42 protein-coding genes and 3 pseudogenes are annotated in these 47,022 nt (G+C 67.2%); 24 read left to right on the top strand and 21 right to left on the bottom strand.

Annotation, left to right across the window (positions count from 1 at the left end; translation table 11 throughout):
* Positions 1–69 precede the first annotated feature (69 nt).
* A complete protein-coding gene (locus E0504_RS50760) occupies positions 70–213 on the bottom strand; it encodes a hypothetical protein (protein WP_165938733.1) in 144 nt (47 codons plus the stop codon).
* 718 nt (positions 214–931) lie between these two features.
* On the opposite strand from E0504_RS50760, the gene E0504_RS37605 reads away from it, so the two are divergent.
* The 8 genes from E0504_RS37605 (at position 932) to E0504_RS37570 (ending at position 8,277) form a co-directional block, all read left to right on the top strand.
* Positions 932–1,645, top strand: a complete 714-nt coding sequence (locus E0504_RS37605; protein ID WP_131626800.1) for a helix-turn-helix domain-containing protein — start codon at positions 932–934, stop codon at positions 1,643–1,645.
* A gap of 574 nt (positions 1,646–2,219) precedes the next feature.
* Entirely contained in the window at positions 2,220–3,506 is a 1,287-nt protein-coding gene (locus E0504_RS37600; protein ID WP_112107477.1) for an amidohydrolase family protein, read from the top strand.
* The gene (locus E0504_RS37595) at positions 3,503–3,886 is read left to right on the top strand and encodes a hypothetical protein (RefSeq protein ID WP_373693977.1); all 384 of its coding nucleotides are present in this window, start codon (positions 3,503–3,505) and stop codon (positions 3,884–3,886) included. Before E0504_RS37600 ends, E0504_RS37595 begins: the two co-directional genes overlap by 4 nt.
* Positions 3,887–3,992: 106 nt before the next feature.
* Entirely contained in the window at positions 3,993–4,265 is a 273-nt protein-coding gene (locus E0504_RS37590) for a ferredoxin (RefSeq protein WP_243657796.1), read from the top strand.
* A 2-nt stretch (positions 4,266–4,267) separates the two neighbouring features.
* Positions 4,268–5,050: an SDR family NAD(P)-dependent oxidoreductase gene (locus E0504_RS37585; RefSeq protein WP_112107526.1), complete on the top strand. Its 783-nt coding sequence runs from the start codon at positions 4,268–4,270 to the stop codon at positions 5,048–5,050.
* The gene (locus E0504_RS37580; RefSeq protein WP_112107479.1) at positions 5,047–6,303 is read left to right on the top strand and encodes a cytochrome P450; all 1,257 of its coding nucleotides are present in this window, start codon (positions 5,047–5,049) and stop codon (positions 6,301–6,303) included. Before E0504_RS37585 ends, E0504_RS37580 begins: the two co-directional genes overlap by 4 nt.
* Before the next feature lie 12 nt (positions 6,304–6,315).
* Positions 6,316–6,750: a nitroreductase family deazaflavin-dependent oxidoreductase gene (locus tag E0504_RS37575; protein WP_112107482.1), complete on the top strand. Its 435-nt coding sequence runs from the start codon at positions 6,316–6,318 to the stop codon at positions 6,748–6,750.
* Positions 6,751–6,825: 75 nt separating this feature from the next.
* On the top strand, positions 6,826–8,277 hold the full coding sequence (locus E0504_RS37570) for an aldehyde dehydrogenase family protein (protein ID WP_112107484.1): 1,452 nt from the start codon (positions 6,826–6,828) through the stop codon (positions 8,275–8,277).
* Between the two features lie 78 nt (positions 8,278–8,355).
* Here the strand turns inward: E0504_RS37570 and E0504_RS37565 are convergent.
* The 5 genes and pseudogenes from E0504_RS37565 to E0504_RS37540 all read right to left on the bottom strand — a co-directional run.
* A pseudogene (locus tag E0504_RS37565) lies at positions 8,356–8,547 on the bottom strand (IS630 family transposase); the annotation flags it as partial.
* A gap of 4 nt (positions 8,548–8,551) precedes the next feature.
* On the bottom strand, positions 8,552–8,902 hold the full coding sequence (locus E0504_RS37560; RefSeq protein WP_131626799.1) for a hypothetical protein: 351 nt from the start codon (positions 8,900–8,902) through the stop codon (positions 8,552–8,554).
* 609 nt (positions 8,903–9,511) lie between these two features.
* Positions 9,512–11,086 carry a diguanylate cyclase gene (locus E0504_RS37550; RefSeq protein ID WP_160144302.1) on the bottom strand — a complete coding sequence of 525 codons (1,575 nt, stop codon included), beginning with the start codon at positions 11,084–11,086 and terminating at the stop codon, positions 9,512–9,514.
* 419 nt (positions 11,087–11,505) lie between these two features.
* Positions 11,506–12,690, bottom strand: a complete 1,185-nt coding sequence (gene mftD / locus E0504_RS37545; protein WP_131626797.1) for a pre-mycofactocin synthase MftD — start codon at positions 12,688–12,690, stop codon at positions 11,506–11,508.
* 176 nt (positions 12,691–12,866) lie between these two features.
* Complete coding sequence (locus tag E0504_RS37540) at positions 12,867–13,286, bottom strand: cupin domain-containing protein (protein ID WP_200835349.1); 420 nt, start codon at positions 13,284–13,286, stop codon at positions 12,867–12,869.
* A gap of 125 nt (positions 13,287–13,411) precedes the next feature.
* Here E0504_RS37540 and E0504_RS37535 point away from each other — a divergent pair, with 125 nt between their 5' ends.
* Positions 13,412–14,068 (top strand): TetR/AcrR family transcriptional regulator, encoded by a 657-nt coding sequence (locus E0504_RS37535; RefSeq protein ID WP_112107493.1) that lies wholly within the window; start codon positions 13,412–13,414, stop codon positions 14,066–14,068.
* Between the two features lie 11 nt (positions 14,069–14,079).
* Here the strand turns inward: E0504_RS37535 and E0504_RS37530 are convergent, their stop codons facing one another.
* From E0504_RS37530 to E0504_RS37480, 11 genes are all read right to left on the bottom strand, one after another.
* Positions 14,080–15,642, bottom strand: a complete 1,563-nt coding sequence (locus E0504_RS37530; RefSeq protein ID WP_131626796.1) for an acyl-CoA carboxylase subunit beta — start codon at positions 15,640–15,642, stop codon at positions 14,080–14,082.
* A gap of 22 nt (positions 15,643–15,664) precedes the next feature.
* Positions 15,665–17,497, bottom strand: coding sequence for a biotin carboxylase N-terminal domain-containing protein (locus tag E0504_RS37525; protein ID WP_131626795.1), 1,833 nt, complete (start codon positions 17,495–17,497; stop codon positions 15,665–15,667).
* Between the two features lie 20 nt (positions 17,498–17,517).
* Positions 17,518–18,351, bottom strand: a complete 834-nt coding sequence (locus E0504_RS37520; RefSeq protein WP_131626794.1) for a fumarylacetoacetate hydrolase family protein — start codon at positions 18,349–18,351, stop codon at positions 17,518–17,520.
* A gap of 92 nt (positions 18,352–18,443) precedes the next feature.
* The gene (locus tag E0504_RS37515) at positions 18,444–18,917 is read right to left on the bottom strand and encodes a MaoC/PaaZ C-terminal domain-containing protein (RefSeq protein WP_112107499.1); all 474 of its coding nucleotides are present in this window, start codon (positions 18,915–18,917) and stop codon (positions 18,444–18,446) included.
* Positions 18,918–18,997: 80 nt separating this feature from the next.
* Positions 18,998–19,861, bottom strand: coding sequence for a TIGR03619 family F420-dependent LLM class oxidoreductase (locus E0504_RS37510; RefSeq protein ID WP_112107500.1), 864 nt, complete (start codon positions 19,859–19,861; stop codon positions 18,998–19,000).
* Between the two features lie 63 nt (positions 19,862–19,924).
* A complete protein-coding gene (locus tag E0504_RS37505; protein ID WP_112107501.1) occupies positions 19,925–20,794 on the bottom strand; it encodes a mycofactocin-coupled SDR family oxidoreductase in 870 nt (289 codons plus the stop codon).
* Positions 20,791–21,915 (bottom strand): ABC transporter permease, encoded by a 1,125-nt coding sequence (locus E0504_RS37500; RefSeq protein ID WP_200835351.1) that lies wholly within the window; start codon positions 21,913–21,915, stop codon positions 20,791–20,793. The genes E0504_RS37505 and E0504_RS37500 overlap by 4 nt, the downstream gene beginning before the upstream one ends.
* Positions 21,912–24,473: an ATP-binding cassette domain-containing protein gene (locus E0504_RS37495; protein WP_112107502.1), complete on the bottom strand. Its 2,562-nt coding sequence runs from the start codon at positions 24,471–24,473 to the stop codon at positions 21,912–21,914. The genes E0504_RS37500 and E0504_RS37495 overlap by 4 nt, the downstream gene beginning before the upstream one ends.
* Positions 24,474–24,512: 39 nt before the next feature.
* Positions 24,513–25,490 carry a substrate-binding domain-containing protein gene (locus E0504_RS37490; protein WP_207974653.1) on the bottom strand — a complete coding sequence of 326 codons (978 nt, stop codon included), beginning with the start codon at positions 25,488–25,490 and terminating at the stop codon, positions 24,513–24,515.
* 263 nt (positions 25,491–25,753) lie between these two features.
* Positions 25,754–26,278 (bottom strand): nuclear transport factor 2 family protein, encoded by a 525-nt coding sequence (locus tag E0504_RS37485; protein ID WP_200835353.1) that lies wholly within the window; start codon positions 26,276–26,278, stop codon positions 25,754–25,756.
* A 28-nt stretch (positions 26,279–26,306) separates the two neighbouring features.
* Positions 26,307–27,416, bottom strand: a complete 1,110-nt coding sequence (locus E0504_RS37480) for an NDMA-dependent alcohol dehydrogenase (RefSeq protein WP_112107504.1) — start codon at positions 27,414–27,416, stop codon at positions 26,307–26,309.
* A 358-nt stretch (positions 27,417–27,774) separates the two neighbouring features.
* Between E0504_RS37480 and E0504_RS37475 the strand changes: the two genes are divergently transcribed.
* The gene (locus tag E0504_RS37475) at positions 27,775–28,374 is read left to right on the top strand and encodes a TetR/AcrR family transcriptional regulator (RefSeq protein ID WP_112107505.1); all 600 of its coding nucleotides are present in this window, start codon (positions 27,775–27,777) and stop codon (positions 28,372–28,374) included.
* A 68-nt stretch (positions 28,375–28,442) separates the two neighbouring features.
* On the opposite strand, the gene E0504_RS37470 is transcribed toward E0504_RS37475, so the two are convergent.
* Positions 28,443–29,879 (bottom strand): aldehyde dehydrogenase family protein, encoded by a 1,437-nt coding sequence (locus E0504_RS37470; RefSeq protein WP_112107506.1) that lies wholly within the window; start codon positions 29,877–29,879, stop codon positions 28,443–28,445.
* 430 nt (positions 29,880–30,309) lie between these two features.
* Between E0504_RS37470 and E0504_RS37465 the strand changes: the two genes are divergently transcribed.
* From E0504_RS37465 to E0504_RS37455, 3 genes are all read left to right on the top strand, one after another.
* The gene (locus E0504_RS37465) at positions 30,310–31,833 is read left to right on the top strand and encodes a class I adenylate-forming enzyme family protein (RefSeq protein WP_112107507.1); all 1,524 of its coding nucleotides are present in this window, start codon (positions 30,310–30,312) and stop codon (positions 31,831–31,833) included.
* Between the two features lie 99 nt (positions 31,834–31,932).
* On the top strand, positions 31,933–32,838 hold the full coding sequence (locus E0504_RS37460) for a CoA ester lyase (RefSeq protein WP_112107508.1): 906 nt from the start codon (positions 31,933–31,935) through the stop codon (positions 32,836–32,838).
* Positions 32,835–33,290, top strand: a complete 456-nt coding sequence (locus tag E0504_RS37455; protein ID WP_112107509.1) for a MaoC family dehydratase — start codon at positions 32,835–32,837, stop codon at positions 33,288–33,290. Before E0504_RS37460 ends, E0504_RS37455 begins: the two co-directional genes overlap by 4 nt.
* A gap of 101 nt (positions 33,291–33,391) precedes the next feature.
* On the opposite strand, the gene E0504_RS37450 is transcribed toward E0504_RS37455, so the two are convergent.
* On the bottom strand, positions 33,392–34,543 hold the full coding sequence (locus E0504_RS37450) for an acyl-CoA dehydrogenase family protein (RefSeq protein WP_112107510.1): 1,152 nt from the start codon (positions 34,541–34,543) through the stop codon (positions 33,392–33,394).
* A 172-nt stretch (positions 34,544–34,715) separates the two neighbouring features.
* Here E0504_RS37450 and E0504_RS37445 point away from each other — a divergent pair, with 172 nt between their 5' ends.
* The 5 genes and pseudogenes from E0504_RS37445 to E0504_RS37425 all read left to right on the top strand — a co-directional run bounded on the left by E0504_RS37445 (position 34,716) and on the right by E0504_RS37425 (position 38,360).
* Entirely contained in the window at positions 34,716–35,066 is a 351-nt protein-coding gene (locus E0504_RS37445) for an EthD family reductase (protein ID WP_112107511.1), read from the top strand.
* Between the two features lie 137 nt (positions 35,067–35,203).
* Positions 35,204–35,506, top strand: a complete 303-nt coding sequence (locus tag E0504_RS37440; RefSeq protein ID WP_200835354.1) for an EthD family reductase — start codon at positions 35,204–35,206, stop codon at positions 35,504–35,506.
* A 207-nt stretch (positions 35,507–35,713) separates the two neighbouring features.
* A pseudogene (locus E0504_RS37435) lies at positions 35,714–36,288 on the top strand (IS6 family transposase); the annotation flags it as partial.
* A gap of 2 nt (positions 36,289–36,290) precedes the next feature.
* Positions 36,291–36,387, top strand: a pseudogene (locus tag E0504_RS37430) (IS6 family transposase); the annotation flags it as partial.
* 734 nt (positions 36,388–37,121) lie between these two features.
* Positions 37,122–38,360 (top strand): GGDEF domain-containing protein, encoded by a 1,239-nt coding sequence (locus E0504_RS37425; RefSeq protein WP_235014243.1) that lies wholly within the window; start codon positions 37,122–37,124, stop codon positions 38,358–38,360.
* 42 nt (positions 38,361–38,402) lie between these two features.
* Here E0504_RS37425 and E0504_RS37420 read toward each other — a convergent pair whose 3' ends face one another.
* Entirely contained in the window at positions 38,403–38,558 is a 156-nt protein-coding gene (locus tag E0504_RS37420; RefSeq protein WP_200835355.1) for a hypothetical protein, read from the bottom strand.
* A gap of 319 nt (positions 38,559–38,877) precedes the next feature.
* Here E0504_RS37420 and E0504_RS37415 point away from each other — a divergent pair, with 319 nt between their 5' ends.
* The 4 genes from E0504_RS37415 to E0504_RS37395 all read left to right on the top strand — a co-directional run bounded on the left by E0504_RS37415 (position 38,878) and on the right by E0504_RS37395 (position 43,090).
* Positions 38,878–39,360: a helix-turn-helix domain-containing protein gene (locus E0504_RS37415; protein WP_112107531.1), complete on the top strand. Its 483-nt coding sequence runs from the start codon at positions 38,878–38,880 to the stop codon at positions 39,358–39,360.
* Positions 39,361–39,708: 348 nt separating this feature from the next.
* Positions 39,709–41,412, top strand: a complete 1,704-nt coding sequence (locus E0504_RS37405; protein ID WP_243657795.1) for a class I adenylate-forming enzyme family protein — start codon at positions 39,709–39,711, stop codon at positions 41,410–41,412.
* The gene (locus tag E0504_RS37400; RefSeq protein ID WP_112107514.1) at positions 41,409–41,879 is read left to right on the top strand and encodes a Zn-ribbon domain-containing OB-fold protein; all 471 of its coding nucleotides are present in this window, start codon (positions 41,409–41,411) and stop codon (positions 41,877–41,879) included. Before E0504_RS37405 ends, E0504_RS37400 begins: the two co-directional genes overlap by 4 nt.
* Before the next feature lie 2 nt (positions 41,880–41,881).
* Positions 41,882–43,090, top strand: coding sequence for a thiolase family protein (locus E0504_RS37395; protein ID WP_131626793.1), 1,209 nt, complete (start codon positions 41,882–41,884; stop codon positions 43,088–43,090).
* A gap of 400 nt (positions 43,091–43,490) precedes the next feature.
* Here the strand turns inward: E0504_RS37395 and E0504_RS37390 are convergent, their stop codons facing one another.
* Positions 43,491–44,183 (bottom strand): TetR/AcrR family transcriptional regulator, encoded by a 693-nt coding sequence (locus tag E0504_RS37390; RefSeq protein WP_131626792.1) that lies wholly within the window; start codon positions 44,181–44,183, stop codon positions 43,491–43,493.
* 127 nt (positions 44,184–44,310) lie between these two features.
* Here E0504_RS37390 and E0504_RS37385 point away from each other — a divergent pair, with 127 nt between their 5' ends.
* Together E0504_RS37385 and E0504_RS37380 are read left to right on the top strand one after the other, a co-directional pair.
* Complete coding sequence (locus E0504_RS37385) at positions 44,311–45,333, top strand: DUF2889 domain-containing protein (protein ID WP_112107518.1); 1,023 nt, start codon at positions 44,311–44,313, stop codon at positions 45,331–45,333.
* A gap of 51 nt (positions 45,334–45,384) precedes the next feature.
* The gene (locus tag E0504_RS37380; protein ID WP_112107533.1) at positions 45,385–46,548 is read left to right on the top strand and encodes an amidohydrolase family protein; all 1,164 of its coding nucleotides are present in this window, start codon (positions 45,385–45,387) and stop codon (positions 46,546–46,548) included.
* The last annotated feature ends 474 nt before the right edge of the window (positions 46,549–47,022 follow it).

Here is a 47,022-nt window from a genome sequence, read left to right as displayed (position 1 = left end):
TCGGGTTCCTCACCGAAACCGGACTGACTTGGGAACAGCTCTGATCAACAGAACTTCACACATTAATCATCAGTAGTGCGGTGTGACCGCGCTTCTCGAGAGCTGCACCGGCTGAACCGTGCGATCGCCCTCGACCACACCGCCACCGCCGACCGGCCCGCCATCCTCGAGCAGGCGGCGGGCATCCTCGCCAGCGGCGACGAATTCGCCCACGGCGCCCGGCCCGGCCCGGCGCCGACGCGAGTGGCAATCCGCAGCTGCGGATTGCGGACCCAGCTGAGCGGGACGGGCGAGTGTGGCGTCATCATCGGTCTGCTCGGGTTGTTCACGCCGCCTCCCCTGCCGCCGCCCGGCACCACCGTGGCCGTCTGTGGCGTGGGGAATAGACCGCGACGGTGGGGCCGAAATGGTCACCCAGTCGCCAATGCGACGCACCCAGCTGGCGATGATTTGCCGCATCCCACCGGCGGTCATTGGTCCGGATGAAGGGCGTGAAGCCGGTCACTGGCGGTGGACGTCAAGGCCGTTGGACACCGGCGAGCCCATCGACCGGGCGGCGTGGATCGTTCGACAGGACGGCACTCGGTCGCGCCGATCGGCCGGATCCTCAAGGAAGTCGATCTCGAACGGCGGCGGTCCACGACTGTCGCGACCCTCCCGCCGACCAGGGCTTTGCCGCCAAGGTTCGCGCCTTCTACCTGCTCCCAGCCGCGGGCGCGACGCCGCTCAACCTGATCGCCGCGGCGGATGTCGTGCCCGGCCAGATTTTCCTGCAAGATCACCTTAAGGAGCGACGCGGCACTACTATCCGCCCATGGCGGTCCCAGTGGGTTCTTCCCCGACCTCGCCCATCGCGGCCAGTCTGCGGCAGCAGGGTGTCGACGCATCGGCGGTGCGAGCTGGCACGTACGCCCTGGGGGTCGGCCGCGAAGTGGTCAGCGGTTGGCATTCGCACGAGGTTCACCAGCTGGAGTACGCGTTCGAAGGCATCGTCCACGTCGAGACGGCGACGGCGCGCTATCTCCTCCCACCCCAGCAGGCCGTCTGGATCCCAGCCGGGATGGTTCACTCCAGCACGATGACCAACGTCAAGGCCGTCGGGGTCTTCTTCGACCCTGCGATGGGCCTGCCGACGGGCGACCGGGTCCGCATCCTCGCCGCCGCACCGGTGATCCGGGAGATGATCTTGCACGCCAAGCGGTGGCCGATCAGCCGGACAGTGCAGGACCCGATGGCCGACACCTTCTTCGAAGCCCTCGCCCACCTCGTCGTCGAATGGCTCGACCGCGAGACCCCGCTGTGCCTGCCAACCAGCCGCGACCCGCTCGTGGCCGCGGCCATGGATTACACCAACGAGCACCTGGCCGAGGTGTCCCTGCCCAAGGTGTGCGCGGCTATCGGGGCGTCGGAGCGCTCGCTGCGCCGGGCGTTCGCCGCCGCGACCGGCATGTCCTGGCGCCGGTACCACCTCGAGAGCCGCCTACTGAAAGCCATGGTCCTGCTCGCGCAGGACGGCCAGAACCAGAACGTCACCGCTATCGCCATTGCCGTCGGCTTCCAGAGCGTGAGCGCCTTCACGCGGGCGTTCGGCCAGTACGCGGGAGAGACGCCAACCGCCTACCGCCAGCGCGTCTGCGCCGAATGAGGCCGTTCGCCGGTGGGTTACGCCGGGCGGTGCACCGCGAACAATGCGGCGCTCGGGACGCTGCCGACTACGTATCCGGCATGGCGACGAGCTTCCTGGTGAGCATCCCGCGGTGTCCGATACGGCACTTCTCCTTCTTCTCGACTGCCCGGTTGGAAAGGTCGTTCACGCCATCCGCCGCCAGCACTGTGCCGCCGGGTCCGGGCGTTGCCGGGCAGGATGGGCTGGCCGGTGTCCAACGGCCTTGACATCCACCGCCAGCGACCGGCTTCATGCCCTTCATCCGGACCAATGACCGCCGGTGGGATACGGCAAATCATCGCCAGCCGAGTGCATCGGATTGGCTACTAGGGAATTAGACCGCGACGGTGGGGCCGGAATAGTCAACGACTTGGCCGAACGCGCAAAGACGGCCAGGGTCGGGCCGTCGATGATGAGCCCACAGGACGCTGCCGACGGTCCCAGACGGGCAAGGATGGCGCTCGCACCGGAGCTGATGACTACCGGTGTGGACCATCGAGCCGTCTGAGCTGAACGTCGGGATCATCATGGCGGCGGCGGTAGCGGAGGCGGCGTGAACAAGGACGACTTAATCCTGATCAGCGTGGACGACCATGTGATCGAGCCACCTGACATGTTCGACGGCTTCATCCCGGCCAAGTACGCCGATCGGGCCCCCCGGCTCGTCTCGGACGAGCTGAGCGACAAGTGGGTGTTCGGCGAAGGCGAGGCCCGCAGCTCGGAGCTGAACGCGGTGGCCGGCCGCCCGCCTGAGGAGTATGGCGTGGAGCCGACGCGGCTCGAGGAACTGCGGCGGGGCTGCTACGACGTGCATGAGCGAGTCAAAGATATGAGCGTCAACGGCGTGCTCGCCTCGCTGAACTTCCCGTCGATGGCCCGCTTCTGCGGCCCGTTCTTCGCCAGCCGAGTCGACCAGGACCCCGGCCTTGCCCTCGCCGTCCTGAAGGCCTACAACGACTGGCACCTCGACGCCTGGTGCGGCTCCTACCGCGACCGGTTCATCCCCTACTCGATCCCGCCCATCTGGGCCCCCCAGCTGATGGCCGCCGAGATCCGCCGGACCGCGGCCAAGGGCTCGCACGCGGTCAGATTCTCGATGAACCCCTACGCTCTCGGCCTGCCGTCACTGCACAGCGACCACTGGGACCCGTTCTGGGCGGCGTGTCAGGAGACCGAGACGGTCGTGTGCGTGCACATCGGGTCGGGCGGTATCGGTGTGGTCACCGCACCCGACGCCCCGATGAACGTCGAGATCACCTGCGCGGCCATCAAGACCTTCCCGACGGCGACCGATCTCGTGTGGTCACCGATCTTCCAGAAGTTCAAGAATCTGAAGGTGGCATTGTCGGAGGGCGGCATCGGCTGGATCCCGTACTTCCTCGATCGGGTGGATTACACCTACAAGCAGCACAAGGCATGGACCCGCCCCAACCTCGGCGGCCGGCTACCGAGCGAAGTCTTCCTCGACCACGTCGTCACCTGCTTCATCGTCGACGACTTCGGCCTGGCCAACCTCGACCGGATGAACGAGGACATGATCACCTGGGAATGCGACTACCCCCACTCCGACAGCACCTGGCCGCGCTCCCCCGAGGTGGTGGCGGAGGCTGTGGCCGGGCTGACCGACACGCAGGTCGACAAAGTCACCCACCTGAATGCCATGCGGGTGTTCTCGTTCGACCCGTTCGCCCTCCGGCCGCGCGAGCAGTGCACGACTGGCGCGTTGCGGCGGGAAGTTGCAGGCCACGACATCTCGATCCTCTCCCGCGGCACTCGGAACTGGAAGGCGGTCACAGTGGGGCAGTTCGCCCACTCGCACCAGCCGACCAGCACGGCGTGAGCGCGGCGCCACTCGCCGGGGTGCGGGTGCTCGAGGTGGCCTCGCACGTTTTCGTCCCGTTGTCGGGGGCCGTGCTCGCCGAGTGGGGAACCCTTGATACTCCCGTATCGCACCGCCGACCATGGCGACCGACCCCCGCTTCCTCGACATCGACGCCCGCCGCCGCAACGCCCAGGCATGCAAAGTTCGAGGGTGAGTGGGCACCGAGCCGCAACGGCCACTCCCTCTCGCTGGCGACCGCACCCGTGCAGTTCGACCAGCAGCCCAGCCAGCCGGCCCGCACCCCCGAGCACGGCGAACACACCGAGACCGTGCTCCTCGAACTCGGCCTCACCTGGGACGAAATCGACGAACTCAAAGCCAGCAAGGCCATCCTGTAAACGGGCGCGGCAGTCACATCTAAAGGCAGTTGGGATTTGCCGGGCGAGGCAAGGAATTGGCCGAATACGCAAAGATCGCGCTAAGCTCAACCGGAAGGATTCGTTGATGCTGGGTGCTGTAAGGATATCGGGCGATGGCGTCGAACCGCCCCGGCGAGTGGGGATTGAGATGAGCGACACCTGGACGGTCACCGTAGATCGGGAGCGGTGTATGGGTAGCGGTATCTGCCTCGTCTATGCGGCCGGCACGTTTGGCCATGACGAGGAAGCCAAGGCGATCGTGATCGACTCGGCCGCCGATCCGATTGACGTGATTCGCGTTGCGGCAGAAGGGTGCCCGACCGCCGCAATCCAGCTCGCGCCAAACGATGGGATGTGACGGTGTTACTCGAAAGGAAGAGCGCGGTGATCACTGGCGCCGGGTCGGGCGTCGGCCGCGCCTCAGCCCTGCGGTTCGCCAAAGAGGGTGCGCTCGTCGTCTGCACTGACATTCGGCTCCAGTGGGCGAAGGAGACCGTGCGCCAGATCGAGGCTGCTGGCGGCGTCGCCATCCCGCAGGAATGCGACGTGGCATCTGAACAGGACGTCGCCGCGACGGTCGCCGCGGCCGTCGAGCGGTTCGGCCGGCTCGACATCATGTTCAACAATGCCGGCATTCCAGCGCCCCGCCGCGGCAAGACGATCGAGGACCACACTATCGAGGAGTTCGAGCGCATCACGTCGGTCAACCTCCGCGGGGTGTTCCTCGGCTGCAAGTACGCGGTGGCGCAGTTCAAGAAGCAAGGCGACGGCGGCGTCATTCTCAACACCGGGTCGGTAGCCGGGTTGGTCGGCCTGGGCGACACGATATACGGAGCGACGAAGGGTGGCGTGCACCAGCTGACCCGCGGCGTCGCCATCGAATGCGCACCCTTCGGCATCCGAGTCAACGCGATCTGCCCCTCCGGCATGCCGTACACCACCAATTTCACGGCGGCAGGCGGAACAGAGGTTCCGCCCGACGCCCTTGAGCAGTACGCCGAGCGGGTCGGGTCAATCCATCCGCTGGGCAAGCCGATCAGGACGGAGGACTGCGCCGAGGCGGCGGTGTACCTGGTGTCGGACCGGGCGGCGAATATCACAGGTGTGTTGTTACCGGTCGACGGAGGTTACGTAGCGAGATGACCAGACCAGATAGCATTGGGTTGCTTGACCGGGCGCGTTTGCGCGAGGTTTTCGATCTCCGCAATGAGGCGAACCTCGGCACGGTCGCGGGCTATGAGGAAGACCCGTACCCGAGGTGGCACGAGCTTCGGGAGCTGGCAGCGGTACATCCTGGAACGTTGCACGAGTTGACGGGTTTCAGCGGCCCGGTGTTGTTTCAAGGGTTGCCGTTCGAGGACCGGCCGCACTTCACCGCGTTCACGTTCGCGGCGTGTGACGAGGCGTTGAAGAACCAGGAGGTTTTTGCTTCGTCGTCGGTAGCGGTCGATCTCGAGGGCGGTCGGCTCGCTCCGCTGAACAGCATATTCTCCATGGCCGGTGCCCAGCACCGCCGTTACCGGAGGCTGGTGCAGTCGTCGTTCGTGCCACCGCGGATGGCCTGGTGGACCGAGAAGTGGATCGAAACGACGGTACACGCATTGATCGACTGGTTCGCCGGCGACGGCTCTGCGGACCTGAACGTCGATTTCTCGGCAGCGGTCCCGGTACTGACGATCACGGGCAGCTTCGGGGTGGCGGTCGAGCAGGCGATCGCGATCCGGGAGGCTTTGAGCAGCCCGGAGCGGCTCGTACCGCTGCTGGCGCCGATCATCGCCGCCCGCCGCGAGACTCGCGAGGACGATCTCATCAGCGTCCTGGTCGACGCCGAGGTGCAGGACGACGACGGGAACCCTCACCGCCTGTCGGATGCCGAGATCTATTCGTTCGCGGTGTTGCTCCTCATGGCGGGATCGGGCACGACATGGCGACAGATGGGGATTGTACTGACCGCGTTGTTACAGCGCCCGGAAATCCTCGACGCGGTACGCCGGGACCGGCAGCTGCTGCGTAACGCGATCGACGAGTCGTTGCGGTGGATGCCAACCAATCCCATGTTCTCCCGGTTCCTGACCAAGGATGTTGAATTCCACGGCGCGCATCTCCCGAAGGGCGCGGTGTTGCACCTCGCGCTGGGTGCCGGTAGCCGGGATCCCCGCCGCTGGGAACGGCCCGACGAGTTCGACGTGACCCGCCCCCCGAAGCCGTCGCTGGGGTTCGGCGGGGGACCCCACGTGTGTCTGGGGATGCATGTCGCCCGGGCCGAGATGTACACGGGCATCAGCGCCCTGCTCGACCGGCTGCCGAACCTTCGGCTCGATCCCGACGCCGACCCTCCCCGCATCATCGGCATGTACCACCGCGGCCCGACAGCGATCCCCGTGCTGTTCGGTTGAGAGGAGCGACCCGTGGCTGAGAGCGACTTCCAACTACCTGACCGGACCCTGCTCGGCGCGGAACACGTCCGCCGTTACCGGGAGACCGACGGCGAGGTCGGCTACCTCTGGAACACCGTCCCGATATTGCTGCTCACCACGACCGGCCGGCGCACCGGCAAGGCACGTACCACGCCGCTCATCTTCGGGCGCGACGGCGACGACTACCTCGTCATCGCCTCCACCGGCGGCTCACCCCGGCACCCAGCCTGGTACCTGAACCTCACCGCAAATCCTCGAGCCGAGATCCAGGTCCGAGCCGACCACATCGTGGTGACCACCCGCACCGCAACCGAGGAGGAAAAGCCATGGTTATGGAGGATCATGGCCGACATCTGGCCTAACTACAACGTCTACCAGCGACGTACCGAGCGAGTGATCCCCGTCGTCGTACTCACCCCTGCCTAGATGGGCACGGCGGGCAAACCCGCCGGACGGAAGGAGCAGGCAGCAGTGGCTGACAGACCTCAGTTCGAGTCGAGGATGTTCATCGACGGCAAGCTCGTCGAGGCCGCGACCGGCAAGACGTTCGACAACGTCAACCCGGCGACCGAGGAGGTGCTCGGCCAGGTCACCGATGCCTCCGCCACTGACATGCACCGCGCCATCGACGCCGCCCGCCGGGCCTTCGACGAGACCGACTGGCCGACGAACCGCGCGTTGCGCAAGCTCTGCCTCTCCCAGCTACAGAAGGCGCTCGAGTCGGAACGCGAGCAGTTCCGCGAGGAGCTGATCGCAGAGGTCGGCTGCCCGCGGACGATCACCAACGGCGAACAGCTCGACGCGCCGCTGGCGAACGCGCTGCGCCACCCGACCAAGCTCATCGACACCTACCCCTGGGAGACCGACCTCGGTAACACGGTCGACGAGCGAAGCGGAAGGCTGACATCGCGGAGGATCTGGCGCGAGCCGACCGGCGTCGTCGGGGCCATCGTGCCCTGGAACTTCCCGCTCCAGATCGCACTGCACGCACTCGGCCAGGCGCTGGCCACCGGCAACACGGTCGTGCTCAAGCCTGCGCCGGACACCCCGTTCCACGCCACCCGCCTCGGCCGCCTCATCGCCGAACACACCGACTTCCCGCCTGGAGTCGTCAACGTCGTCACGGCGTCGGACCACCTCGTCGGCGAGGAACTGACCCTCTCCCCCAAAGTCGACCTGATCGCCTTCACCGGGTCGACCGCCGTCGGAAAACGGATCATGGAGAAGGGTGCGGCCACCCTCAAACGACTGTTCCTGGAGCTGGGCGGCAAATCGGCGACGATCGTGCTCGACGACGCCGACCTGCAGACCGCCACGAGGATGGGCATCGCCGCATGCGTCCACGCCGGCCAAGGCTGTGCCATCCCGACCCGGATGCTGCTCCCCCGCTCCCGCTACGACGAGGGCGTAGCCCTGCTCGAGGCCATGTACGCGGGCGTCAAGGTCGGTGATCCCCAGCAGGGGGATACCGTCACCGGCCCGGTCATCTCGACAAAACAGCGTGAGCGGGTGCTCGGCTACATCCGCAAGGGCATCGATGAGGGAGCCAAACTTCTCGTCGGCGGCACCGAGCGGCCCGAAGGGCTCGACAAGGGGTACTTCGTCAAACCGACGCTGTTCGTCGACGTCGACAACTCCATGACCATCGCCCAGGAAGAAATCTTCGGGCCCGTCCTGGCGGTGATCCCGTTCGAGGACGACGAGGACGCGATCAGGATCGCCAACGACAGCTCCTACGGCTTGTCCGGCGCGGTGATGTCGGGATCGCTGGAACGGGCGCTGGCGGTGACCCGACGTATCCGGACGGGCACCGTCCACGTCAATGGCGGCCTGGCGTCCGGCCCGGACATGCCCTTCGGCGGCTACAAGGCCAGCGGCATCGGCAGGCACAAAGGACATGCGGGCTTCGACCAGTACCTCGAGACCAAGTCCACAGCTTGGCCGGCGAGCTGACGCGCTCATCGCTTGGCAGACCTACATCTCAGGCAAGGGCACAACCACCTGGCCTTCCCGGGACGCGCCGCACCTGGACCTGGGACTTTCGTCGACGCAGCGCACGACCGCCTTCTCCGGCGGGTCGAGGTAGACCCCGACCACGTCACGAACCTTGTCCACGAACAGCGGGTCCGTCGAGAGCTTCCACGTCTCGACCAGATGCGGTTTCAGGCCGAATGCCCGTCACATCCGCGACACCGTCGACTGCGACAACCCCGACGCCCTGGCCAGCTCACCGCCAGTCCCGCGGGTTGGCGTGGGAGAACGGTGTCGCGCGGAACGCCGAGTCGTCGCCCCTGTGGATGAACAGGTGCCCGGTGAGCACGTCGCCGTCGCCCAGCACGGCCCAGCCACGCCCACTGATCTCATCGCCTTCGTCGTCGCCGTCCCAGCTGAACTCGACGAGGGGCCGGCCGTCGCGCGTGCCCCAACGACAGTCCATCCAGCCGCGAACGGCGATGAACCCGAACTCGCCGGTCCCGTCCCGGTCGAACTCGATGAACCCGGGGCCGACGAGGTCGATGGCATCCTGGTCCCACAGGTCCATCTCCACGATCCGCCACCGCCCGGTCAGACGCTTCATCCGATCCTCCGCCCTCGCCGTGGTCGCTCCGTCGGACTGGTCCGGCAGCCGCTCGCTGTTCTGCAAGCACTCGGGTGGAAGGCCGGGCACGCATGAGTGCCGTGGCATGAGGAACGAACATGGAACAGCCGCAGGAACATCATCGCGATTACATCGACCCGCGAAGATCTACCAGCAGGCCGCGGGCCACAGCATAGACAATGATCGTCGGCGGAGAGAGTTCGGCGTCCCGAGCACAGCGCTCCCACAGATCCGTCACACAGGGCGACCACCGTGCACCAGGTCCCACCATGGGCGCGACCGCAGGCGCCACTCAGATCGGGGCACCGGTCGATGCCTGGGCGCAAGGACGTTGCCAAGCTCGAACAGGGACGTCAGCCCGGCCACGATTCCCGTGCGGGCCGTTCAAGACCGTCGACCCGTATCGACCGCAGTCGACTCGGCCCACCACCAGAGTCCCGAGCTGCCGTCTGACCGTGTCTCGGACGCCAGTTTGTGTTACCGGTGTAGTCGGCTCGGCGAATCTTCGCGTGCGCCGCGCCCGCAGCGACCGTCGGGCCCGTGACCTGCAAGTTCAGGTTCGCATTAATACTGGTTGGATGCTCCCGGTCAGGATCGAACCTTCGGAATCTGCCAGGCGCCCCTGCGGGAAGAAGGCTCACCTGCCACGACTGTCCGGTTACGCCCGGACTCCTTTGCTCGGTAGAGGGCGGCATCCGCACGAAGCAGCAGGTCATCCAGGCAACGGTCGCCAGCGGTCAGCATCGCGACACCCACGCTCACCGTAATTGCGAGAGAGCCACCGGGGATGCAGACCGGGCTCGTCGATACGTTGTTTCGAAGCCGTTCAGCGAGGACGACCGCGGCATCCTCGTGGCAGTCGAGCACTGCCGCGAACTCCTCTCCGCCGACCCGCCCCGTCACGCCGTGCGGGCGGAGCACATTCTGGATGAATTCGCCGATCCTGGCGAGAACGAGGTCCCCAACGGCGTGACCATGGCGGTCGTTCACGCCTTTGAAGCCATCGATGTCAGTCATCAGAGCAGCGAGCGGTTGGCCGGCAGTAATGTGTTTCTCGACCAGAGTGCCGGCCTGCCCGAAGAAGGCGCGCCGGTTGGCGAGTCCGGTCAGCGGATCGGTGCAGGCGAGACTTCTGGTCTCCCTGAAGATCAGCGCCTGCTCGAATATGGTGGCTGCCTGACCGAGAATCTTCTGGGCAATGGCCGCGCGTTTCGGGCCGTAGCGGCCGGGGGCGCGGGATGTCACCACGACTATCACGCGCGGGTACGTGCCGCGGGCGGCCGGCACGGCGATCCAGCTTCCGGCATAGCTCTGGTGGCCCGGCATCTGTTCCAGCGCGGGGAAGTGCGGACTGGCTCGCATGGTGCCGCAGAAGGCAAGGTGGAGCACCGAATCGGACGGCGCAACGAAGTCCATACCGACTACCCGCTGGTCCACGTCGCCCTGCACCGCGATGACCTTCAGGGCCTGATCCGGTTCTCGGGCGAGCACCCAGGCCGCGTGCCAGGGAAGCAGCGGCGCGGCTGCCGTCATGATTCGTGCGAGGACATCCTGGCCATCAAGTGTGGACATGTCCTGAGCCGCGATTCCGCTCAGCGTCTCCGCCACTTCCCGATTTCTGCGCTCCGTCTCGTACAACCTCTTCAGCCGGGCTGTGTCATAGTCCCTGACCCATATTCGTCGCCGGTCCGAGTCGCTCTTCGTCGAGGACAGGACGTTCTGGATCTTGTCCGCCGCAAGATCAGCTACGGCAGCCATCATGGGTCCTGAGTCCACCGCCGGGCAGCAAAGGTCCAGCAGGCCGAGAACCTGGCCCGTGACGGGGTCACCGAGAGGCACACCGACACAGGAAAGATCCCGGAGCTCGTTGACGTAGTGCTCGCCGCCGGCCACCAGGGTCGGAGCACCACGATGCAGTGCCGTGCCGACGGCGTTGGTACCGGCAGACTGTTCGGACCAGCTGTAGCCGGGAAGCGAAGCGGCCCGGTCGAGTCGGCGTCTGAACGTGGGATCTTTGGCGAAACGGAGCAACAGCACGGCGTCCGCATCGGTGAGAAGCAGGCCGATCTGCTGGCCGGCCAGCCGGCCGGCCAGCCGTTGCAGGATCGGTCTCGCGATATCCACTATCGGCGGGTCCAGATCCCGGTTCACCGGGTGCGGCACGAGTCGATCCGCCGCAACGGCCCAGCGCCGCGACCGCAGCCATGATTCCCCGATGAGATCTCTGACCCCGACTGGCTTGTTGCTCCTCGTGGCCAGGAACTGGTCGCGCGCCTCCAGGACCGATGCCCGATGCCCGCTGTCATCAGTCCCTGCGCCTGGGAGGTCGTTCTCATGCGCCGCAGGGGTCCGCCGTCCCGGCATCGTATGCACCTCCTCGGCGTACCCCTTGGCCAGCGCCGTGCCCAGGAAAGCCCGGCCTAGCCAGCCTATGCCGTACGACCTCCCGCTTCTTCGCCCGAGCACTTTTTCTACTCACCGCGACTTATAGACGTGCTCGCACTTTCTTGTCAGTTCTGGGGCTTTTTCGGGTCTCGCCGTCAGCCAGGACAGGTGCCCGCCTCTCCGCGGAATGCCGGTGATCACCGGGCCGGCGGGGCGGCGGACGGGTACGGGAAGCCGTCGGGCACCAGGATGTCGTCCGGAGTGAGGTCGTGGATGGATGAGTGGCCGAGCGCGAGCAGGGTGGAGTCGATCCCGCCCCGCAGGATGTCCAGGACGTTCTCCACCCCGGCCTGCCCGGCAGCGGCCAGCCCCCACAGGTATGCACGGCCGATCATGACCGCCCGAGCGCCGAGCGCCAGTGCCTTCACCACGTCGCCGCCACGGCGGATGCCGCCGTCCATCAGCACCTCGACGTCCTCGCCGACCGCCTCGACCACTGCACGTAGCGCCCGGATCGGGGCGGGGGTGCTGTCGAGGTTGTTGCCGCCGTGGTTGGACACCGAAATCGCGCTCGCCCCGACATCCACGGCACGCCGGGCGTCGTCGACCCGGCTGATGCCCTTGAGCATGAACGGCCCGTCCCACTGCTGGCGCAGCCAGGCGATGTCGTCCCAGCTGGGTGGGGGTGTCTGCAGCCAGGTGCCGTAGGCGCCGAAGAACGTGGGGGCGGGCTCACCCGGCTCGGCCAGATTCGGCGCGGTGAGGTCGGGGAGCCGGCCGGCGCGCAGGTGGGCCGCCAGCCAGCGGGGCCGTGCGCGCCCCTGCGGTGCCAGCCTTGCCATGGCCCTGAGGCCGAGCCGCTCGGGGATCCAGGGGCTTCCCCAGTCCCGGCTGTGCGAGAACGACCAGTCCAGGGTGACGATCAGGCCGACCGCGCCGGCATCCCGGGCGTGCTCGAGGCGCCGCACCATCCAGTCCCTGGTGCCCATCCAGTACGTCTGGTAAAAGACCTGCGGGTTCGCGGCGATGACCTGCTCGATCGGCTTGCTCGCGAACGAGCTCAGGCCCATGGCGGTGCCGCGGGCCGCCGCCGCCCGGGCGACGGCCACCTCCCCGTCGGGATGGACGGCCTGCACCCCGGTGGGGGAGATGACGACCGGCAGTGCCAGCGGCTGGCCCAGGACGGTTGTGCTCAGGTCACGCTTCTCCTTCAGCCCCGCCACGTGCGGGGCGAAGCCGAGCTCGTCGAAGGCGGCGGTGTTGTCCCGGTATGACACTCCCGCCTCCGAGCCGGCGAGCAGTGCGCTGTAGACCGACGACGGCAGCCGGCGGCGCGCGCGCCGCTGTGCTTCGGCGACCGATTCAAACCGTGTCTTGTCCATACGTCACCTCTCGACGGCCTGCCGGACCGCTCGTGGTTGTCGGGTCGCAGAGATCAGCCCCACGGGGAGACCCGGCAGCGGCACTGCCGTCTCAGGAGAAGCGGCGTACCGCCACCGGCCCCCGGTCCGGGACGTCAGGAGGTGACGACTCCGGTAAAGGTCCGCGAAGGTCGGAGTTACGCCCGGGTCGTGATATCGGGGCGTCCCAGATTAATGACGATGTTGTCCGGATGGCGCGCTGTCAGCCAGACCAGCTCGTCGACGTCGGAGGCGTTTCCCTCGATGTGCGGCAGGCTCGGCGGAACGAAGATGAAGTCGCCTTCCTCCAGATCCACCCGCTCCCGGTAGTTCTCACCGAAGAGTATGTAGGCGCGGCCCTTGAGGACGTAGCCAGCCGTCTCGGCCCTGCCGTGGTGGTGGGCCTCCGACGCGTAGCCGGCCGGGGTGTGCACCTTTCCCAGCCAGATTCCGGTCGCGTCGCTGTTCTCCTTGCTCACCCCGGATCGGCGCAGCGCGCCCTCGGTTTGGGCCGTGAGCTCACCGAGGTCCGCCGATCGAATGACCTTCAGCTGTTGTTTCGCTACATGGAGAGCCACACCGACTCACCCACCCTTCTTGATTGTCCGAACGAAGAATCGTAGGCGGACGTTTGTTAGCGTATAATGGCAACCGACTGCCGCGTGGAGCCGAAAGACGCGTCGACAACAGCCGGGGAGAGCAGATGCAGAACCGACCACGAGATGGAGCGCGAACTCGCGCCGAGATCAGGGCCGCAGCGGTCGCACTTTTTTTCCAGCATGGCTATGAATCGACGTCACAGCGGATGCTCGCCGACCGGGTCGGTATCAAGGCCGGGAGTCTGTACAACCACATCGGCAGCAAGGACGAGCTGCTCGCCGACATCATGACGTCGATAATGGATCGACTTATCAGCTCCTCGCGGGAGGCACTTGAGAACGCGGGCCCCGATCCGGTCAGACAACTCAGCGCACTCATCGACAACCACCTGCGTTTTCATGCGAAAAACGCGAAGGAGACCTTCATCGGCAACTCCGAGCTGCGTTCACTTTCCCCCGACCAGCGGCAGCTCATTCTGGGCCGCCGCAGGGAGTACGAGTTCCTGCTGAGAGGGGCCATCGAGACCGCGGCGCAGTTCGCGCGGCTGCCTCTTCTCGACTCTCGGCTGCAGACCTACGCCATACTCGCCCAGGGCATGCATCTCGCGTCCTGGTTTCGGGAGTCGCGCGAGCTTCCCCTCGAGCGCATCGTCGGGGTCTACACCGAGCTCACCTTCCGCCAGCTCGGCCTGTCCACGGCGGCTGGGACGGCCGGGCCCAGCGCCGGGCAGACATCGCCAGCCCATGATGATCATATGTGACAGGCCCCCACTCAGACCGGCGTGACGCCGACACGGCGGGCCGGGCCGGTACGGGGGCGCCGGCGGTAGACATCCAGACGGGAGACGAGTTCGTTCCGCAGGAGGCTCGTCGGTACCACGGCCTCCACAGCGTTCTCGTTGGCAATCTTGAACACGTCGATCCCGGCAGCGTACTCGTCCTGCTTCTCCTTGATGAAGGCCGCACGTTCCGCGGGGTCTTCGATGCTCTGGATCCGGTTGTAGTGAATTCCGTTGACGGCGGCGTCGGGGCCCATGAGAGCGGGTTTGGCGGTCGGCAACGCGATCACCGCATCAGGGTTCATCGGTGCTCCCGACATGGCCAGATAGCCACCCCCATACGCCTTCCGCACCAGAACCGTGATCCGCGGGACCCGACTGTCGGCGACGGCGTACAGCATCTTCGCCCCGTGCCGGATGATGCCGTTCCGCTCGACCTCCGAGCCGATCATGTAGCCGGCGATGTCGACAAGAAACAGCAGCGGAATGTTGAAGGCGTTGCAGATCCAGATGAATCGCGCCGCTTTGTCCGAGGAGTCGGGGAAGAGCACGCCACCCAGATGAATCGGCTGATTGGCCACGATGCCGACCGGATGGCCGTCTAGACGTGCGAACCCGGTGACCAGTTCCGGGGCGAAAAGCTCCTTGTAGGGGAAGAACGAGCCGTCGTCGACCACCGCGTTGATCAGTTCGACCATGTCGAAGGGTTCCGACTCCCGCTCCGGGACGATCTCCCGTACGGTGCGCCCGTCTGCGGGCTCCAGCGGCTGGGCCCGCGGCGGGTCCTCCTGCCAGTGCTGGGGCAGGTAGGAGAGCCAGACACGGATCGCCGCGATGGCCTCCTCGTCGTCTTCGACCAGGACGTCTCCCAGGCCGGAGGTGCGGCAGTGCATCTCCGCGCCGCCCATCTCCTCCAGCGTCACGTCCTCCCCGGTCACCATCTGGGCAAGCCGCGGAGAACCCAGGTAGGCGGTGGCCCGACCCCGAACCATGATCGTGAGGTCGCACAGCGCTGGCACGTATGCCGACCCGGCCGGCGAGGGCCCGAACAGGGCGCAGACCTGCGGGATCCGCCCGGAGTACTGGACCTGGTTGTAGAAGATGTTCCCCCAGGCCCGGCGGCCGGCGTAGCTCTCGAACTGCTCGTCGATGCGTGCTCCGGCGGAGTCGAACAGGTAGACCAGCGGTGCCCCGATGTCGTCGGCGGTCCGCTGCATGTTGACGATCTTCTCGAAGGTGCGCTTGCCCCAGGTTCCGGCCTTGACTGTGTAGTCGTTCGCGATGACGCACACGGTCCGGCCATCGACCCTGCCGACGCAGGTGACCACCGCGTCGCCGGGCAGTCCCTCCTCGAACCGTGCCAGCAGGCCGTCCTCGAAGCTCCAGCCGTCGTCGAAGAGCAGGGCCAGCCGGTCGCGGACGAGCATCTTGCCGGCCTCGACCTGCTTGCGCCGCTGTGTCTCGCTCCCGCCGAGGCGGGCCGCGGTCAGCTTGCGTTCAAGCTCCTCGTGGGGATCGGAACGCACCACCGCGGGTGCCGGTGTGGTCTGAGTCATGATGTCTCCCGGATAGGTCGGCTCAGCCCGCCGACGGTGTGATCTCGCCGAGCAGGGTGCCTGTGCTGACCACCAGGCCCGGTGTCGCGAGCAGGGATGTCACGGTTCCGGCGATCGCTGCCCGTATCGGGTTCTCCATCTTCATGGCCTCCAGGACGAGCACGACCCGGCCCTCCTCGACGAGGTCGCCCTCCTTCACATTGATCTTGATCACCGTCCCCTGCATGGGGCTCACCAGTGCGCCCGTCCCGGCGGCGGCCTTCTTCGGGCGACGCGCGGCAGCTTCGCCACGTCGCCGGCCGGCGGTTCCGTTCCTGGCCGCGGCGGACGGGGCCGCGACGGCTGTCAGCGTCGGCGCCGCGGGCAGGGGAATGCGGTAGAGGCGGCCACCCACGTAGACCTCCTGCCGATCGAGCAGCTCGTCGTTCTCGGCGGCCTGGTCAGCGTGGTCAGGGTGATCGGAGTCGTCGGGGTCGGTCGCCACTCCGGGTGCCGGCAGCAGTGCGGGAAGGTCCACCTCGTGCTCGAGCCAGCGGGTGCTGATCCGGGCGTTCTGGAAGTCGGCATGGTTCAGGATCACGGTTGCCGCGGGCAGTGTTGTGGGGATGCCCTCGATCTGCAGCTCGGCGACGGCGCCCAGGGCGCGCTCGATCGCGTGGCTTCTTGTCGGCGCCCACACGACCAGCTTGCCGACGAGGCTGTCGTAGTACGGCAGCACCTCGTCGCCGGTGTCGTAGCCACCGTCGAACCGCACGCCCGGGCGGACGGGCACCCGCAGCGTGCTGACCGGCCCGGGGGACGGCCGGAAGGCGCCCTCCGCGACGTCCTCCGCGTTGACGCGGATCTCGATGGCGTGCCCGCGGGGGGAGGGCCCTGAGGAGGTGACGCTGAGGCGGCCGCCACCGGCGACGCGGATCTGTTCGGCGATCAGGTCGAGCCCGAGGGTCTCCTCGGTGACCGGGTGCTCGACCTGGATCCGCGTGTTCATCTCAAGGAAGTAGAAGGCGTCCCGCTCAGCCTCGACGAGATACTCGACCGTGCCGGCCCCGACGTAGCCGACCGCCGACGCCAGCCGAACCGAGGCCTCCCCCATCGCCTGCCGCAGCCGCGGAGACAGACCGGGTGCGGGGGCCTCCTCGACGAGTTTCTGATGCCGACGCTGAACCGAACAGTCGCGGTCGCCGAGCCAGACCACGGTGCCGTGGGTGTCGGCGAAGACCTGGACCTCCACATGCCGAGCGTTGGCGAGATATCGCTCGATATACACCTCGTCCCGGCCGAACGCGGCGGCAGACTCACGGCGCGCGGCCTCGAACGCCTCAGCGGCCTCCCCCTCGTTCCACACTGTGCGCATCCCACGGCCGCCGCCCCCGTAGGAGGCTTTGATCGCCAGTGGATAGCCGTGCTGACGCCCGAACTCGACGACCTCGTCGACAGTGGTGATCGCGCCCTTGCTGCCCGGGACCTGGGGGACTCCCGCGGTGCCCGCGGTCTCCCGCGCGGCGACCTTCTCACCCATCGCCTCGATCGCCGCGGCCGGCGGCCCGATGAAGGTCAGACCGGCGGCATCGACCGCACGGGCGAAACCGGCGTTCTCAGCCAGGAACCCGTAGCCGGGATGAATGGCTTCCGCGCCGGAGGCCACAGCCGCCGCAATAATTTTGTTCTGGTCGAGATAGGTGTCCTTCGCACCCGCCCCGTCCAAGGCCGCGGCTTCGTCCGCCAGCCGGGTGTGCAGGGAGTCGCGGTCAGGATCGGAATATACGGCGACGCTCCCGATGCCGAGCTCGCGGCAGGTGCGGATGACCCGAACCGCGATCTCACCACGGTTGGCCACGAGGATTTTCGAGAACATCCGACAGCCTTTCGGTCGATTCAGTGGACGTCGGCTTCGACACACACGTTCCGCAGGGTGCCGAGCTCCGAGACCGTGGTGACGACGACGCTGCCCGGCGCCAGGAACTCCGCCGGCTGGCGCGCCACTCCCACCCCGCCCGGCGTGCCGGTGAGAACGATGTCACCGGGCCGCAGTGCCAGGACGTGCGAGAGGTAGGAGACGAGCACGTCGGGCGGGAAGACGAGATCCTTCGTCGAGGCCCGCTGCTTCTCCACACCGTCCACAGAGCAGGTGACGGTCAGGCCGTCCCGCGGATCGACCACAGTGCCGGCGACGATCCAGGGACCGATCGGCGTGGTCCGTTCAAAGGTCTTTCCCAGCAGCCACTGGGTCCCCCGACGCTGCCAGTCGCGCGCGGAGACATCATTGGCGACCGTGTAGCCGGCGATGAAGGCACCCGCCTCCCGGGGCGAGACACGGCGGGCTCGCCGGCCGATCACCAGCGCGAGCTCGGCCTCCCAGTCCCACGCCTTCGCCTCGGGACTGAGCACTATCGGATCAGCGGGCCCGACGAGCGCCTCGGGAAACTTGCTGAACACGTTCGGGTACTCGGGCAGCGGATGACCCAGCTCCAGAATGTGATCGCGGTAGTTGTGTCCGACGCAGATCACCTTCGACACCGGGTCGGCCGCCGGTAGAAGCGAGACCTCGACCGGGGCCGAAATCTCCGCGACGGCATGCTCGCCAGGATTCTCAAGTATCCCGGCTGCAAAGGCCGTTCCGAAGGTCTCGAACGGGCTGAGAAATGTCACCCCGTCAAGGCTGACCACAACCCGTGGGCCCTCGGATGTCCGCATTCTGGCCAGCCGCATCGCGAATCCCCTCCCGCATCCACCCACTGACATCGACCACATCATCCGACACATCCGACACATCCGACCTTAACAAACGAACGCTCGTTTGTCTACGACAGCGCAATCATGAGGTCGCTCGTGAAGGTCATGACCACCTCGTCACGCTGATCTACCATCTCGTAGGCGAAGGTCCAGATGCCCCGGTCGCCGGAGGACGTAGTGCGGGCAGCCGTGAGCGTCACTCGCGGGTGCACGGTGTCTCCGATACGCACCGGCGACAGGGCGCGAACGCGGTCGACCCCGAGCCAGGCCACGACGTTGCGGAGCATTCCGGTCTGTGTGAACAGACCGAGCCCAAGGCTCATGATCAGCGGCCCGTGCGCGATTCGGGATCCGAACCGGGTCTGCGCCGCGAGCGTCTCGTCCAGGTGCAGGGAGACGATGTCGCCGGTCAGCCCGGCCCACGTGACCAGATGCGCGTCGGTGATCGTCATGCCAGGACCATCGATGACCGTTCCCACAGTCAGATCGTCAAAATTCGGCCCCCGGCCAACGTGGGGCGGCGTGCGGACGTCGAAAGACATCGTCGATAGCTCCCGGTTCCGAAGTGCTGGAGCGCGGGCAGGCGGCCAGGCACCCGCCACGCGGCACTGATCCACTGGGCTCAGCTGTTGAACGCGGCGACCACCTTGGCGACCGCGTCAAGGTTCGCCATTCCTCCCGCCGGACTCGCGGCCGGGTCGATCCACAGGGCGGCCCGTTCCACGCCCTGCGCCGCGTAGCGCTCAAGCACCGCGGGGTCCGGCGGCGCCGAGGCCACTGCGATGCTGATCGAGTCGCGGTCGCGGCCGACCTCGTCGACGGTCCTCCAGAACGCGGGAATGGACGCCTCAAGCGTGGGATCATGCGGCGGTGGCACGACGTACCAGACGTCCGCCCACTGCGCGGCGTGCCGCATGGTGGTGGGGCCGGCGCCCCCCAGGTAGATCTTCGGGCCAGCCGCCTGCTTCGGCTTGGGCCAGGACCAGCTCGGCACGAGCGAGACCTCGGTGCCCTCGTAACTGGCCTCCTCCTGGGTCCACAGGGCACGCATCACCTGGACCTTGTCCCGGAGGATGCTGAACCGCCGCTTCCAGACCACGCCATGTGACTCGGCCTCGTCCTGATTCCAGCCGAAACCGACGCCGCAGAGGAGACGTCCGTTCGACAGGAAGTCGAGGGTGGCAAGCTCCTTCGCCTTCGCGATCGCGTCATGCTGGGCCAGCAGGCAGACGCCCGTGCCGAGCAGGAGGGTCCGCGTGCCGGAAGCGATCATGGAGAGGGTGACGATCTGGTCCAGCGTGTGCAGGTAGAAGGACGGCAGTTCCCCCCCGCCGTAGGCCGCGGGGTACGGCGTCCGCCGCGATAGCGGAAAATGTGTGTGCTCAGGCAGGAAGAGCGACTCGAACCCATAGGCTTCCGCCGCCTGCGCGAACTCGACGGGGTCAGGCCCGTCGTCGGTGAAGAAGTAGACACCGCCAAGCTTCATAAAAGCTGCCCTTCAGGCCTTCGAGACGAAGATGGTCGCGCCGCGCACATGCTTGGACGACGGTCACCCGTTGTACTTGACCAGCATTCCGGCGTCGACGGGGATCGCGGCTCCGGTGACGTACCTGGACTCGTCCGACGACAGCCACAGGACTACTGCGGACACGTCCTCGACCTCGACCCAGGGAATCGGGAACAGATTGATGCGCTGCAGCACCTCGGCCGTGTCGTCGACATCCGGATTCTCCAGACCCGGCGAAAACATTCGAGCCGACGCGGGATTGTCGATCATGGGCGTGTGAACGTTCGTGGGGTGCACGGTGTTGACTCGGACGCCGTGTCGCGCGACTTCGTTCGCCAACGAGGCCGCCAGACCCACCAGACCGTGCTTTGCCGCCGAGTAGTTGCTGACTCCGGGAATTCCACGCAGTCCGGCAATGGAGCTGACCAGCACCACCGAGCCGCCGTTCCCGGCCTCGATCATGTGGGGTACGGCGGCCCTGACGGACGTCCAGACACCAGTCAGATTGATGTCGACGACGGTGTCCCACTCCTCGCGGCTGAACTCCCAGGTCTGACGGCCCCTGCCGAGAACACCGGCATTGGCGACCAGGATGTCGAGGCGGCCCAGTTCCGCCACCCCCGCCGCGGTCCCGGCCGCAACGGCGTCCAGATCTCGGACATCAGCCTCCACCGCCACCGCGCGGCGGCCGAGTGCACGGACCTCCTTGGCAACCGTCTCCAGCGCGGAAGAGTCCGGCATCGGGTACTCGATGTTCTCGATCGACGACACGGCGTCGAGGAGGATGACGTCCGCTCCCTCCGCTGCCAGCCGCAGGGCGTGGCTTCGGCCCTGTCCTCGAGCGGCGCCTGTCACCAAGGCGGCCTTGCCAGCGACCCGGCCCGCGCCTGGGGTTCCCGCTGCGTCACTCATGAGTGCCTCGCCTTCCGTGTGGTCTGATGCGCCAGCCAGGCACGCAGATCGAGGCCGCGCACTGTGACGGCGATCCCGATCAGCGCCGCCTGGACGATCAACTGTGTCGACGACGGCGCGCCGAGGGAGAACACCAGCTGGGTGAGCTGGCTGAGGAACAGCGCCCCGATCGCCGAGCCCACGACCGTGCCCCGCCCGCCGGTGAGCGCGGTTCCCCCGATCACCACGGCCGCTATCGACGGCAACAGGTAGGAGTTGCCCGCGTTCGTGTTCGGGGTGCTCACATAACCCGCCAGGACTACGCCGGCGCCGGCGTAGCACAGAGCCGCCGCGACGTACCCGCCGATCTGGACCCGGGCGACCCGGATGCCGGCGACCCGTGCGGCTCGCTCGCTGGCTCCGACCGCGACCAGCCGCCGACCCCAGGTACTGAGCGAGGTCGCCACCGCCGTGAACAGCACGAGACCGAGCGCCAGCCAGACCGTGTTGGAGATCCCCAGGGCCTTGTTCAGGGAGAAGGAGGCGACTGCCTCCGGGGCCCGGGTCGGTGTCCCGCCCGAGTAGGCCAACGCTGCGCCCACCAGGCCCGCGTTCATGGCAAGCGTCGCAACCAGCGGCGTCACCGAGAACACGGTGACGATGACGCCGTTGAGCACGCCGATGACGACGGCTATGACGGTGACGACGGCCAGGGCGGCGATGACGTTGTCGCCGTGGTCCGCGGCGTACTGGCTGCTCACGAGAGCCGCTAACGTCATCATTCCGGGCAGGGAGAGATCGATGCCACGCAGCATGATCACCAGGGTCTGCCCCACCGACGCCATCGCCAGGATGCCGGCGAACGGCAGCAGCGAGTCGATCCCGCTCCGCGAGACGCTTCCCGGCGCGATCAACCAGCTGAGCAGGAACAGCGCGACCGTGACGATCAGCACTGGCGCGGAGTCCGGCCACCGTCGACCTCGTCTGGGGCCCATGCGGGCCAGGAGTTTCCGGGGTGCCGTCCGCGCGCCGGGCCCGGTCCCGCTGCCTGCTCGCGCTCCGTTCTCGCCGTCGCTCGCCTGCGCTCTGCTCTCACCGTCCGTGCCAGTACCCGCTCCGGTGCCGACGAGGTGGGCGCTCATGCCACGCTCCGTGTCATCAGTGACCGGGTCTTGGAGTAGAGGGCCACGGAGACGATCGTGAGTCCCGCCAGGAGCCACTGCTGCCAGTAGAGTTCCAGGCCCAGGAACTGCACGACGGTGTTGACCTGAGTGATGAGGGCCGCGCCCACCAGCGCGCCCACGAACGAACCGCGGCCACCGAAGATGGACGCCCCGCCCAGCACCACGGCCGCGATGCTGGACAGCGTGTAGCTGTCGCCAATGCTGGGATTCCCGGTACGGGCCTGGGCCATCAGCAACAGGGCCGCTGGAACGACCAGCACAGAGCATCCGACATAGGCGACAAGGCTGGCCCGGCGGGATGACAGTCCGATCCGCTCAGCTGTTCGTGGGTTTGAACCCACGGCCCGCAAGCGGACGCCCCGCGACGACAGCCGGAGCCATGCTTCGAGCCCGATCGCCACCGCGATGGCAAGAACCATCATCACGGGCACGAACCCCCAGGTCGTCTGGACCTTGGAGAGGAACACAGGGTCGATCCGCCCCGCAGGCAGCGGGCGCAGCAGGAACGCCAGCCCCTGCAGGAGGGTGAACGTCACGAGCGTCGCCATGATCGGACTGATCTTGAGAACGCTCGCCAGCACCCAGTTCACCGTCCCGGCCGCAGCCGCGACGAGGACCAGCAGAACGACACCGAAAACCATGCCGGCCGGCGAGCGGTAGGCAGCGAGCGAGAAGGAGCCCACCACCACCAGGAAACTTGCCAGTGGTCCCACCGAAAGGTCGATCCCACCGACGAGCATCACCATCTGCTGACCCATTGCGAGGAAGGCGAGCAGCGCGAGGAGCGGGAGCACCAGACTGAAGTTCCGCTGCGTCAGATAGAACTCGGTGTGATTCACCGCGACCACACCGAGCACGAGGATCGCCAGCGCCAGGACGCCCGAGGGCATCAGGTCGTTGCGAGCCAGCCTCCGTGGTACCGAGTTGGCGGCGGGAGCGGGTCGAGTGGCCTCGTCTTCGGCAGCGCTGGCCCTGGCCCTGCTCGCGGTCAGCGCGGCCTGCGTGATGCCGTGGTCCGTGAGGGCCGCGCCCTCCAGCTCGGCCACCACCTGGCCACGGGAGAAGACCACGACCCGGTCGCAGATCTGCGCGAGCTCGGCACTCGAGGAGGACAGAACGATGACGGCGATTCCGCGGCGTGCGGTCTCCCGGAGGATCTCGTAGATCTCCTCGCGTGCCCCGACGTCCACCCCCTGGGTGGGCTCGTCGGCCAGGATCACCTGTGAGCCGGCGAGGAGCACCCGGCTGAGCACGACCTTTTGCTGGTTGCCGCCTGATAGCGACGCGATCTCCACATCCATCGACGGCGCCTTGACTCTGAGCGCCTCGAACTGGCCGCGGATGGCTCGCCGTTCGGTCTGGGTCGACATCAGCCCCCAGCGCGACAACCGCCTGAGCGTCGTCACGGCGGCGTTCTCTCGCAGCGACAGATGCGCGAACACGCCCTCGTTATGCCGATCCTGCGGGAGATAGAGCACTCCCCCGCGTTGGGCGACTGACGGGTTACGGGTACTGATCTTACGATCGTTGACCCGTACCTCCCCGCGGCCGTCCTCCAGGCCTGCCAGCGCGCGGAGCACCTCCCGCTGCCCCTGGCCCTCGATGCCCGCGAACCCGAGGATCTCACCCGCCCGCACGGACAGGGTCACATCGTGGAAAGCCTGTCCCGAAAGGCCACGGACGGCGAATCTCTCGGTCTGCTGCACGTCGCCGCCGGACGCCCGATGTTCGCCGACCGTGACCTCGTGGCCGACCACCAGGTTCACGATCTCGGGTTCACTCACCGTCGCACGGTCGAAGGTCCCGACAAGCGCACCGTCGCGGAGCACCGAGATCGTGTGAGCGATCCGCATCACCTCACCGAGGCGGTGGGAGATGTAGACGACCGCGCCCCCGTGTTCCACGTGCTCCCGGACGAGTCTGAACAACTCCTCGACCGCCGCCGGCAGCAGATGCTCTGTGGGCTCGTCGAGCACGATGACCCGGGGCTGTTCGGCCAGCGCACGACCGATCTCCACCACGAAGCGGGCATCAGGCCGTAGCTCACGGACGGGCAGCGATGGATCGATGTCGGCCAACGACTGCCAGCGGTCGAGAATCTCCCTGGCCCAGCGCCCCTGCGCCCGCAGCGCCGGACGTTGCGCCTGCGGCATCGCCAGCGCCATGTTCTGCGCCACCGTCAGATCCGGAAGGAGAGCCGGCTCCTGGTAGACGATGGCCAGGCCCGCCTCCCGGGCCCACTCCGGGGACGGTTCCTCGCTGACCGCCGAGCCGATCTCGACGGTGCCGGTGTCAGCGCGAACGGATCCCGCCGCCACGCCGACCAGGGTCGACTTGCCGGCGCCGTTCTCCCCTACCAGGGCGTGGATCTCCCCGGCGTGCACCCGCAGGGACACCCCTTTGAGCGCGTGGACACCGGGGTATCGCTTCTCGATCTGGTCCAACCGAAGGACCACCGTCCGGGGATCGGCCGTCGGTAACAGCCGGTCGTCGTCAACGACTTCGGATTGCGTCACCGCATCCCTCCTTCCTTCCCTGACTGCGCGGATGCACCGTCAGCTGAAAACGGCGGCAAGTTTCTCCGGTGACAGCGCGGAAGAGAGGTCTGCGTCCGGCGGCAGGTCCTTCCTGCAGGTCGGCAGCTTTCCGTTCACCGTATCAACGAACACCTTGAGGTCGAAGTTCGTCGGCTCGTTGTCAGGCAGTTTGCCCAGCGCTGCGAGCGCCTTTCGTGCCGCGATCCGGACAACGGTGGTGGTGCCGTCCAGGGTGAACAGCTCGAAATCAGGGTTCGCCTCGTGCAGATCCACCCACATGCAGCCGAGCTCGTTGTCCGTTGCCGATGTCGCCAGCGGCGGGATACTACGGCCGGCATTCACGAACGCCCGAATCGTCCCCTTGTCGGCATTTCCGTAGTCGGAGACGATGGCGTCGATCTGGCTATACTTCGCCAGCGCGCCCGCCGCCGCCCGCTGCATGTAGGCAGGGTCCCAGCTCGAGGGCACCGGCTGATCCGTGAGCGAGGTGACCGGATCACCCATCTCCTCGCTCGTCTGCCTGACCGCCTCGAACAGCGCCAGCGTGGAGGGGCTGCCTCCCGCCAGGCCGCCCGTGAACAGCATGCGGGCACCTGGGTCGACAATCTTGGCCAGCCACCGCGTCATGGCGTCGCCTTCGGTGTCGAAGTTGTACTGGACGTACCCGTCGTAATCGACTCCGACCTTCCCGCCCGGGTCGGAGATGTACGGCACGACGACAACTCCGGCCTGGTGCGCCTGCTGAAGCGCGCTCAGAGCCTGACTACCGAAGTCGTCATAGGTGATGATCGCGTCGAAACCCTGCGCCGTGTAGGAGTTGATCGCGGTGATGTACTTCTGCAGGTCGCCGTCGGTCTGGGTGTATTTGAGCGTCACGTTGTCGCAGGCCGATAACTCGTCGGCCAGCTCCGCCTGCGTGATGCGCCGCCACGAGTTCCCGCCGAACCCCGCGACATGGGCAATTTTGAGCGGCCGGTCACCGCAGAGCTGCTGCACGGGAACCGCTCTATCGGAACCCGCGGCTCCCACCTCCGCGGAATCCGCGGCGGAGTCGGTCGCCGGCGCGCTCGCAGAGCAGGCCGCGACCGAGAGCAGCGAGACCGCCGCGGTCGCCACGACCGCCCGCCTCAGCCATCTTCTGGGCACGATGAACCCCTTTGTACAATTGGAGGGAAGAATGTTGGAACGTGCGGCGGTACGGGCCCCGCCCGGCCGGGAGGACGTACACGGTCCCGGGATTCAGGCGGTTCCCCGCCGGGTCAGGGCCGGAAGGGCTGCCTGACCCAGCCCTGGTCCCAGTTGGAGACCTGGTGGGTCCGACCAAGCAGTTCCTGGAAATACCAGGTCCCGTCGCGCCTGACGAACTGATCGGTGTAGTTGAGCGTGAGAATCACCGCATCCTTCTCACTCGGGTCTTCCGTGCGCTCGATCGTGCAGAAGCAGATGAGGTAGAACCGGCCGGTGGCGGTCTCGCCGTCCGACGCGACCTCGACCCGGGGCGCGATCACATAGTGCTGGGCCCAGGAGATCCGCTCCGACAGCGCCCGAAAATGAGCCTTGATCTCGTCATGGCCGGTAAGAGTCGCGCCCTCACCGTCGACGACCCAGCGGCCATCCTTGGCGAAAAGGCCGGCGATGCCCTCGGGATCGTACGAGTCATCGCAGTAGCCGGCATAGCGGTACTTGAGCTGCTCGATGGCACGAATATCTTCGAGACGCGCGAGTCGTGCCACAAGTTCGGCGACGGGCACGCCTCCCGAGTCCTGACCGTCCGGTGCCGTCATTGATATTCCCCCAGCCTGCGGACGGATGTCAGTGGTCGATGTCGAGAATGCCGCGGATGTTGACGCCTTCGAGGAGGTCGTCATAGCCTTTGTTCACCCCTTCGAGGGGGTAACGACTGGTGATGAGCTCGTCCAGGTGCAGGTGCCCGGCCTGATAAAGATCGATCATCTTACGGATGTCCTGATGTGGGCTGCCCGACCCGAAGAGGCTCCCGACGATCTTCTTCTCATACAGAGTGAGCTCGAGGCTCGGAATCGCCAGCTGTGTGTTCGGGTTGGCAAGTGCCGTCACGACCACCGTGCCGGCCTTCCGAATGATCGTGAAAGCCTCGGAAACGACCTGCGCGTCAACCAGGCCGACTGTGACGATCGCCGCGTCGGCGCCCTGGCCGCGCGTCAGGTCCCAGACAAAGGTATGCGCCTCGGCCGCGGTCTCGAAGGCATGGGTGGCCCCGAGCTTGAGTGCAGTGTCGCGCTTGAACTTCAGCGGGTCGACTGCCACAATCACCCGGGCGCCTGCATGCCGGGCGCCCTGGACGGCGTTGATGCCGATGCCACCAATGCCATAGACGACTGTGACGTCGCCGGGCGTCGTGCCCGCCGCGTAGACAGCCGATCCCCAGCCTGTAGGCACCCCGCAGGCGAGGATCGCCATGACGTCCAGCGGCAGGCTCTCATCGATCTTCACGACGGCGGACTCGGGAATGACATTCCACTGGGAGAACGTTCCCAGCAGATCGACACCGCCTAAGTCGTGCCCCCTGGCGTGAAGCCGCTGCGTGCCGTCCAGCATCTTTCCAGCCATCAGATAGGCGCCGTTGTCGCACAGATTCGACTTGCCCATCATGCAGAACCGGCACCGGCCGCAGTAGGGCATCCACGAGGAGATGAAGTGGTCCCCCGGGCAGAGGTCGCGGACCCCCGGACCGACAGCCTCGACCACGCCCGCTCCCTCATGGCCCCCAACCATCGGCGGCGTGATGACCAGATCGCCATGCCGCAGGTGCTCATCGGAGTGACACAGACCCGCGTACTCGTAGCGAACGAGGACTTCGTTCGCCTTCGGCGGATCAAGATCGAGCTCCGTGATCTCGAAGTTCCCGACACTCTCCCACATCACAGCAGCTTTGGTCTTCATCGCGCTCCTTTCTGCCCCCGCCCTCGCGAACCAGCTCGATCACGCTAGGGAGACTAACGTTCGTTAGGTGGTTCACACTAAGCTATGCTGGTAGCGCTGGCAAGAGGTGGAGAAGCCTCGCGTGTTCGCACCCGAGGTTGAGATCCACACGCGTTCTGCAGCCACCTGTGCACAGTCGTCAGGCGTCATCAGGTGCCCGCGGAACGCCACTCCGTTTCAGGATCCATGGGTTGCTGTGGCCATCGAGTCGAACCATCATCCGGCAACGGGATGGTGCCGGGTCCGTAACACACGGAGACTAGACTGGGGTTGCATTCCAGAAACGTGGCCGGAAGAACTACATGGTCGGGAGAGGCCCATGACCCCAACGAACGGCAACTCCACGGCCATCGCGATCCGCGAGGCAGCCGCCCGGCTCTTCTACGAGCGCGGTTACGAAGCGACGTCCCTTCGCGAGATAGCCGCGGCCGTCGGAATCCAGGTGGGCAGCCTCTACAACCACATCGGAGGGAAGAACGAGCTCCTCCAGACGATCATGATAGAGATCATGGACGGGCTACTGGCCGCGATGCAGGAGGCCATCAGCTTCGAGGAGGACGCGGAGAAGCGGCTCGTCAGAGCTCTGGACTGTCATCTCCGCTTTCACGCGACCCATTCTCGGGACGTGTTCATCGGAAATTCCGAGCTGCGTGCTCTCACGGCAGAGGCCCGCCAGGAAGTGGCCAGCCGCCGGAACCAGTACGAATGCCAGCTCCGGCGACTCGTCGCCGGAGCTGGCACGGACCTCCCCGAAGATTCCGTTGACAACCGTCTGCAGACGTACTCGATCCTGGCGATCGGAACGCACCTGTCCTCGTGGTACCGGGAGGACGGCCCAATGTCACTGGAGGAGGTGGTCGACTGCTACACACAGGTAATTCTGCGCCAGCTCGGCATCGTAAGACTCGCTGCGCTCTGAGACCCCAGCCGGCCGGAAGAACACAATCGGCCGGCCGGGGTGCCGGCGTCACCGGGCTGCTGGCCGGGTCATTCCTCGGCGCCGAGCACAGCCTTCAGGATCTGGAAGCCCCGCACACCCCACTCGTCATGCTCATAGCCGTTACCAGACTGCTTCCACCCACCGAACGGCATGGCGGCGTACGCGGCGAACTCGTGGTTGATGTACACATGGCCGGCCTGGATCCTTCTCGCCACCCGGACGGCGCGTGCCCGATCCGCGGACTGGACCACGGCGGCCAGACCATAGATCGAGTCGTTGGCGATACGCACCGCCTCATCCTCGGTGTCGTAGGTGAGAATGCTCAGGACAGGACCGAAGATCTCTTCCTGCGCGATTCTCATGGCCGGCGTCACATCCGCAAAGACCGTGGGCCGGACGAAGTAGCCACGCTCCAGGCCCGCCGGCCGGCCGAGGCCGCCGGTCACCAGGCGTGCGCCCCCGTCGATGCCGCTCTGGATGAGCCGCTGCACATGCGCGAATTGACGATCATTGATCAGCGGACCGAGGGCGGTCGCCTCGTCCGTCGGGTCGCCGGTCACGAACTCCTCGGCGGTCTTCCGCGCGATGGCGACGACGTCCTCGAGCAGGTGCGCCGGCACGATCATCCGGGTCGCCACGCTGCACGACTGTCCGCTGTTGGAAAAGCATGCCGCGACGCCGTTGCGCACGGCAGTCTCCAGGTCCGCATCATCAAGGATCACGTTGGGTGACTTGCCGCCAAGCTCCAGGTGCACCATTTTGATCGTGTCGGCGGCATCGCGGAGGATCTGCCGGCCCGCCCGGGTCGAGCCGGTGAACGAGACCACGTCCACCCCGGGGTGCCTGGCCAGCGCACTGCCGACGGTAGGCCCCTCGCCGAACACCAGGTTGAAGACGCCCGGCGGCACCCCAGCCTCCTCGACGATCTCCGCGAACAGCACAGCATCGAGCGGCGAGTACTCACTGGGCTTGAGCACCATGGTGCATCCGGCGCCCAGCGCCGACGCCGCCTTGGTGAAGACCTGGTTGACGGGCCAGTTCCACGGCGTGATGAGCGCTGCGACGCCGGCTGGCTGGCAGATGATCCGCGATGTCCCGCGGACCTCCTCCAGCTCCTGGCGCCGCACCGCCTCGATCGTCCGCCGGAGGTGGGCCACGCCCAGGTCCGCCTGCGCGCCCCGCGCCAGGCTCGTCGGGGCGCCCATCTCGCGGGTCAGCGCGGCTGCGAAGTCGTCGCGCCGCCGCTCGTACGCCTCGAGGAGCCGCTCCAGCAGCTTGATCCGCTCATCGACCGATGTCAGCGAGTACTCCTCGAAGGCCGCCCTGGCCGCGTGCACTGCGTCATCGACATCCGCGTCGCCGGCGCTGCGCACTGAGGCGATCGGCTTCTCTGTCGCCGGGTTGACGACATCTGCCCAGGCGACCCCACGCGCCGGAACCCACCGACCGCCGATGAAGAGGTCGGTCTGACGCTCGATGCTCATAACTCTCCCTCGCTGCCCAGCGCTCACGCCTGGCTCGCCGGCGCGGCTGGTCGAAGACGGCTACGGCCAGGCTCCCGAAGGCACCGGCGATCGCGGTGACCATAGACGAACGGACGTAAGTTTGTCTACGCCCGTATACAGCCGTTGACGCCGCTTACCAGCACACTTACCCTGTGGGACACGCAGACTAACGAACGCTCGTATGTCGACGTGCGGTGGCGGTGACGCCCGCGCAGCGCCCACCACCGCGTGGGCGCCCGCCGCCGATTAGGTGTGTCGCGCGCCGAGTTTCTCCGGGCTGTCCTCCGATCACCGCGCCAGGCCACGGGCGCCGCCGGGAACCCGGGGCCGGCGCCTCCGAGCACTGCGTCGCCGTCGCCGTCGCCGCAGGGCGCGTCCCCGCACATCCACCCAGAAACGGAGGCCGCCGATGTTCCTGCTCCCTGACTTCATCCGGCTCAACCGGCGCCGACATCCCGACCTTCCCGCGGCGGTGGACGGGCTGAGCCGAAGCACCCACCGGGAGCTGTCGGACCGGGCATGGAGCCTCGCCTCCGGCCTGACGGCAAACGGAGTACGGCCCGGCGACCGTGTCGGCGTGCTGTCCGGAAACAGCACCTTTGCCCTGGAGACGTTCCTGGGCATCGTCGCCGCAGGAGCCGTCTACGTACCCTTCAACTGGCGCTGGACGCCCGCCGAGCTGATCCACGGCATTGCGCTGACCACGCCGAGCGTCGTCCTGGTCGAGGAGGAGTTCCGTTCCGCCTTCGACGCCGCCGTGCACGCCGAGATCGACCACAGGTTCCGCTGCTTCGGCCAGGCGAGCTCCTACGGGGAACTCCTCGGCCACGAACCGGTCGAACCGGACGTCGCTCTCAGCCCCGAAGCCCCCGCGGTGATTCTGTTCACCGGGGGCACGACGGGCTTCGCCAAGGGCGTGGAGCTCTCCCATCGCAGCGTGGTCTTCAACGCAGTCAACGAACTGGTTGACCTGCGGTTCGGAGCCGGTCAGGGACAGGTCGGGCTGTGCACCGTGCCGTTATTCCACTCCGCGTCTCTACTGACCGTCTTCGCGCCCCATTACATCGCGGGTGGCACCACGGCGGTCCTGCGCAGGTTCACCGAGGAGGGCTTCGCCGAGATCGTCGAGCGCGAACGGGTCACCTCGACCTTCGCCACCCCCAACATGCTGCGGCGCCTTCTCACGGCAGGGGTGCTGAGCCGCCCGGGCCTGCGCTGCCTTCGCCAGATCCACTCGGGCGCGGGCCTGCTGCGGATGCACGACAAAGAGGCCATCCGGGCGGCCCTTCCCGACGTGGAGCTCTTCTTCCGCTACGGGCTGACCGAGGCAGGTCCGATGGTGACCAGGCTGCGGAACGCAGACATCATGCGGCCTGACCTCGACGGCTCCGTGGGGTCCGAGTACACCTTCGCCGAGGTGCAGCTCCAGGATCCGGCCGGGCAGGAGATCCCGGATGGCGAACTCGGGGAGATCTGCGTGCGCGGGCCCGCACTGATGACGGGCTACTTCGGGCAGCCGGCAGCCACCAGGGACGTACTTCGCGATGGCTGGCTGCACACAGGAGACCTCGCCGTCCGCGGCAAGGACGGCAATCTGTTCTTCCGCGACCGAATCAAGGACATGATCAAGACCGGTGGCGAGAACGTATACGCCTCCGAAATCGAGCAGCTGCTCCACACCCACCCTGCGGTCATGGAGTGTGCCGTCGTCGGCGTACCCAGCGAGGAATGGGACGAGGAGGTCCGCGCGGTGGTCGTCCTGCGGCCAGGCTCCTACGCCGGAGCGGATGACCTCGGCAAGTTTCTCCGCGCCGAACTGGCCGGCTACAAGATTCCGAAGCACTTCGCCTTCCTCGAACTCGAGCAGATGCCCATCAATGCGAGCGGAAAGATCATAAAGAGTCGGCTGCGTGATCTGCTGGGATGGCCGTGACCCGCCCTTCCCCGGCACCGATCCCGCCTTCTCCGCCCTTCGTCGACGCTCTCTGCCCCCTATCCACCGATCTTCGACCGGCCGCCCGTGAGGACTGGCATGCTGCCCTACCGTTCCTGGTTGTTCGTTCCCGGCCACAAGGCGGCCTGGGTCGACAAGGCGCTGTCCGCCGGCGCGCATGCGCTGATTCTCGATCTGGAAGACGCCGTTCCCGACGGCGAGAAGCAGGCAGCCCGCGACACGACCGCCGCCTCGATCGCCCGGCTCGCGGGCCGGACTCCCGCCGGCCTCATCGTCCGCGTCAACGCACTGGACACCCCGCATTTCGGCGCCGACCTGGAGGCGGTCGTGCGGCCCGGCATCACCGCTCTCCTGCTGCCTAAGGTCCACAGCGCCGACGATCTCGTCGCGTTCGACGCCCTGGTCCGCCATTTCGAGATCAGGGCAGGCATGGAGGTCGGCACCGTGGGCCTGGTGCCCTCCTTCGAGACAGCCCGCAGCCTGGTGAACGTCGAGTCCATCGCCCAGGGGCCACGGGTCGTCAGCCTGATGGCCGCCGCGGCACGGGACGCTGACATCTCCCGGGAGGTCGGCTTTCGGTGGACGCCCGCCGGATTGGAAACCCTCTATCTCCGCAGCCGGGTCGTTCTGGCCGCGCGCGCTGCCGGTGTCCGCCACCTCGTCGTCGGTCTGTGGCAGGACATCCACGACCTGTCCGGGCTGCGTGCCTTTGCGCAGACCAACAGCGAGCTCGGCTTCACCGGCCAAGTGGTCATCCACCCGAGCCACGTGCCGGTCGTCAACGAGGCATACGCCGTTCCCGAGACCGACCTGAAGCGCTATCGGGCCATGGTCGAGGCCTACGAGCGCGGTGCGGCCGAAGGGCACGGGGCAGTTCTATTCGATGGCGAGCATATCGACCTCGCCCACGCCGAGAACGCTCGGCAGATCATCGAGTTCAACCGGCTCGCGCCGGGTTCCTCACCAAAGGCGGTAGCACCGTGACAGGAATGCACTTCGAAGATCTCAAGCCCGGCCTAGTGGTCCGGCACGCCGCCACCCGGACGGTTACCGAGACGGACAACCTGCTGTTCACCGCCTTGACCATGAATCCGCAGCCGCTGCACCTCGACGAGGAGTTCGCACGCGGATCGATGTACGGCCAGCGCATCGTCAACAGCGTGTTCACGCTCGGCCTCGTCGCGGGCATCCACGTGACCGACCTGACCCTGGGGACCACCCTGGGGAATCTCGGTTTCAAGGAGGTGCAGTTCCCGAAGCCCGTGTTCATCGGCGACACTCTCCGCGTGGAGTCGGAGGTGCTCGGCGCCCGGGAGTCAAGAAGCCGGCCAAACGCCGGAATCGTGGATTTTCTGCACCGGGCCATCAACCAGCGGGACGAGGTTGTCTGCGTCCTGACTCGGGCCGCGCTGATGCTCCGGCGGCACGCGCCGTAGTCGGTGCGGCCGCGCGGTTCCGGCGGTCCGCTGCGTCCTGCCGACCGCAGCGTTTCTGGCGCCGTCGACCGTGATCCGGTGGCCGACGGCGCCAGAACGCGTCAGTAACTCTTCGGCAGGCCGAGCTCGTGCACGGCCAGATGGTTCAGGCTCATTTCCCTGCTCACCGGGGCGATCCCGTACAGACGGGTGATACCCCACAGATCCGCCAGGCCGAAATCATGCGACATCCCGTTGCCGCCATGGACCTGGATGGCGGCGTCGAGTGCTTCGGCCGCAGCCTCCGCGGCCGCGTACTTAGCTATCGTCGCTGCCGATCCCTGGTGCTGCCCGGCTACGACGAGGTCGGCGGCGCGGTGCAGGAGAAGCCGCGCCGACTCGAGCGACACCAGGGCCCTGGCAAGTGGATGTGCCACTGCCTGGTGCGCCCCGATCGGCACACCCCAGACCTGGCGCTCGCGCGCATACGCAACCGCCTTGTCCAGGGCGTACCGCCCGATACCCACACACGTCGCGGCCGAGACGATCCGCTCTGGATTGAGGCCGTCGAACGCATGCGCCAGCCCACGGCCGGCGAAGCCGACGAGGTGGTCGTCGCCGAGCCGGACGTCGTCGAAGATAACGGTGAACTGACGCTCAGCGGCCAGCACGTGCGTACGGACAGGCGTGTATGTCACTCCCCGCGCGTCCACCGGCACCATGAACAACGACAGCTGGGCCGCTCCGGCCGGGGACGTTCCAGTACGGGCGACCACCATCATCGCCTCGGCGTCGTCGACTCCGGAGATGTAGTACTTCTGGCCCTGAAGACGCCAGTTCCTGCCGTCGTGGCGGGCGTGGGTGAGAAGGGCGTGGCTGTTGCTGCCCGCGTCCGGCTCGGTGATGGCGAACGCCAGGCGGGACCGACCGGACCCGATGCCTGGCAGCCACCTCCGCCGCTGCTCGACCGTGCCGTGCGCGGCGAGGATGGGGGCACACAACCCCGGCGACACGACCAGTGTCATCAGCGGGCATCCAGCCGCGGCCACCTCCTCGGCCACCGCCATCAGGTCGTGCAGGCGACCGCCGCCGCCGCTGTGCTCCGCGGGCACGTTGACTCCGGCGAATCCGTGCTCTGCGAGGCGCTCCCACAGCGCGAGCGGGAACTGGCCGTCGGCCGCACAATCGGCATACCGACGGTGACCGAACTCATGCGCGATCGCTGACACCGTCGCCCTGAGTGCCCGATCCTCGTCCGGCAGATCCAGCGGCATCACAGGCTCACCCCGGCGTCTCCAACAACGTCGAACATCACTGCGAACTGATTCCTGCACACCACGGCAATCCTCCTCCGAACTGAGGGAAGGTGATCTGTTGACCGTGCCCCCCGACACCCCTAGAGTGTACTAACGAACGTTAGCTTGAAACGTCTCCTACGGAGATCAGATGCCTAAGATCATCGCTCTCATCAAGCGTAAACAATCGCTGACACGTGAGGAGTTCCTGTATTTTTGGCAGGCCGAGCACCCACCTCTGGTGTGGGCCCTTCCCGGCCTGCGGCGCTATGTCCAGAATCCGAGTCTGCCCGCATCACGCACCTGGGCCTATGACGGGGCCGCCGAGCTCTGGTTCGACTCCAAACGGGACGTAGCCACGGCGTTTGCCAGCGAGGCAGCGGAACCGCTGGTCGCACACGAGCGCCTCTTCATCGACGATATCGTGTGGTTTCTCGTCGATGAAGTCGAAGTTAAGCATCCCGCTGCCGCTTCGGCCTCCCCAACAGAGATCGGTGGATGACTCCGGGGTATGGACCAAGGTGGGATCCCGCCCAGCAAACCCCCGAACCACACGGCCACCGAAGCAACGAAGGGAAGACAGTGACCGAGAAGTCAGGAATCGTCCGCACCGTCGCCTTACTCGGACGTAAGGAGGGGATGACGTTCCAGGAATTCGACGACTACTGGCGCAAGGTCCACGCCCCACTCGCGGCGCGTGTTCCCGGCGTGGTCCGCTACATCCAGCGGCATGTGGTGCCGGACCCGGCGACAGGCGAGCCGGACAACGGCTTCGGTATCGACGGGCTCGCAGTGCTCGACTACGAGAGCGTCGAGGCGATGGAGGCCGGCTGGGCCACCAAGTACGGTCAGCGCGCGCTCGACGACGTCCCGAACTTCCTGGGCAAGCACTACGTCCTCACACTCGAGGACGTGGCAGTGGTCGGCGGCGACTACTACTGAGGCGCCTGCCACTGGCGGTCGCCTCCCGCGGAACACGGGCGGGCGTCGAGTAGCAGCGCGGGTGGCCCGGTGGCCTGCATGCGCGGGGGCGCTGATCCCGTTCCCGCGGCGGGTCGGGCTGCCCCACACTCGGATACGTCCGTAGGCGCTGCTGTTGCATCGGCGATGTCCACCTTCGCGTAGCCGCCGATCAGTCATGATCAGAGGATGCGTCGACGTCGTGTCCGTCCACCGGTTCCGACGTCGGAGTTCGCCGGGTTCCGGTTCCCGCCGGAGGTGATCGTGCTGGCAGTGCGGTGGTATCTGCGGTTCGCTCTGTCGTACCGGGACGTCGAGGAGCTCCTCGCCGAACGCGGCCTCGAGGTCGATCACGTCACGATCTACCGGTGGGTGCAGCGCTTTACGCCCCTGCTCGCCGAGGCCGCGCGGCCGTGCCGGCACCGACCCGGCGACAGGTGGTTCATCGACGAGACCTACGTGAAGGTCGCCGGCCTGTGGACCTACCTGTACCGGGCCGTTGACCAGCACGGACAGGTCATCGACGTCCTCGCCAGCACGCGCCGCGACCAAGCCGCCGCCCGCCGGTTCTTCGTCCGGGCACTGTCTCATGGCCGGCGGCCGGTGGAGGTCACCACCGACAAGGCCCCGGTCTACCCGCGGGTCCTGGACGACCTGGTGCCCGAGGCCTGTCACGTCGACGCGGCCCGGAGAACAACCGGATCGAAGCCGATCATGGCCGGCTCAAAGCCCGACTCCAGCCGATGCGCGGCCTGAAACGGCTCCCCTGCGGTTCGCCCTGTCGTACCGGGACGCGGAGGAGCTGCTTGCCGAACGCGGCATCGAGGTCGATCACGTCACCGTCTACCGGTGGGTGCAACAGTCCTGCGAACTACACTTTTTATATGGCAAAGCTGAACGGTCTGCGACTTGGTCTGTACACCTCGACGCATGCCCCGATCATGACAGGCCAGGCATCCAGACAGTCAGACCTCGCCTGTGCAACAGAGCCTGCCGGGGCGGGTGTGCGGTAGACGACCAGGATGCAGTCGCGGTCGTCCATGTGGGCGGGCCAGGTGGCGGTACATCGCCGGGCAAGGGATACCGAAGGCGCCGGTGATCTCATCGATGGTGTTCTCGGCCCGGTAGCCGTTTCATCGGCAGATTAGTAGGGAACGGCAGTACTGGCGGCAATGTGCGGAACCGTGTATATCCGACAGTGCCCGCCGGTCCGGCGGGCCAATGAACGAAGTGCGAAATGGGCAAAGAGGACCCACAGGGCGGCGCCAGAGTCTTCCCGGAGCCTCGCGATACCTGGCGGGCCGAGGCAGACCCCGGGCATGGTGCGCGTGGGATGGCTCAGGTTTTCGCCTCTGGCGGCGAGGTGGGCCAACTGATGTCGGCCATGGACTGGTCCGCCACGCCGCTCGGACCGCTGCGCAGCTGGTGCACCGAGCTGCGGATGGCAGTGAGTATCTGCCTTGAGTCCCGTTTTCCGATGCAGGTACTATGGGGGTCAGACCTCATTCTTATCCAAAATGATGGGCTTGCTCAACATATAGGGGATAAATACCCAGAATGCATCGGTCGACCCTTTCGCGAGGTCTTTCCTGAAGTCATGCCCAGCGTCGGGCCGCTACTCAATCAGGTGATGTCCGGCGGTGGGGCCACCTGGTCGCAGGATATGTCGGTCCTGCTCGACCGGCACGGGTATCTTGAGGAGTGCTATTTCACCTTCTCCTTCAGCCCCATTCGGAGAATCCCGACCGCCGAAGTATTGGGGGTACTCACGGCATCACACGAAACGACACGGCACGTGGTGGGCCTGCGGCGACTCTCCTGCCTGCGCGAGATCGCGGGTGTCACCGTCCACGCACAAACCTCCGGGGAAGTGTTCACGAACGCGGTCGGCGCGCTGAGCCATACCTCGGCGGACGTCCCGTACTGTGTGATCCTCCTACGGGATCCTGGCACCCCTCGGCCGGTGCTGCGGCCCGTGGCGACGGCCGGACTGGCCACGGTGCCGGACGTGTTCTCCCGCCCGGGCACGCTCGCCCCCGACGGCCTTCTGCCCGAGTTCGGGGACTCGCTGATCTCCGGCCGGATGCTGATCTCCAGACGGCTCCTCGACCGGCTCGAGCTCCAGCCCATCACCGACGTCCCGTCCGCGAACCGCGCGCTCGTCGTCCCCCTCACCGCAGGAGGAGACGATCCGCCCATCGGGCTCCTCGTGGCCGGGATCAGCGATCGGCTCCCTCTGGACGGTGACTACCGCACCTTCCTCACGTTGGCCGCCACCCAGATCTCCAGCGCCGCGTCGACGGCCCACAGCACCGCCGAGGCCCGCCATCAGTCTCTGCACGACACACTGACCGGACTACCGAACAGGGCCGCGCTGTTCGATCACCTCGGACAGGCCATCGTCGAAGCCCAGGAACACGCACAGCGCCTCGGTTTCCTCTTCGTCGACCTCGACGGATTCAAGACCGTGAACGACTCGCTAGGTCATCAGGCCGGCGATGATCTGCTGTGCGCCGTCGCGAATCGGATCCGCCGGGCCGTCCGTCCCGGCGACTTCGTCGCCAGGCTCGCCGGTGACGAGTTCGCCGTCCTCTGCCAAAACATCACCTCCACAGACGAGATCGAGGCGGTCGCCGACCGAGTTCTCGTGGCTGTCTCGACATTCAGCTCCCACGGGACACAGGCGAGGATTGTGACCGCAAGTATCGGTATCGCCCTGTCCGGTCCCACGACCTCCACTCCCGACGAGCTCGTACGCGCCGCGGACGTCGCCATGTACACAGCCAAACGGCAGGGCCGAGACCGCCACCAGCTCTTCGACGGCGCCACGCTCTAGGAAAAAACATGGTGACCTGCGATGGGAACTCGGCACGCACCGTCAGGAGGCCTGGCCGTCTGGTTCGGGTGCTGATGGTGGTGTGGCGGTGACCTGGTAGCCGAGCGAGGTGAGCTGGCCGATCAGCCGGTGGGCGTGGCGGGCGGGGTCCCGGCGGCGGGTGAAGTAGTCGACTCTGACACCAGGATCCGAAGACACACTCTGATCTGTCACGCTCTGATATTGATATTGAAAGATCGTCGCTAATGTTCTTTTCGCCTTCAAGGCCCTCCCCGCCTCGGACTGACGGCGGTCAACCAGCAATGCACCTGCAGCGGCCGCTCGACGAACGACTCACACAAGCGTTGTCGGGGTGCAGTAGACGCCCGACCAGATGAGGGACCCATGACACTGTTCGCGTTGATCCACGGGGGCGCGAAAGATCTATGAGTGTCTTTGATGGTAACTGGTGCAACGTTCCTCATTATGGTTGTAGATCGTCTGTGCCGGCGGGATGCTGGAAGGGAGGCGATCTTTCATGCCGAAGTTGTTGTATGCCCGCCCTCCCGCGAACGCGGAGGAGGAATGGAGGACCCGGAAGCTGGCCGGATCGCGGCACGCTCCCGGTGACTGGACCATGCGGGCGAAGATGATCGTTGCCAGCTGGGACGGCGAACGCACCAGCACCATCGCCGCCCAGCTGGGCTGCCACATGCAGACCGTGCGCGAACACCTGGCCCGGTTCAACGCCGAGGGCCTCGACGGGCTGGGGGACCGGACTGGAGCCGGCCGCAAACGGCGCATCACCGAACGCCAGCGGGGTCGCCTCATCGCCCTGGCCCGCGCCAACCCCCCGGGCGGGTGCACAGACGGTGACCTATTGGCCCTCGTGCCGGACGGGTGGCCGCAGCGGGCAAGGACTTGGCCGAATGCGCGAAGACAGCCACGCGCCGAGCCCAGATCATCGGAATCGACGGGGAACGGTGGCAGGCGCGTGCTGGGACAGGAATGGATCGAATGACGTGCTGCCCTCGGAGCTGTTCCGGGAGAGTGTCTGTGTCACCCACTGTTCTAGTCGGTCGCGCCGAGGAATTTCCTCGGTCTGGTGCCGGTCGGCATGTGCTGTTCGAGACCGACTTCCCGCACACGACCCGCCTGTTCGGGAACATTCAGGAGACCATATCGGCCGGGCTCGGGCATGTCGAGGCGGGGCGGGGCGGGGCGGAAGATTCTGTGGGAGATCACGGTACGGCTGTACCGGATCAGTGAACCGCCGGCATCGTGGCGGGTAATCGCGGGAGCGGCCAGAGCGGGAGGCGACGACGATCTGCTCGACATCGCGCCGGCCCCGGGGAGGTCACGTTCTAGGATGGCCGTTCCGGCGATGGATCTGCTGGACGAAAGGACGATGATGAGCGAGGACCAGAAGGCAGTATTAGCCGAGCTCCGGGCGCGGACGATGTGGCAGATGCTCGTCGCGTCGGCGGAGCGGGTCCCGAACCGCGCCGCGCTTGTCGCGGCTGACGACGGTGGGAACGTGCAACGGCTGACCTATGCCACGTTGGTCGAGCGGGCGCGGGCGTTGTCCGCCGGCCTGGCGAGTATCGGCGTCCGGCGCGGGGACCGGGTCGTGCTGTGGCTGACGAACACGCCGGAGTGGGTCGTCTCGCACTTCGCCTGCATGCGGATCGGCGCGGTGACGGTACCTGTCAACACTTTCCTGAAGCCGGCCGAGGTCTCCTACGTCATTACCCAGTCCGGTGCCCGTCACGTGATCCTGCTCGACGGCTTCCGGGCTCTGCGGATGCCCGCGATGCTCGCGGAGATCTGCCCGGAGTTCGCGACCGCGGACCTGCCCGGGCACCTGCTCAGCGCCGGGATCCCGGACCTGCGCAACGTGGTGATTTTCCACCGCGGTGGCGGTCGGCACGGCGGGGCCTTTGACCTCGGTGCGCTGGAGGCGCTGGGCCGTGACCCGAGTGCCGCGGATGCCCGGGGGCTTGCCGATCGCCTGGAGCGGCAGGTATTGGGCAGCGACCTGGCGATGGTGAAGTACACGTCCGGCAGCACCGGGTTCCCGAAGGGGGTGATGCTCGAACAAGGCGGCATCGTCGCCAATGCGACGTTGCACTCCCGCCGGATCGGGATCGGCGGCTCGGACGTGTTCTTCAGCATGATGCCGTTCTTCCATGGCGGCGGCAGCATCTGGGGCCTCATGACGATGCTGGTGAACGGCGGCACGCTCGTGTTCACCGAGGCGTTCAACGCCCGCCTCGGCGCGGAGCTGATCGAGTCCGAGCGGGCCACTGTGATGTTCGGGGTGATTCCTGCGGAGGTCGTGCAGGCGGCGATCGAGGACGGGCGCGATCTGTCGTCGCTGCGGATCGCGGCTGTGCCGAACGAGGATGCCCGTCGGGTGATGCCCAATGTCACGTTCACGTTCGTCCCGTTCGGTCTTACGGAGACGTACGGGCCGGCGTCGGTGACGGCTCCGGATGATCCGCCCGACAAGCAGCGCACGACGGGGGGCCGTCCCCTACCGGGTAACGAGGTCCGCGTCGTCGACCCTGTGACCGGCCTCGACGTCCCACCTGGGGCGGTCGGTGAGGCGTGGGTGCGCGGCAACGCCATGCGGGGCTACTGGAACAAGCCCGAGGAGACCGCCCGGGCCCTCGACTCCGACGGCTGGCTGCACAGCGAGGACCTCGTCACGATGGACGCCGACGGCTACATCACCTATGCGGGTCGGCTGAAGCTGATGCTGAAGGTCGGCGGTGAGAACGTCTCGGTGGAGGAGGTCGAGAAGGTCGTCGCCAGCCACGAGGCCGTCGAGTACTGCGGTGCCGTCGGCGTGCCCGACCGGCGCAAGGGCGAGGTGGTGCGGGCCTACGTCGTCGTGCGCCGCGGCCACCATCTCGACGCCGACGCCCTGCGCTCGTGGCTCGAGACCCGGCTCGCGCGGTTCAAGATGCCCAGGGACATCGTGTTCCTCGACGAGCTTCCGCGGTTGGCGAACGGGAAGCTCGACCGGGTCGGCCTGGCCGAGCGCGCAAAAGAAGAGGTGACGGTGTGACCGGTGCGACCGACCTCGCCGATGTGACCGAGGACGCCGTCTTCGCCGCGTTCCCCGCGGTGCTGATCGACCGGGACAACATCGAGCACTACCGGGGCCTACTGGCGCGAAAGCTACTGATCAATCGTTGCTCGGCCTGCGGCTACTGGGTGTACCCACACCGCCCGCTGTGCCCGAAGTGCTGGTCGTGGGACATCGTGCCCACCGAGGTGAGCGGCGAGGGCTCCGTGTTCCTCTGCACGCTGATCCACCAGGAGCGGGATCCGAACGCCGCACTGTCGGAGCCGGTGCCGGCCGCCGCCGTGGAGCTCGTCGAACAGCCGGGGTTGCGTTATCTGGCGCCGATCGTGAACTGCCCGCTCGAGGCGATCCGGCTCGACATGCCGGTGCGCCTGACGTGGGTGGATCGCGACGGGCTGGCGTGGCCGGCGTTCGAGCCGGCGGGCCCGATCGAGGACAGGAGATAGCAATGGCGCGCAACCCGTTGAAGGACAGCCTGGCCGTGGTGGGTGTCGGGTCGACGCCCTACGGCCGTGACCTGAAGCGCACCGAACTGTCCCTCGCCCTCGAGGCGGCCGTCGGCGCCATCGAGGACGCCGGCATCGACCGGCAGGAGATCGACGGTGTCTGCGGCACGGGCATGGACCCGCTGTCCATGGGCGGAGCCGGGTTCCTGACGCTGCAGGGCGCGCTCGGAATCGAGAAGACCACCTGGCAGAAGAACGGGTGGCTCGGATCATGCTTCGTCTATGCGGCCGAAGCGGTGTTCTCCGGCCTGTGCGACACGGTCCTGGTGGTACAGGCCTACACCCGCAGACCCGAGATGTCGCGGTCCGCCGCGAACGACCCGTTCCGCCTCCGGGCGGCGCAACTGCGCGCGGCGAGCCACGCGCCCATAGGCCGGGACGACTTCGCTCGCCGCTGGCTGCACTCCGGTGAGCCGTATGCCGCCTGGATGGCGCGCTACCTGCATGACTACAGAGCGACGAAGGACGTCTTCGCCCGCATTGCCGTGAACAACCGCACCCACGCGACGAAGAACCCCAATGCAGCCATGCGAACCCCGATCACGATGGAGGACTACCACGCCTCTCGCGTGATCTGGGAGCCCATGCAGATGCTCGACATGGACGTGCCCGTCGACTGCGCGGAGGCGCTGATCATCACGACGGCCGAGCGGGCGAGGGATCTGCGCCACAAGCCTGTGTACGTCCACGCCATGTCGCTGGGCGGTTCACGGGTCGGGGAGTACTACGACAACAGCCTGGGTTGGACCGAGAACGCTCTGTGGACCTCCCTGGCCGGCCTGTGGGAGCGCAGCGACCTGACCGTCAACGACCTCGACCTCTTCTTCCCCTACGACGGCTACACCATCGACACCGTGGGGTGCATCGAGGCAGCCGGGTTCTGCAAGCCGGGCGAGGCCAGCGACCTGCTCGCATCGTCGTGGGACGCGGAGGCGCACATCCTTCGCCTCGGCGGGCACACACTCGTCACGACCAACGGGGGTGGGCTGTCGCAGGGACGGGCGGGGGGTTTCAACTTCTACACCGAGGCGGTGCGACAGCTGCGGGGCACCGAGGGTGAACGTCAGGTTCCCGGTGCCAGGACGGCGCTGCTCTGCCCCGGCGCCAGCTTCTTCCACGATCCCGCGTCGGTCATGTTGCGCACAGACTGAGCGGAGTAGTCGAGCGAGCGGAGTGGTCCCGCGAGGAACGAGCGGGGCCGCGAAGCGAGTGAGCGACGGAGCACAGCAGGGAAACGGAGCACAGCGATGGAGACCCGCACGCTCGTCAGCTTCGACATCGACGGCACCCTGAAGACGGGCGACCCGGCCGGGCCGCTCCGACTGGCCTTCGTGCGGTGGGCCCAGGCACAGGGCTACGTGATCGGTAGCTGCTCCGACCGCACCCTCGGCGAGCAGCCGGTGATGTGGGAGCGCGCCGGGATCGTCCCCGACTTCGTCAGCCGCAAGCACGAGCTCGCGGGGGTCCGAGCGGCCTTCGGCTGCCGGCGGTTCGTGCACATCGGCGACACCCACGTCGACAGGCACTTCGCCGAACGGGCCGACTTCGAGTTCATCTTCGTGCTCGACCTCGCTCGTCGGCTCGCCGGCTCCTCGGCCCGCCGGGGGTCTCGCCCTCCGGCAGCCCGAGGGCCGGCCACGCGAACCGCACGACGTGCGCCCTCGCCGCCGCCCGCTGCTGGAAGTGGGCCTCGTGCCGATCCGCGGCGGCGCTGACGAGGGCGTACAGGCTGTTCGCGTCGGCCTCCGGGGTCGGTGAGCGCAGAAGACCTGCCTCGTGGCCCGCGCGCAGTGCGCCGACGAGCGGCTGGCAGAAGATCCGTCGCATGTCCTGTAGCACGTCGGCCAGCGGGTAGGAGCCGCGAACGGCGGGGGACGAGAACAGCGCCACGCGGGCGGCCCGCCGGGGCTCGTAGAAGACGTCGAGGAATCGCTCCAGCCAGGCCTCGATCGCGGCGACCGGATCGGAGGCCGCGGCCACGGCGCGCTCCAGCGAACGCGCCACCGCCGCGGCGTCGCGTTCGAGGAGGGCCAGCAGCAAGGCCTCCTTCGACTCGAAGTGGCGGTAGAACGACCGGGTCGACAGCCCGGCGTCGGCGAGGATCTCGCCGACGGACGTCTGGGCGTAGCCGTTGAGCGCCATGAGCCGCATCGCCGCGTCCATGATCATGCCCCGCTCCGTGTCGGCGTCGAAACGGCGGGGCCGCCCAACCCGTGGTGTCGTCGCGGGGGTCGGCTCGGTCACAGCTCCCTCCAGGGTCACCTGTCACTCTAATTTGAAAACGAGTCTTGCATATTGACGAGTTGTCTCCCTAGGCTGGGAACGACCCTGAAGAGGTTCTGATGACATCTCGGATCCAGGACGGCTCGCCATGAACACACTGGGCGCACACCCGGCATCCGCCACGCCGGCCCGCCGACCGGGCTCGGTGCGACGGACCACCACCCACGACTCCCTACGGCCGGACGGGCTGCTTGGACCGGTCACCGTCGTGGCGCGGGGGCGCGATCTGCGCACCGCGCTCGACGGCGCAAGCACCATCCTCGGCACGGCGCGCCTCGATCTCCAGGTGGACCACCCGGAGCGGCTCGTCCGCCGGATCACCGGCGACCCGTCCCATCCGGGTCTGGCGGCGCTCGTCGGTATGGCGGCGTCCGCCGGCTTCCGGAAGGCCGTCGATGACGCCATGCCTGGCGAGCGAGTGTCGCGCTCCGTGCGGTTCCAGCTCCTCGACGACCTGCCGACGGCTCTGCTCGTGGGCGGCTACGCGGTGCAGGTCGGCGGTGCGGTCCGGTCTCGTCCGAAGCTCACGCTGCAGCACCCGGACCTGTGCGCCGGGTGGGTGGCGGGAGGCACGCTCGTGTCGGGGTTCGCCGGGACAGGGATGCCACCCACCCACACCGGTCCCGAGGCGCCCTCCGTCGAGTCCACCGACGACCCGCTCGGCTGGCACGCGTTCGACTCGCTCCCGCCGCACGGGATGCGCCGACGTCGCCGGCTCGACGTGTGGAAGGACGGCGAGGTCGCCCTGGTGGAGTGCTTCTTCCGCGACAGCCACATGGACGGCGACGGCGTCGAGACGATCGTGCACGAGTACACGGTCCACGCCACATTCGACCCCTCGACGCGGCAGTTCCTGTCGGGTGAGGCCGACATCGGCGCCCTCCCGTGGCCGGAGTGCCCCAACGCGGCGGCGAGCGCCGCCCGCCTGGCAGGCGCGCCGGCCGAGGGCCTGCGTGGCTGGGTGCGCGACACCTTCGTCGGCCCGTCCACCTGCACACACCTCAACGACACCCTGCGCTCACTCGAGGACGTGAGTGCCCTGGTGGAACGAGTGGACGAGGGGAGAAGCCGACCGTCCGATGACCACCACGAACCGTACGGCAACCGGTAGGTGTCGACGACGAGGTTGCGACCCGTCGTCGACGAGAAGGAGGTAGGAACCGTGGCAAAGATCTGGGCCAACTCGGGTGACTCACACCTTGTCGAGCCGGACGATCTTTTCGAAAAGAGCTTGCCCGGGTCCCTCGCGGCGCGGATGCCGCGCAGCGTCAAGGACTCCGACGGCGGCTGGGAGACGATCCACGTTGACGGGCAGGAGTTCCGGCGCCGCCTGCCCCGGCCGGGCCGGCAGCTCACCGACGAGAACGGCCACACCGTTCCCGAGCGGGCGCCCGGCGCGAACGACAAGGAGATGCGCCTGCTCGACCTGGACTCCGAAGGCATCTGGGCCGAGCTCATCTATCCCTCTCTGGGGATGTGGACCTCGTCAATCCGTGACCCGGAGCTGCTCGCCGCGGGCGCCCAGGCGATCAACGACTGGGCGATCGAGTACCAGCGGTTCTCGCCCCGCTACATCTGCGCGGCGACGATCCCCTTCCTCACCGTCTCCACCGCCGTGGCCGAGGTCGAGCGGGCCGCCGGGCTCGGCTACCACGCCGCGTCCCTGCCGGTCACGCCACTCGTCGACGGGGACGACTGGCATCGCGAGTCGTGGGAGCCGCTGTGGGCCGCCCTCGCGGAGACGGGTCTCGTGATCGCGTTCCACATCGGCAGCGAGCCCCACGACGCGTCCACCCGCAACGGCGTCTACTACCGCGGCCCCGGCGGCGCGCTCCTGAACTACCTGGAGACGACCTACGGCGGCCAGCGGGCGGTGGCCAAACTGATCGCCGGCGGCGTGTTCGACCGGCACCCGTCCCTGCGGGCGATCGTGTCCGAGGGCGGCGCCACCTGGGGCCCGTTCATCGCCGACCGGCTCGACGAGGCGTACCGGCAGCACGCGTCGGCCGTCAGTCCCCGCCTGCGACGGCTCCCCAGCGAGTACCTGTACGAGAACGTCTACGCCTCCTTCCAACACGACCGCTCGGCCGTCGCCGCGGTGACGGCCATGGGCTGGCGCAACGTGTGCTGGGGCAGCGACTACCCGCACATCGAAGGCACCTTCGGTCACACCCAGAAGACACTCCAGGAGCTCGTCGGCGACCTCGACCCCGCCACCCGGCACCGCATCACCCAGGGCGCCTTCCAGGAGCTGTTCCCTCACGTGCCGCCCGCTCCGGACGGCGGGTCATCGCTTGACCCCCTGTTCGATGCAGCGGCGAGGTGACGCCGCCCAGCGGGAAACCCAGGCGATCGGCGGTCGATCGTGGTCACTTATCATTTCCAGCGCACCCGCGCGAAACTCGATTGGCGAGTCCCTGGTCGTGGCCACCCAACAGGTCGCGGGTGGAGCCAAGGGGATGCGCTGCCCGGGTTGATGAGCACGGCCAACCGGAAGGATGAGCCACGCGCATGAACCGAAGGTGCAGGGAAAGTCGCACGTTATCCCAAAGCGGCTGGTGTGGGAGGCGTGACTGAAAGTCAAGGGCAATGGGGGAGCGGCCGGCCCGGTGGGGTGACGGTAGCGCAGTTCGAGGCCAACCTGTGGGGCTCCAGAACCCGGATTTGGGCGGTGACCTGCGTGTTTGCCTGCCGGACGGGGCCCGCCCCGGGCAGGCTGGATGGTCATGGTGTGGTCGCTGCTCTACGCCCTGACACGCAACGTTCTCGGACTGATGTTGCTCCGCGTGCGCGGCGACAC

It is taken from the genome of Parafrankia sp. BMG5.11 (genome assembly GCF_004337455.1).
This window is presented reverse-complemented; position numbering and strand designations above follow the sequence as displayed.

Bases quoted from the DNA above. Each gene is read 5' to 3' on its own strand.
- E0504_RS37590 (WP_243657796.1), top strand. From the start codon at position 3,993: ATGCTGGGTGCTGTAAGGATATCGGGCGATGGCGTCGAACCGCCCCGG.
- E0504_RS37580 (WP_112107479.1), top strand. From the start codon at position 5,047: ATGACCAGACCAGATAGCATTGGGTTGCTTGACCGGGCGCGTTTGCGC.
- E0504_RS37570 (WP_112107484.1), top strand. From the start codon at position 6,826: ATGTTCATCGACGGCAAGCTCGTCGAGGCCGCGACCGGCAAGACGTTC.
- E0504_RS37560 (WP_131626799.1), bottom strand. From the start codon at position 8,902: ATGAAGCGTCTGACCGGGCGGTGGCGGATCGTGGAGATGGACCTGTGG.
- mftD (WP_131626797.1), bottom strand. From the start codon at position 12,690: ATGGACAAGACACGGTTTGAATCGGTCGCCGAAGCACAGCGGCGCGCG.
- E0504_RS37535 (WP_112107493.1), top strand. From the start codon at position 13,412: ATGCAGAACCGACCACGAGATGGAGCGCGAACTCGCGCCGAGATCAGG.
- E0504_RS37530 (WP_131626796.1), bottom strand. From the start codon at position 15,642: ATGACTCAGACCACACCGGCACCCGCGGTGGTGCGTTCCGATCCCCAC.
- E0504_RS37525 (WP_131626795.1), bottom strand. From the start codon at position 17,497: ATGTTCTCGAAAATCCTCGTGGCCAACCGTGGTGAGATCGCGGTTCGG.
- E0504_RS37520 (WP_131626794.1), bottom strand. From the start codon at position 18,351: ATGCGGCTGGCCAGAATGCGGACATCCGAGGGCCCACGGGTTGTGGTC.
- E0504_RS37515 (WP_112107499.1), bottom strand. From the start codon at position 18,917: ATGTCTTTCGACGTCCGCACGCCGCCCCACGTTGGCCGGGGGCCGAAT.
- E0504_RS37510 (WP_112107500.1), bottom strand. From the start codon at position 19,861: ATGAAGCTTGGCGGTGTCTACTTCTTCACCGACGACGGGCCTGACCCC.
- E0504_RS37505 (WP_112107501.1), bottom strand. From the start codon at position 20,794: ATGAGTGACGCAGCGGGAACCCCAGGCGCGGGCCGGGTCGCTGGCAAG.
- E0504_RS37500 (WP_200835351.1), bottom strand. From the start codon at position 21,915: ATGAGCGCCCACCTCGTCGGCACCGGAGCGGGTACTGGCACGGACGGT.
- E0504_RS37485 (WP_200835353.1), bottom strand. From the start codon at position 26,278: ATGACGGCACCGGACGGTCAGGACTCGGGAGGCGTGCCCGTCGCCGAA.
- E0504_RS37480 (WP_112107504.1), bottom strand. From the start codon at position 27,416: ATGAAGACCAAAGCTGCTGTGATGTGGGAGAGTGTCGGGAACTTCGAG.
- E0504_RS37475 (WP_112107505.1), top strand. From the start codon at position 27,775: ATGACCCCAACGAACGGCAACTCCACGGCCATCGCGATCCGCGAGGCA.
- E0504_RS37470 (WP_112107506.1), bottom strand. From the start codon at position 29,879: ATGAGCATCGAGCGTCAGACCGACCTCTTCATCGGCGGTCGGTGGGTT.
- E0504_RS37465 (WP_112107507.1), top strand. From the start codon at position 30,310: ATGTTCCTGCTCCCTGACTTCATCCGGCTCAACCGGCGCCGACATCCC.
- E0504_RS37460 (WP_112107508.1), top strand. From the start codon at position 31,933: ATGCTGCCCTACCGTTCCTGGTTGTTCGTTCCCGGCCACAAGGCGGCC.
- E0504_RS37450 (WP_112107510.1), bottom strand. From the start codon at position 34,543: ATGCCGCTGGATCTGCCGGACGAGGATCGGGCACTCAGGGCGACGGTG.
- E0504_RS37445 (WP_112107511.1), top strand. From the start codon at position 34,716: ATGCCTAAGATCATCGCTCTCATCAAGCGTAAACAATCGCTGACACGT.
- E0504_RS37440 (WP_200835354.1), top strand. From the start codon at position 35,204: ATGACGTTCCAGGAATTCGACGACTACTGGCGCAAGGTCCACGCCCCA.
- E0504_RS37425 (WP_235014243.1), top strand. From the start codon at position 37,122: ATGCCCAGCGTCGGGCCGCTACTCAATCAGGTGATGTCCGGCGGTGGG.
- E0504_RS37415 (WP_112107531.1), top strand. From the start codon at position 38,878: ATGCCGAAGTTGTTGTATGCCCGCCCTCCCGCGAACGCGGAGGAGGAA.
- E0504_RS37405 (WP_243657795.1), top strand. From the start codon at position 39,709: ATGGCCGTTCCGGCGATGGATCTGCTGGACGAAAGGACGATGATGAGC.
- E0504_RS37395 (WP_131626793.1), top strand. From the start codon at position 41,882: ATGGCGCGCAACCCGTTGAAGGACAGCCTGGCCGTGGTGGGTGTCGGG.
- E0504_RS37385 (WP_112107518.1), top strand. From the start codon at position 44,311: ATGAACACACTGGGCGCACACCCGGCATCCGCCACGCCGGCCCGCCGA.